The sequence below is a fragment of the Amycolatopsis sp. MJM2582 genome (assembly GCF_000754115.1).
Taxonomy (GTDB): Bacteria; Actinomycetota; Actinomycetes; order Mycobacteriales; family Pseudonocardiaceae; genus Amycolatopsis; species Amycolatopsis japonica.
The window spans coordinates 728,739-774,873 of record NZ_JPLW01000006.1; the positions used below are offsets into that span (position 1 = coordinate 728,739).

Genomic DNA, 46,135 nt, shown 5'->3' on the forward strand with positions numbered 1-46,135 from the left:
GGTCGGCATCACGGTCGAAGCGATCGACGCGGAACTGCGGGAACGCCTGTGGCCCTTGCTCGGGGTCGCGATGGCGGTACTGGTGGTCGGCGGGATCGGCAGTTATCTCGTCAGTGCCCGGCTCCGGCGGCAGACCAGGGGGATCGCGCCGGAGGAACTGAGCAACCTGTTCGAGTACCACGAAGCCGTGCTGCATTCCGTGCGCGAGGGGCTGCTGCTCGTCGGCGGGGACGGGCGAGTGGTGCTGTGCAACGACGGAGCACGGGCGCTGCTGGGCGTCGCCGAGGACGCCGTCGGCCGTGAACTGTCCGCATTGGACATTCCCGAGGATCTCGTCGAAGCGTTCACCTCGGGGGAGGAGCGCACCGACGAACTGCATCTCACCGAGGCCAGGGTGCTCGTGGTCAGCACGTCGCCGGTGCGCTCGCGCGGGAAGGCGATGGGCACCGTCGTGATCCTGCGCGACCACACGGAACTCCAGGCTTTGACCGGGGAACTCACCACGGTGCGCGGACTGGCCGAGGCGCTGCGGTCGCAGGCGCACGAAGCGGCGAATCGGCTCCACACCGTCGTTTCGCTGGTCGAGATCGGCCGCCCCGAACAGGCCGTCGAGTTCGCCACCGAAGAACTCGCGCTGGCGCAGGAACTCACCGACCGCGTGGTCGGCGCGGTCGCCGAACCCGTGCTCGCGGCGCTGCTGCTGGGCAAGGCGGCGGAGGCGAGCGAACGCGGCGTCGAGTTCACGATCACGCCCGACACCGTCATGGAGGATTCGGACACCGGCGTCCCGCCGCGGGATCTGGTGACCATCCTCGGGAATCTGATCGACAACGGTATCGACGCGGCCGCGGGCAACGCCGGCCACGGCGGACGGCCCGGGGTCGAGGTGACCGTCCGCGCGGATACCGACGGGTTGCTGCTGCGGGTCGCCGACACCGGGCCGGGCGTCGAGGACGTCGAAGAGGTGTTCCGGCGCGGGTGGTCCACCAAACCCGAGGACGGGCACGGACTCGGCTTGGCACTGGTGGGTCAGGCGGTGCGGCGGCACGGTGGGACGATCGACGTCGGCCGCGACGAGGGCGCGGTGTTCACCGTTCGTCTGCCGCCGAAGGAGCCCGCGCGATGATCAAGGTGCTGGTCGTCGAGGACGAACCGGTGGCCGCCGACGCGCATCGGGTGTACGTCGAGCGGATGCCCGGCTTCACCGTGGCCGGGGTCGTGCACTCCGGCGGCGACGCGCTGCGCTTCTGCGAACGCGAACCGGTCGACCTGGTACTGCTGGACTTCTACCTCCCGGACACGCACGGCCTCGCCGTCTGCCGGTCGCTGCGCGCGGCCGGTCTCCCGATCGACGTCATCGCCGTGACCTCGGCGCGGGATCTGGCGCTGGTGAAGGCCGCCGTGTCGGTCGGTGTGGTGCAGTACCTGCTGAAACCGTTCACTTTCGCCTCGCTGCGGGAAAAACTGGAGCGCTACGCGGAGTTCCACGGCGCTTCGGGCGAAGTCACCGGACAGGCCGAGATCGACCGCGCGCTCGGCACCCTGCGCACCACCGAGCGGCAGGCACTGCCGAAGGGGATGAGCGGGCAGACCCTGGAGGCGATCACCGAAGTCCTCGCCTCGGCCGCCGACGGCCTCTCCGCCGGAGCGGCCGCTACCGCCATCGGCGCCTCCCGCGTCACCGCGCGCCGCTACCTCGAATACCTCGCCGACAACGGTCTCGCCCAGCGCGAGCCCCGTTACGGCCAGGTCGGCCGCCCCGAGGTCTGGTACAAGCCGAAAACCGTATAACGACCTATACCGCGGCTCGCGGGCTACCTTGGGATCGTGAAGATCGGCGAACTCGCGCGGAAGACCGGGGTCAGCGTCCGCGCGCTGCGCTATTACGAGGAAGAGGGCTTGATCAGCCCGGGTCGCGAAGGCAACGGCTATCGCGACTTCTGCGAAGGCTCGGTCGAGGCGGTCCTGCAGATCCGCGGGATGCTCGACGCCGGATTGCCGGTGCGGCTGATCCGTGAGGTCCTGCCGTACCTCGACGGACCGGACGAGGTCCGGCCGAAGGTGCCGTGCGAGTACATGATCGGCGAGGTCGCGCGGCAGCGGGAGGTGCTCGACCGCCGGATCGCGCTCATGACCCGCAATCGCGACGCCCTCGACGCGTACCTGCGCGACTTGACCCTGACACAAACGTGAGGGTTTTAGCGTGCGGCCATGACTTCGATGCGCGCGCTGCGACAGGACTCCGCGAATGGTCCTGATGATCTCCACCTCGTCGCCGATGCCCCCGTTCCGGTGCCGGGACCAGGCGAAATCCTCCTGAAGGTCACCGCGGCGGGCGTCAACTTCGCCGACGTCATGCAGACGCGGGGGACGTACGAGGACGGTCCGGAAGCCCCGTACATCGCCGGGTTCGAGGCGGCAGGCGAGGTCGTGGCCGTGGGGGAAGGGGTGACCGCGCCCGCGGTCGGCGATCACGTCGTCGGGACCGGCGGCGGGGCGTTCGCCGAGTACATGGTGATGCCCGCGGCCGGCGCGGTCCCGGTGCCGTCGGGCTGGTCGGACGAGCAGGCGATCGGGCTGATCCTGAACTGGGTCACGGCGCTCGCCGCGCTCAAGCTGGGCCGGCTGGCCGCCGGTGAGACCGTGCTGGTCCAGGCGGCGGCGGGCGGGGTCGGCCAGGCCGCGGTCCGGCTGGCCAAGCACTACGGGGCGACCGTCATCGGCACCGCGTCGCCGGGCAAGCACGACGTGGTCCGGAGCTTGGGCGCCGATCGTGTCCTCGACTACGGGGCCGATCCGGGGACGGTCGACCTGGTGCTCGAATCGGTCGGCGGGACGGCTTTCGCCACGAGTCTCGCCGCGGCCAAGCGGGTCACCGGGCGGGTCGTGGTCTACGGCGTCGCCGGGGGAGAGGTCGCGATCACCAACCGGGACTTGAACTTCCGGCAGCAGATCCACGTGATCGGGCTGCATCTCGGCGTTCTGATCGAGCACGCTCCCGCGATCTTCGCGGAGCTGATGGACGAACTGCGCGCACTGATCGCCGCCGGCGTCTGCGTGCCGGGGACGCCGACGGTGTACGACCTCGCGGACGGGCCCAAGGCGCTGGCGGAACTGGAGGCGCGTGCGACGTCGGGAAAGGTGGCTCTACGGCCTTGAGCGGAGCATGATCGTATGCGGACATGCGCATGTCAATAGGTCGAAAGTGTTGGTAAATCACCAGCTGGCTGACGCGACGAAAGTCGGTGCCGAGTCAGGGCCGGGGCTCCTAAATTCACGAACCATTCCGTTGTCCTCACAAGGAGTGGGTCCATGGCAAGGAAGTTCTTCGTCTCCGCGTCCGTGAGCTTGGCGCTGCTGGCCGTCCCGGTCACCGCGGGCCAGGCCACGGCGGCGGTCCAGCCTGCTCACAAGGCCGCGGCGGCGACCACGGTCTACTACGACGCCTCGGGAGCGCCCAGCTTCCGGGCCGCCATCCAGGCGGGCGTGGCGAACTGGAACAACTCGGTGTCGAACGTGAAGCTGCAGGAGAGCTCCTCGGGCGCCACCCTGCGCTACACCGAGGGCAACGACCCCTCGGGTTCGTACGCCGAGACCGACGGCCACGGCCGCGGCACCATCTTCATCGACTACACGCAGGCGCAGCAGTACAACCAGACGCGGATCGCCGCGCACGAAACCGGCCACGCGCTCGGCCTGCCGGACAACTACCAGGGCCCGTGCTCCGAACTGATGTCCGGCGGCGGCCCCGGCCCGTCCTGCACCAACGCGACCCCGAACGCCCAGGAGATCTCGCGGGTGAACTCGCTGTGGGCCAACGGGCTCGTCGCGGCGGGCGCCATCCAGCGCATCTACAACTGACGCTTCTGGTCCCTCGTGAGTGGTAAGGACGGTTAGAACCGTCCTTACCACTCACGACCACCTGTACAGAACGGCGGCTCCGCGTGCTTGAACGGACGACACGTGTGATCCGACGGGCGACACGCGTGACCAGATGGACGACACGACCGCGGCGAAGCCTCCACCGCGAGTCGTCCGTCCAGACACGCGTGTCGTCCGTCTGATCACGTGTGTCGTCCATCCAGTCACGCGAGATCGCCAGTAGGTATCCAGGACGCGGTTGTCTCTAACCGTCCTCACCATTCACGAGGCCGGTCGGGCACTCACGTGATTGGAGGCGGATCTCGTGTGTTCAGCGGCGGAACACGCGAGTGCGGCGTCCAGTCACGCGAGTCACGCCCCTGATCACGCGAGTTACGTCTTCACTCGCGCCGCGCCTGTGGACTTCGGGCCAGGAGGCACAGCGGACAAGGCTGGCCCTAACCCGAAACGCCACTTACGAGAATTCGTAGGCGCCCGCGTCCACCGCCGCGCCGGAGTACACGGGATTGCCGTCGACGTCGCGGTCGTCGTACTTCGTGGTGCCGAGGTCGATCGCCGGGCTGCCCGCTTGCAGGATCAGGTTCGTGGCCGAGGTGAACCTCGGATCCGCGACCTTGTCCGTCGCGCCCGGCGTGAACTGCCGGAGCCCGCCGAAGTACACGTTGTGGTCGGTCGCGGTGAAGGTCGCGTCCGCGTAGCCGACCTTGTACGCCGCCTGGACGACGTTCTGCGTCATCGTCAGCATCTGGTTCGTGCAGCCGCCGTAGCAGACGAAACCCTCCGCCTCGGCGTTCGGGAGCCGGAGCGAGTTGTTGCGGAACACCGTGCCGAGCACCGGCCCGTTGCCGTCCTCCGCGCCGCGCGTGATGATCCCGCCGCGTGTCTTGGCGCCGAAGACCGCGTTGTACTCGAAGATGTTGCCGGTCGAGACGCCGTCCGGGTCCTGCGCGTCCGTTCCGAGTTCGGTGAACGTCTCGTTGTCCTCGGAGATGTTGTGGTGGATGACGTTCCGGGAGCCGTAGAAGATCTCGACCGCGGCGCCGTCGAGGCCACCGAAGTCGTCGGCCTTCGCGATCGACCCGCTGATCCGGTTCCAGCCGATATCGGAGCCGTTGCCCTGGACCAGCACGGCGAACGCGCCGGAGTCGTCGTTGCCGCCCGGCGTCACCACGGTCATGTGGTTGTTGTCGACGAGGTCGTTCTGCGTGACCTCGGTGCCGTCCGCCGAAGGCGCGATGTACACGCCCGCGCCGGCGCCGGTGATCAGGTTCGACAGCACCTTGTTGCGGTCGCCGGACACCTTCACTCCGGCCCACGAGCAGCGTCCCGCGTCGGCCGCGACGCCGATCTGCAGGTCCTTCACCACGTTGTCGTCGCCGGAGAGGTCGACACATGCTTCCGCGTTGCCCTTGACGATCGGCCGCGCGCCGGTGCCGTACCCGCCGACCGTGACGCCCGACCCCTTGACCGTGAGACCGCCGGACCAGTTCCCGCCGCGGCGCAGCAAGACGGTGTCGCCCGCCGCGAACGTCGTCGCCGAAACCTTGGCCAGGGATTTCCACGGTGTCTGCTGAGAAATGCCGCTCGCGGTGTCACTGCCGGAGACCTGGTCGACGTAGTAAGTCTTCGAAGCGGCTTCGGCCGTCGTGAACCCGGTGCACGCGACGGCGGCGAGCACGGCCACGGAAAGCAGTTTCCAGGACATGCGGCGGACCGTAACCACCTGCCGCACAAGGGTCGTACAAAGACCTCGGCGGCTTTAGCATGATCGGATGCGTCGGGCGTCGCGGATTCTCGTACCGGCCGCGCTGCTGTTCAGCGCCATGGTGGCGAGCAGCGGGATCGCGTCCGCGCCACCCCCGCCGGTGGTTCCCGTCGCCGGGCTCAACGAACTCTGGAACGCATACGGCGATCAAGGCGGGCACTGGACCGGCGGGGATCGCACGGTGTCGGTCCCGCTGCCGGACGGCCGCACGGCGTGGCTGTTCTCGGACACGTTCCTCGGCACGGTGAACCCCGACCACAGCCGCCCGCGGGACAGCCCGATCGCGCGCAACACCCTGGTCGTCCAGCGGCCCGACGGCTCGCTGGGGGAGACGCTGCACGGCGGCACCGCCGACGATCCGGAGGCGCTGATCGGTCTCGCGGGTTCGGACGAGCACTACTGGGTCGGCGACGGTGTGGTCCAGGGCGACGTCCTGCGGGTGCTCTACAACCGGTACAAGACGACGGGGTCCGGTGGGCTCGACTTCCGGAACACCGGGACGTCCCTGGCGACCTTCCGGCTGCCCGCGCTGACGCCGACGGAGCTGCTGGTGATCCCGGTGAGCGACAAGGTCGCGTGGGGATCGGAGCTGCTCGAAGACGGCGGATACACCTATATCTACGGTGCTGAACAAGGTCACCTCCGGCTCGCCAGGGTGCCTGTCGGTGGCCTTCGCGGACCTTGGCAGTTCTGGACCGGTGTCGGCTGGTCGCCCCATGAAGAGGACTCCGTCCGAATGCTGCCCGGCGTCGGGACGGCGTTCTCGGTGACCCGCTTCGGCGGCGAATACGTGCTGATCACCATGGACACCAGTCCCGGTTTCAGCCCGGTGATGCTCGCCTACACCGCTGGTTCGCCGACAGGCCCGTTCAGCGCTCCGGTCGTTCTGTATCGGGCACCCGAAGCGAGCGACCGGCGGATCGTCTACGACGCGACCGCGCATCCGCAGCTGAGCCGTCCCGGGAAGCTCACGGTGTCGTACAACGTGAACTCGCTCGACCACGGGGACAACATCGCGGACGTGCGGATCTACCGGCCGCGGTTCGTGGAGGTCGATTGGCCGCCGTCCCCGCCGTGGCGAGCCGCGAGTCATTCCAGGACGCGGTCGTCCCGCGGTGCTTCGATGGTCAGGGAAGCCGATGTGCCGTCGGTGAGCTGGTTCAGCCGCGTCATGGTCCGGTCCAGCTGCTCCGCCAGCCGCGGGATCGTGCTCGACGGGAGATAGGCCTCGGCGCCGGCGTCGAGGAGACGCCGGACCGGGCCTTCGTACTTGACGCCGAGTTCGGCGTCTTCGATCTCCGTGATCACGATCCGCGCCTTCGGGTACAGCGCGCGGAAGTTGCCGATCAGTTGCGGGCTGGCGGGCGGTACCAGCAGCACGTCGACGGTCGGAGGCGCCGAGTGCAGGTCCAGGACGAGGTACCCGGGGCCGAGCCGCTCGGACAACGCGTCCCGCGCCGACGCCGACAGCTTCATGGCGGTGGCCACGACCGTGATGTCCTCGTCCGCGGACGAGGAGGTTTCCTGACGGGAAACGCCGGAAATCGTCCCGATCGTCTCGCCGTTCCTGGTGATGGTCACCTCCTCGCCGGGGCGGAGGGTGTCGATGAGGGCGACGAGTTCTTCAGGAAGCTGGGAGGCCTCGACCCACTGATCACTCATCACCCCATCATGGCCCGACTTCTAGCGAGGCCGCCCGGGGACTCCGGGCCGGGTCTGCCACGGGTGCGGTCCGTCGAGCGGCCGGTACTCGACGCCCAGCGCGTCCAGCCGCGGGAGATGGTGATCCCGCAGGCGCGGCAGGAACTCCGCGTAATCCCGTCCGGCCGGGTCGCTCCACGCCACCTCGGCGAAAGCGCACAGGCGCGGGAAGGCGACGTAGTCCACGCGCCGCACGGTGTCGAGGTGCTCGGACCACACCTGCGCCTGCGCGCCGAGAATCGCCTTCCCCTCGGGGTAATCGGCGGGCACCGGCTCGTAACCGTAGAAACTCTCCAGCGTGCTCAGGTAGCCGACGGGGATCGGTTCGTCGGGGTGGTCGGACTGCCGGTGGTCCAGGTACACGTGGTCCTCCGGGCACATGACGACGTCGTGCCCGGCGGCCGCCGCACGGGCACCGGCCGCCTCGCTCTGCCACGATCCGATGACCATCGGCGGCAGATCGCCCGCTTCGAGCACCTCATCCCAGCCGAGCGGGCGACGTCCTCGATCGACGAGGTGCCGCGCGATCTCCCGGACGAATCGGCCGTGCTCCTCGGTCGCACCGGGCACCTCGTCGCCGCCGAGCGCGATGACCTCGGACGGGAAGATGTCCAGCACGTGGTCGAAGACGCGTTTGAAGAAGTCCACTGTGGACTTATTGGTGTTCAGCAAGGACGTGCTGATACCCCAGCTCGTCCAGACCTCCCACGGTTCGTCGGTCTCCGGCCCGAGTTCGGGATAGGCGGCGATGGCGGCCCTGGCGTGACCGGGGATGTCGACCTCCGGGACGACCGTCACCGAACGCGCGGCGGCGTACGCGACGATCTCCCGGAGATCGTCGGCCGAGTAGAACCCGCCGTGCGGCCGTCCGTCACGCTCCGGCCCGTCGTGCCGTCCGACCATCGACGACTTCCGCCAGCCGCCGACCTCGGTCAGCCTGGGGAACTCGGGGATCTCGATCCGCCAGCCCTGGTCGTCGGTCAGGTGCAGGTTGAGCACGTTGAGCTTGTGCGCGGCGATCAGGTCGATGAACCGCAGCACCTCGGCCTTGGTGCGGAAATGCCGTGCCACGTCCAGTAGACAACCGCGCCAGCCGAAGCGCGGATGGTCGGTCACCACGCCGCACGGGATCGTCGCTTGTCCATTGTGGATGGAGGCGGCCCGGAACGCGTCCGGCCCGACGAGCTGCCGCAGCGTCTGGCGGCCGTAGAACTCGCCCGCCGCGTCGGCCGCGTGCAGGGTCACGCCGGACGGGTCGATCTCCAGCCGGTAGCCCTCGGCCGGCAGTGCGGCGTCACGGCGAACGTCCACTTCGGACGGTACGGAACACGTTCCCGGCAAGGGTTCCACCGAGACGGGACGGGGGAGCAGTGTTTCGAAGCCAGGCATGTCAACCCTTCACCGCGCCGCCCATGACGGACACGAGTCGTCGTTGCACGAGGATGAAGAACACCAGCACCGGGATGGTCATCAGGGTCGAGCCCGCCATCACCGCGCCCCAGTCGGTGTCCTCCGGTTTGAAGAACACCAGGATCGCCAGCGGGAGCGTCTGGTTCTCGGTGTTGGAGATGATGAACGTCTTGGCGAACAGGAAGTCGTTCCACGCGTGGATGAACGCCAGCACGCTGATCGCCACCAGCCCCGGCGCCACCAGCGGGAAGAGGATCTGCCAGGTGAACCGCATACGGCTCGCCCCGTCGATCTTCGACGCCTCTTCCAGCTCCTGCGGCACCGCGGCGACGAAACCGCGCAACATCCAGATCGCGAACGGCAGGCTGAACGCCAGGTGCACCAGGATCAGCGAGCCGAGATGGTTGGTGCCGAACGCCGGCGCGACGTCGCCGACCGACCGCATCAGGAAGAACAGCGGAATGGTCAGCGCCTCGACCGGCACCATCTGCGCCACCAGCACCATCACCAGCAGCACGGTCCGGCCCTTGAAGTTGAACCGCGTCAGCGCGACCGCCGAGAGGAACGAGAGCAGTAGCGACAACGCCACCACCACGACGGCCACGATCACGCTGTTCAGGAAGAACAGCGCGAAACCCTCACCGCTGAGCACCCGTTCGAAATGCTCGAGGGTCGGCGTGAGCGTCCAGGGGCGGGGGTTCTCCGCCTGGATCTGCCCGGTGGGCTTGAACGCCGAAAGCACCATCCAGTACACGGGGAACGCGACCATCCCGGCGATCACCACGCAGACGATCTCCGCGATCAGCCTGCCCGGGCGTTTGACCCGGCGCGTCTTCGGGGCTGTCGTCACACCCATCCGGCGCTCCGGCGTTGCGACCGGACGTACAACCCGGTGATGGACAGCAGCAGCAAGGTCATCACGACTCCGAGCGCCGCGCCGAGACCGTATTCCTGTCCGGCGAAGGCCTGTTGATAGGCGAAGACGTTGAGCACGAGGTTGCGCCCGGCCACGCCGCCGCCGTTGGTCATCACGTAGATCTGGGTGAAGATCTTGAAGTCCCAGATGATCGACTGGATCGTGGCGATGGTCAGCAGCGGCCGCACCATCGGCAGCGTGATCGACCACGTGGTGCGCCAGGTCGACGCGCCGTCGAGGTACGCGGCCTCGATGACCTCTTCCGGCACGCCCTTGAGCCCCGCGTACATCGTCACCATGACGAACGGGAATGAGCACCAGATGACCTCGGCGGCCACCAGCCCGAACGTGCTGTAGGTGTCGAAGGTCCAGGAATGGTTCGCCATCCCGGTGAACCCGAGGCCCGACAGCACCTCGTTCACCAGGCCGAAGTCCGCGTCGAACAGGAACAGCCAGACGTACGAGCCCGCCATGGCCGGCGTCGCCCAGGCCGCCAGCGCCGCCAGGAACAGCGGAACACGCGCCCAGGCGCGGACCCGGGTCGCCAGCACGGCGAGCCCGGTCCCGAGGGCGAGGCTGCCGACGACGCAGACCGCGGTGAACCCGAGGGTCTTGGCCAGCACCTCCCAGAACTGGAGGTTCTCCAGCAGTTCGACGTAGTTGCCGAAACCGAGGAACACCAGCGGTGCGTTGCCGACCGCCTGCGGCTGGCCGTAGTCGTAGAACGAGATCAGGACGAGCTGGTAGATCGGGTACACCAGCATCGCGAGCAGCAGGATGCCACCGGGCGCCAGGTAGAGCAGGGCGGCCCGCCCGTCCCGGCGACGGCGGGGCGACCGCCGTGCCGGGACGGCCGGAGCCGTAGTGCGGGGGATTTCCTTCGTGACCACTTAGCCGAACGCCTTGTTCATCTCGGCGGCCGCGGCGGTCAGCGCGGTGGCCGGGTCCTTGCCGCCGGTCGCGATCTGCTGGATCGCGGTGGGCAGCACGTTCTGCGCGTCGATCTTCGACCACGCCGCGGTGGCGGGGACGAACTTCGTGCCCGCGGTGAGCGTGTCGACGAACGGCTTGACCGACGGGTCGCTCGCGGCGAGCTTCTGCTGGACACTGCCGAGCGTGGGCAGGTTGCCCATCGCGACGTACATCTTCTCCTGGTACTTGGCGCCACCGAGCAGCTCGGTGAACTCGACCGCGAGGCTCTTGCGCTTGGACGCGTTGAACACGCCGAGCAGGTTGCCGCCCGCGAACGCCGGGGCGATCTTGCCCGCCTCCGTACCCGGGAGCGGGATGATCGCGTACTTGCCCTTCACCTGACCGGCCTCGACGGCCTTGCGGTTGAAGTCACCGCCGATCGACATCCCGGCCTTGCCACCGGCGAACGCCGTGATGCTCTGCGTCCCGGTGAGGTTGGCGCACTGTTCGGGCGGGCAGATGTCCGCCTTGAGCAGGTTCGCGTACGCGGTCACACCCGCTTTTGCCTGCTCCGAGTCCACAGTGGACTTCCACTTGCCGCCGTCCTGCTTGGCGATCTCACCGCCGTGCGCCCATAGGAACGGCAGCATCGCGTAGGTGTACTTGCCGCCGACGGAAATGCCGTACAGCTCCGGCTTCTTGGCGCGGATCGTCTTCGCGGTCTCGGTCAGTTCCGCCAGTGTCGTCGGCGGCTTGAGGCCGAGTTCGGCGAAGATGTCCGTCCGGTAGTACAACGCGCGGATGCCGGTGAACCAGGGAAGCCCGTAGGTCTTGCCGCCGGACTTCGCGGTCTCCAGTACCGCGGGCAGGATGTCGGCGCCTTCCTTCCACGACGACAGATCGCCGGTCAGGTCGGCCAGCGCGCCCGTGGCGGCGTAGCTGGAGACGTCGGTGTTGCCGAACTCGGCGACGTCCGGCGCGCTGGCCGGATCGTTGAAGGCGCCGGAGAACTTGTCGGCACGGCCTTCCACCGGGATCCACTGGACGTCGACCTCGACACCCGAATGCGCCGCCTTGAACTCGGCGATCGCCTCCTTGACGGCGGCCTCCTTGGGCGCGCGGTTGGCCTCGTCGAACAGCCAGACGCGGACCGTGCCGGTCTTCTCGTCACCGCCGCCCGCGGCCGGGGTGTTCTGGGCCGGCGCGCAGGCCGCGACGAGGCCGACCGCCGCGAGGCCCGCGATGAGGACGCGAGTTCTCATGGGTTTCTCCTTATGCGAAAAAGACGGAATTGACTTGGGGGAGCGCCAGTTTCCCGGCGACGGCCCCCGGAAGACCGGTGCCGGGATCGCGCGGCAGCCAGCTGAGCGTGCCGGACTTGTCGCTCGAGACGTAGAACCAGCGTTCCGTCGGGTCGAGGGTGAAGTGGCGCGGGTACACGCCGCCGACGGGCGCGTTGTTCAGCAGCTTCAAGGACTTCCCGTCCTCGCTGACGCCGAACGACGCGATCGTGTCGGAGCCGCGCACGGAGGCGTACACGAACTTCCCGTCCTTGGACGTGGTGATCTCGCCCGGGTACTGCGCGCCGGGGGTGCCCGCCGGAACGGCCGGGACGACCTGTCCGGCGGTCAGTTTCCCGGTGGCGGGGTTCCACGCCGCGACGGTGACCTCGGCTCGCAGCTCGCCGAGGATGTACGCGTACTTGCCGTTCGGGTGGAAAGCCAGGTGCCGCGGCCCGGCGCCGGACGGGAGCTTCAGCTGCTGGTTCAGCTTCAGTTTCCCGGTGGAGACGTCGAGTTTGTAGACGTAGACCGAATCCGCGCCGAGGTCGACCGCGAGTACCCACTTGCCGGTGGGGTCGTTGACCACCTGGTGCGCGTGGGCGTCGCGTTCGGCGCCCTTGTGCTGCGCCAGATCGACGACGTCGCCGAGCTTCCCGCCCGCGAGGATCGGGAGGACGACGACACTGCCGCTGCTGTAGTTCGCGGCCAGCACGTACTTCTGGCTCGAGTGGACGCTCAGGTGGGTCGGGTGCTGCCCCTTGGCCGATTTCTTGTTGAGCAGCTTGGGTTTGGTCGGATCGGCCAGGCTGAACGCGGAGATCTGGCCGTTCTCGTCCTCATTGGTCACGTAGAGCGTCTTGCGGTCGGCGCTGATGTCGAACCAGGAAGCGTTGCTCACTCCCGGAATCGTCCGGTCGACGACCACGGCGTTCGTGGTCGCGTCCCGGTGAGCGACATCGAGCCCGTGCCCGGAACTGGTGTAGCTGCTGACGTAGATGGCCCCGGTTCCCTTCGGTCCGCAGGTTTGTTCGGAAGCGTTCGCGAGGTGGGAACCGAGAACGGTGGTGAGTCCAGCCGCTCCGACGGCGCCGAGGAACGTGCGTCGATCGAGTCCGGTCATCGTGATCTCTCCCAGCTGTCGGGTGGTTTAAACCACTGCCATGAGCAATGCTGCCACGCCGAAACCGGAAACGGAAAGGACGGTTTCCAATACGGTCCAGGTTTTCAGGGTCTGCGGCACGGTCATGTTGAAGTACCGCGAGATGATCCAGAAACCGCCGTCGTTCACGTGGGAGGCGATGATCGAACCCGCCGAGATCGCGACGACCAGCAGCGCGAGCTGCATTTGCGAGTAGCCCAGCGTCGCCACCGTCGGCGCGACGATACCGCTCGTGGTCACGATGGCGACCGTCGCCGAACCCTGTGCGATACGCATTCCGCAACTGATGACGTACGCCGCCAGGATGACCGGGAGACCGGCGTTGTCCAGCGAACCCGCGACGGCCTTGCCGATCCCGGTGGCGGACAGCACGGCGCCGAAGAACGCGCCCGCGCCGACCACCAGCAGGATCATCGCGACCGGGCGCAGCGACTTCGCCGAAAGCTCGCTCAAATCCTTGCCCGTCAAACCGCGGCGCAGCCCCAGCAGCCAGGACGCGAGCAGCACCGAGACCGTCAGCGCGACCGCCGGGGTACCGATGAACGCGGCGACACCGGCGGCGGGGGAGGCCTTGGGAAGCCAGATGCTGCCGAAGGTGCCGGCGAGGATCAGCACCAGCGGGACCGCGATGATCCCCAGCACCAGCCCGAGCGACGGCGGGTTCGTCTCCTTTTCGCCTTCTTCCTCCGCGACCAGGAATTCCGCGGGAACGGGCACGTCGATCCGCTTGCCGATCCAGGTCGAATACAGCACACCGCCGACGAGGAACGCGGGGATACCGCAGACCAGGCCCATCAGGATGATCCAGCCGAGTTCCACGTGCAGCAGACCGGCCGCGGCCACCGGGCCGGGGTGCGGCGGGAGGAACGCGTGGGTGATGGAAAGCCCGGCGAGCAACGGCAACGCGTACAGCACGAGCGATCGGCCGCCCTGTTTGGCGGCGACGTACACCAGCGGTGCCAGGACGAAGATGCCGATGTCGAAGAAGACCGGGATGCCGAAGACGAAACCCGCGAGACCCATCGCCAGCGGGGCCCGCTTCTCGCCGATGGCGCGCAGCAGCGCGCTGGTGAGCACCCTCGCCCCGCCCGAACGCTCCAAAATGGACCCGAGGATCGTGCCGAGCCCGATGATCGCGGCGATATGGCCGAGGATCCCGCCGAAACCCTTCTCCAGCAGGGAATCCGAGGCCTTCTGTGCGGAGCCGACGATCTGGACGACCGGCAGGCCCGCGGCCAGCGCGGTCAGCAGGCCGACCACGATCAGCGCGATGAAGGGCTCGAGTTTGACCTTGATGATGAGGAACAACAACACCGCGATCGAGACGGCGGCGAGGGTCAGGAGACCTCCCGTCGAATGTTGGAGCCAGTCGATCATCGGGCACTCCCGGGGTTCCGCAGTGAATGGCCGGCGAGGGCGCCGGTCGGTTGACCATCGTCGATGGCGGCGACACCGTTGACGAAGACATAGGGGATTCCGGCGGCCTGCTGCCGCGGCTCGTCGAACGTGGCGGTGTCGGCGACGGTTTCCGGGTCGAACAGCACGAGGTCCGCCGCGTATCCGGCGCGGACGAGACCCCGATCGGTCAGCCGCAGGCGCTGTGCCGCGCGGCCGGTGAGGTGGGCGACGCATTCGGCGAGTTCGAGGACGCCGAGTTCGCGGACGTAACGCGCGAGGTAGCGCGGGAACGTGCCCCAGGCGCGGGGATGCGGCCGCGCGCCGACGAGCAGCCCGTCGCTGCCGCCGGTGTGCGTGCGATGCCGCATGATCGCCTGGACGTTCTCCTCGTGCCCGACGTGCATCAGGCAGGCCGTCCCGAGCTTTTCCGAGAGCAGGACGTCGAAGTACAGCTCCGCGGCCGGTTTCCCCGCCCGCTGCGCCGAAGCGGCGACGGAATGCCCGACGAGGTGGGCGTTCTCGTCGCGGCGGACACCGTTGATCTCGATGGCCTCCCAGTCGATCGGCACCCCGTGGGCGCCGTCGGAACCGGTCTCCTCGATCTCGGCGCGGATCCGCTCGCGGGTGTCCACATCGGACAATCGCGCCAGCGTGGCGTCGAGCCCGCCTTCGGTCGCCCAGCTCGGCAGCAGCGCCGAAAGGTAGGTGGCGCCGGGGAGATAGGGATAGGTGTCCAGCGTGATGTCGCAGCCGTCGTCGAGCGCCTGGTCGAGCAGCTCCAGCAGGTTCGACGCCTTGCCCTTGTTCACCGAGAAGTTCATCGTGGCGTGCGCGAGGTGCAGCGGGCAGCCGGAGCGGCGGGAGACGTCGACCATCTCGCCGAACGCCTCCAGCGCGCCCTTGCCGTAGCTGCGGTGGTGCGGGCTGTAGAAGCCGCCGTTCTCCCCGACGACCCGGCACAGCTCGACCAGCTCTTCGGTGGTCGCGTACATGCCCGGTGTGTAGGTGAGCCCGGACGACATGCCCATCGCGCCCTCGGCCAGCCCGGTCGCGATGAGTTCCTTCATCGCGTTCATCTCGGCTTCGGTGGCGGGCCGGTCTTCCCAGCCGACGGTGAGCATGCGGACGGTGCCCTGCGGCACCAGGTAGGCCGCGTTGACCGCGACCCCGGCGTCGAGCCGGTCGAGGTACTCGCCGACGGAACGCCAGTTCCAGTCGAACCCGGCCGGATCGTCGTTCCAGCCGGCGAGCTGCTGGCGCAGCGCGGTGAGGACGTCGTCGTTCACCGGAGCGTAGGAGAGCCCGTCCTGTCCGAGGACCTCGGTCGTCACGCCCTGGGAGAGCTTCGCGAGGTGATCCGGGTTGGCGAGCAGCTGGAGGTCGGAATGGGAATGCATGTCGATGAACCCGGGCGCGAGCACGAGTCCTTCGGCGTCGATGGTGCGGCGGCCCGCGAGCGAGCCGGGTTCGGCGACACTGGCGATACGGCCGTCGGTGATGCCCACGTCGTGCCTGGTGAGCGGATCTCCGGTGCCGTCGGCGACCAGTGCCGAGCGGACGACGATGTCCATGGTGATTCTTCCTCTGCGGCGGTGGAGGACGGATCAGAAGTGGGTGCGGACGAAATCGAGCACGGTCTCGCCGTCGGGGCCGACGACCGGGATCAGGGGCCACTTGTCGAAGACGGTGCAGGGATGGGACAGCCCGAGGGCGATCCAGTCCCCGACCTCGACCGGCGACGACGCGGGCAGGGTGAGAAAGGCGTGCTGGTCGTTCATCTTCTGGATGGAGTGACCTTCGAGCGCGGACGCCTGCCCGTCGCCCTTGCGGATGAGGCGCGGTTCGGGCATGCCCTCGTCGAACGAGGCGTCCCGTTTGCCGATGGTGAGCAGCGCGAGTTCGTCCGTCGGCTTCGACGTCACCTGTGCCCAGGCGCGCAGCGCGGACCGGAACGAGGCGACTCCATCGATACGCGGCTGCTCACCGAGCGGTGAGATCACCCGGTAGAAGCCGTCGTCGTGGGTCACGTAGGCGCCGCTGCGCAGGATCGGCAGGACGTCCAGGCCACCCCAGTCCTTCGTGAGCTCGTCGGCGACGCGGTCGAAGTACGCGCTGCCGCCGCCGGTGACGATAATCTGGCCGGCGTCGTCGAGCAGGCCCTTGGCGTGGAAGGCGAACACGAGTTCGCGCAGACCGTCCACATAGGAGCTGATCAGCTGGAGCGACTTTTCGTCCGTGTGGTGGGAAAGCGCGCCTTCGTAGCCGCCGGATCCGCGCAGCCGGAGAGCCGGGCTCGCGTGCGCGGCCTCGGCGACGGCGAGCGCGGTGTCGGTGTCGCGGACACCGGTGCGGCCGCCCTCGGCGCCGAGTTCGACGAGCACGTCCACCTTGCGGCGGGCCCCGCGCAGGGCTTCGGTCATGAGCTCGACACCGCGGACCGAGTCGACCCAGCAGACGAACTCGAAGTCGTCGTCGGCGTCGAGCTCGGCGGCCAGCCACTTCAGACCGGAGGGGTCGAGCAGCTGGTTCGCCAGCAGGATGCGGGAAACGCCGAACGCGCGGTATATCCGCAGGTGGCCGGCGTTCGCGCAGGTGATACCCCACGAGCCGTGCCGCAGCTGCCGCTCGAACAGCTGCGGCGCCATCGTCGTCTTGCCGTGCGGGGCCAGCGCGACCCCGCGTTCGGCGCACCAGGCCGCCATCGTGCGCAGGTTGTGCTCGACGGCCTCTTCGTCGAGGACGACGAACGGGCCGAGGAAGCCGTCTTCGAACAGCTTCGCGCCACGGGCGGCGGCCTCGCCGATCGTGAGACCGGACAGCGAGGGCGCGACCGAGCGGAAGCGCCAGTCGACGCGCTCCTCCCGGACGGCCGCGACCGCGGCGGAATCGATGGTGCCGGCTTGGAACATGAGGTTCACCTCGGTTGCGTATGTTGCAACGGACGTTGCGCATATTGCGTGGGATAGGTGTAGCATCCGGTCCGCTGGAGGTCAACGGCATGACGACTAGGAGACGTGAAGGTGACAAGCGCGCCCGACGTGTTGTGCATCGGGGAGTCGATGGCCTTGTTCGTGCCGGCCGAACCCGGGCCGCCCGACCAGGTACGTAAGTGGGTGCGAAGCATCGGAGGCGCCGAATCGAACGTCGCCTGTCATCTCCCGGCGCTGGGATTCACCAGCGCGTGGGTGAGCGCCGTGGGCGACGATCCGTTCGGCCGCGCGCTGGTGCGCGAGATCGGTGCGGCCGGGGTGGACGTGAGCGCGGTCGTGGTCGACCCGACGCGGCCGACCGGGCTCTACGTCAAGGAGAGCGGCGCGGACGGCAGCCCCGTGCGCTACTACCGGAAAGGCTCGGCCGCGTCCGGAATGGACGCGGGATTGCTGGGGAAACTCGATCTCGACGGGGTGCGGGTCATCCACCTGTCCGGGATCACGCCCGCGCTGTCGGACGGCTGCCTCGACCTCGTGCGGGCGCTGATGGAACGACCGCGTGGGGACACGCTGGTGTCGTTCGACGTGAACTTCCGGCCCGCGTTGTGGACCGGGCGCGACCCGTCGGTGCTGGCGGGGCTGGCCGCCCGCGCCGACATCGTGCTGGCGGGCGAGGACGAGGCCGAACGGGTGTGGGGGACCGGTGACCCGGAACGGCTGCGCGCCGCGGTGCCGGGGCCGAAGACGCTGGTCGTCAAGCACGGGGCGCGCGGGGTGACGTTGGTCGAGGGAGACGGGCCACCGCTGTTCTCGCCCGCGCTCCAGGTCGACGTCGTGGAACCGGTCGGCGCCGGTGACGCCTTCGCGGCCGGATTCCTCGCCGCCACCCTGCGCGGCGACGACCCCGCGACCCGGCTGCGACGTGGCCATCTGCAGGCCGCGGCCACCTTGCTGACCCACGACGACGTGGGCACGCCGCTGTCCGGATCCGTCGTCGAAGCACTCCTCGGCGCGGATGAGGCAGCATGGGCGGCGGCCAAGCTGACGGACAAGGGAGTGGTGGGCGGATGAGCCAGAGCCTGGACAGGGCGCTCACGCTGCTGGGCGGTCTCGCCCGCGAGCCGAAGACACTCGACCAGCTCGCCGAGGAGATCGGCGTGCACAAGTCGACCGTGCTGCGGCTGTTGCGCACCCTGGAGGCACATCACTTCGTCCGCCGGGAAGGGCAGCGGTACTACCGGCTGGGCAGCGCGCTCTTCGACCTCGCGCAGCAGGCGCTGGAGGATCGCGACGTCCGCCGCACCGCGCAATCGGCGCTCGCCGGGCTCAACGCGCGCACCGGCCACACCGTGCACCTCGCGTCCTATGAGGACGGAGAGGTCGTCTACATCGACAAGTTCGAGGGCAGGCATTCGGTGCGGATGTACTCCCGCATCGGGAAACGGGCGCCGCTGCACTGCACCGCCGTCGGCAAGGTGCTCGTCGCGGCGATGACGCCGGAGAAGCAGGCGGACGTGGTGTCGAGGATCGACTTCTTCGTCCGCACGCCGAACACGATCACCACGCCCGAGGCCTACGAGAAGGAACTCGCGCTCGTCGCCGACCGTGGCTACGCGGTGGACAACGCCGAGCACGAGGACTTCATCCACTGCGTCGCCGCGCCCGTCCGCGGTCCGGGCGGCGTGGTGCTCGCGGCCGCGTCGGTGTCGGTGCCGAAGGTACTGCTCGACTACGACGGCCTGATGGCGCTCGTGCCGGAGCTGGTCGCCGCCACCGAAGAAGCTTCCGTCCACAGTGGATGGACGGGGAACCGAAAGGGGAAGTTGGAATGAGCAAGACCGCGATCAGCACGGAGAACGCGCCGAAGCCGGTGGCCGCGTTCTCGCAGGCGGTCCGCAAGGGCAACATCCTGCAGGTGGCCGGCCAGGTCGCCTTCGACCCGGCCACCGGCGCCATCGTCGGCGAGACCGTCGGCGAGCAGACCGAGCAGACCTTCAAGAACATCGAAGCGGTGCTCGAGGCCGCCGGTTCGAGCCTGGCCGACGCGCTGATGGTGCGTGTCTACCTGACCGACGTCGACCACTTCGGCGCGTTCAACGAGGTCTACAACAAGCTGATCGGCGAGGCGCCGCACCCGGCCCGCACCACCGTGTACGTCGGCCTGCCCGCCGGCCTGCTGGTGGAGATCGACGTCCTGGCCGTGACGGACTGACCCTCGCGCGTGCCATGAAAGGTCCTTTCCTTGCAAAATTTGCGAGGAAAGGACCTTTCCTCGCATCGGTCAGAGGACGCTCGTGTACCCGTTGAGGGCGGGCTGCCCGCCCAGATGCGCGAAGAGCACGTTCGAGTCCCGTGAGATCTCGCCGCGGGAAACGAGGTCGATCAGCCCCGCCATGGACTTGCCCTCGTACACCGGATCGGTGAGCACTCCCTCCAGCCGCGCCAGCGTCCGGATCGCGTCCAAAGTGGACTCGTCCGGGATGCCGTAGATCCCGGCGTGATAGCGCTCGTCCAGTTCGACCTCGCCGATCCCGCCCGCGCCGATCAGCTCCGCGGTCGCCCGGGCGATACGGGTGATCTGGTCACGCGTCTCCGCCGGTTTCGCCGAGCCGTCGATGCCGAGGATCCGCCGCGGCTTCCCGGAAAGCGCGGCCCCGGCGACCATCCCCGCCTGCGTGCTGCCGGTGACCGAGCAGACGACCACCGTGTCGAAGAAGACGCCGAGTTCGGCCTCCTGCGCTTCGAGCTCGACGATCCAGTTCGCGAAGCCGAGCCCGCCGAGGCGGTGGTCCGAACCGCCGGCCGGGATCGCGTACGGCTTCCCTCCGTCGGCCTCGATCTCCTTGACCGCGTTCTCCCAGCTCTCCTTGAACCCGACGCCGAACCCGGCCTCGACCATCCGGATGTCCGCCCCGAGGATGCGCGAGAGCTGGATGTTGCCGACCTTGTCGTACATCGGATCGGTCCAGTCGACCCAGCTCTCCTGCACCAGGACGGCCTTGAGCCCGGCGCGCGCGGCGGCCGCGGCGACCTGGCGGGTGTGGTTCGACTGCACGCCGCCGATCGAGATCAGCGTGTCCGCGCCCTGGGCCAGCGCGTCGGCGACCAGGTATTCGAGCTTCCGCGTCTTGTTGCCGCCGAACGCGATCCCGGAGTTGACGTCCTCGCGTTTCGCCCAGACCTTCGCGCCGCCGAGATGAGCGGTGAGCCGTTCGAGCGGGTGGACGGGGGAGGGGCCGAACAGCAGCGGGTAGCGGGGGAAGTCGGCGAGGGTCATGGCGTCTCCAGGAGGGCTTCGAGTTCGGTCCAGATGGTGGCGGTGATCGCGCAGGCCGCGTCGACGTCGCCTGCTTCGATGGCGTCGGCCAGTTCCGCGTGGCGCTGGACCGACCGGTGGGCGGGCAGGGAGCCGAAGCGGGCGTATTCGAGACGTCGCAACAGCGGGGTGTAGCGGGCCAGCGTCGCGGCGATCGCCCGGTTGCGCGCGGCGGCCACCGGGACGTCGTGGAGTTCGTCGTCGGCGGCGATCGCGGCCGCGATGTCCCCGGCGGCGATCGCGTCGGCGAACCGGGCGTTGGCCGCCCGCATCGCGGCGACCTCCGCCGGTCCCATCCGCGGCGCGCCCGCCCGGACGGCGAGCTCGTGCAGCGCGCGCACGAGCTGCAGGGCGTCACGGACGTCGTCGGGGACGAACCCCGCCACCCGCGTGTAGCTCTGTGGCTTCGACTCGACGAGACCGTCCTCGATCAGCCGAAGCAGAGCCTGGCGCACCGGCGCGCGGGAAAGCCCCAGCTGCTCGGCGAGGTCGCCGTCGCGCAGGTTCGTGCCCGGCGGCAGCGTGCCGTCGATGATCGCCCGCCGGATGCTCTCGTAAGCCTCGTCCCTGAGGAGGGACCTCGGCACCTTCGCTAACCCACTCACATCTGAAATGTTAGTTCATTCGCGCTTCAGTCCGGTAGTTCGGATGTCATGAAAGGGCCGTTCCTGACGAAAAACGTCCTGAACGGCCCTTTCATGACACTTGAGGGTCGGGAGGGACTAGTAGACCGGTCCCGTGTACTTCTCGCCCGGTCCCTGCCCCGGCGCGTCCGGCACGGCCGAAGCCTCGCGGAACGCCTTCTGCAGCGACTGCAGGCCGTCGCGCAACGGGCCGGCGTGCAGGCCGAGGTACTCTGCCGAAGCGGTGACCAGCCCGGCGAGGGCGGTGATCAGGCGACGGGCTTCGTCGAGGTCGCGGTGCGGTGAGCTGGCCGGGTCCTCGTCCGCGAGGCCGAGACGTTCGGCGCCGGCGGAGAGCAGCATGACGGCCGCCCTGCTGATCACCTCGACGCTCGGGATGTCCTCCAGGTCGCGGACGTCCGGGGAATACGGGGGTTGCTGAACGGGTTCATCTGACACGTCTGGTACCCTTCCACGAGCGACCAGCCCCCGAGCGATCGGGGGCGGCAAGTGGAGCCCCGCTCCCACCCGTGTCACCGCCGCAACATCAGGTGTCCGGGTCCGGTCTCGCCGAAGACGATTTCGGGCGTCGGAGGCGGTGCGTTCGGTTCTGGAGACTGAACGCGATCGGAATGAGTGGGCCTCGCGTACCTCACGGTACCGGGGCCTTCGGCATGTGGGCACCAGGTCGAAACGGTAGAAGAATTTACCTCGGACCAAGGAGGCCCCATCAGCTCCGAGACACGCATCAACGACCGAATCCGGGTTCCGGAGGTCCGTCTCGTCGGACCTGCCGGTGAACAGGTCGGCATCGTCCGGATCGAAGATGCGCTGCGGCTGGCACAGGAGAACGATCTCGATCTCGTCGAGGTCGCCCCGCAGGCACGCCCGCCCGTATGCAAGCTCATGGACTTCGGCAAGTTCAAGTACGAGAGCGCGCAGAAGGCCCGCGAGTCCCGCCGCAACCAGCAGCTCACCGTCATCAAAGAGCAGAAGCTGCGGCCGAAGATCGATCAGCACGACTACGAGACCAAGAAGGGTCACGTGTCGCGCTTCCTGGCGGCAGGCAACAAGGTCAAGGTCACGATCATGTTCCGCGGTCGCGAGCAGTCCCGGCCGGAACTCGGTTTCCGGCTGCTGCAGAAGCTCGCCGACGAGGTGACCGAGCTCGGGTTCGTCGAGTCGTCGCCGAAGCAGGACGGTCGCAACATGATCATGGTGTTGGCCCCGCACAAGAACGTGAAGCCGCAGAAGGCCGCGAAGGCAGCCAAGGACGAGTCGTCCGAGCCGCCCGCCGACGCGTAGCGCCGACCAGCACATGTCAGCGGCACACCGGGGAACACCGGTGTGCCGCCGCACGAAAGAGGACAACGTAATGCCGAAGATGAAGACGCACAGCGGGACGTCCAAGCGTGTCCGCGTCACGGGCTCGGGCAAGCTGCGCCGCCAGAAGGCCGGCCGTCGCCACCTGATGGAGAAGAAGTCCAACAGGCTCACCCGTCGCCTCGAAGGCACGACCGAGATCGCCAAGAACGACGTCGGCCGCGTCAAGCGCCTTCTCGGCCGCTGACACCCCCGCACTTGTAAACCCCGGGCGCGCCCGCCGCGCCCCCAGATCGACAGGATGGACCAGTGGCACGCGTCAAGAGGGCGGTCAACGCCCAGAAGAAGCGTCGCGCGACTCTCGAGCTCGCCAGCGGCTACCGCGGCCAGCGCTCGCGGCTGTACCGCAAGGCGAAGGAGCAGACGCTTCACTCGCTGAACTACGCCTACCGGGACCGTCGTGCCCGCAAGGGTGACTTCCGCCAGCTGTGGATCACCCGCATCAACGCTGCGGCCCGCGCCAACGGCGTGACCTACAACCGGTTCATCCAGGGCCTCAAGGCCGCGGGTGTCGAGGTCGACCGCAAGATCCTCGCGGACCTCGCCGTCAACGACGCCGCCGCGTTCACCGCGCTGGCCGAGCTGGCCAAGGCGAACGTGAACACCGAAGAGAAGAAGTCGGCCTGACCGGCCACAGCGCTCTTCCGCAACCCGGGGCGGCTCCGTTCACCGAACGGACGCCCCGGGTTGTTGCTGCGCGCAAGCTCACCCGCCGGGCCGAGCGTGAGAAGACCGGCCGGTTCCTCGCCGAGGGCGCGAACGCCGTCGAGGCCGCCCTCGAAGCCGGTGGCAAGGTGTACGAGCTGTTCGTGACCGAACGCGCCGCCGCGCAGCACGAGCGGCTGCTCACCGTCGCGCGCGAGGCGGGCGTCCCCGTCTCGCCGATCACCGATCGCGCCGCCGGCGGATTGTCCGAGACCGTGACACCGCAAGGCATCGTCGCGGTCTGCGCGCTCGTCGACCGTCCACAGGAGACCGTCCTGAAGCCGGGTGCGAAGCTCGTCGTCGTCCTCGTCGACGTCGCCGACCCCGGCAACGCGGGGACCGTCATCCGGGTCGCGGACGCCGCCGGCGCCGACGCGGTCGTCCTCGCGGGGGACAGCGTCGACCCGCACAACGGCAAATGCGTGCGCGCGGCCGCCGGCAGCCTGTTCCACCCCGCCATCACCCGGATCCGCGACGTCGACGCGGCCTTGAAGGCCTGCTCCGCCGCCGGACTCCGCACCCTCGGCGCGCACGGTTACGCCGACACCGAACTCGATCAGGTGACCTTCGACGAGCCCACGGCGTGGGTGTTCGGCAACGAGGCACACGGATTGCCGCGCGAAGTCCTGGAGACGGTCGACCTCGCGGTCAAGATCCCGATGTACGGCAAGGCGGAGAGCCTGAACCTGGCGACGGCCGCCGCCATCTGCGTGTACACAAATGCGATGGCTTCGCGGGCCGCGGCCACGTAGAGTCGCGGGCATCACGCCGTCGCACCACGACACCAAGGGAGCTCTCATGGAACGCACTGTTCGTTCCAGCACCTTGTTTACGGCGTAGAGCGCGTTTTTCGCACTCCCGAGTGACGGTGTGCCCAGCCCGAGGGTGATCGGGGGCCGCCGTTCGCTGTCCCATAGAATTCAGCAGCTGCTAAACCCATGTGTGCGCTCGCGTGCACCGGACCAGTCCCAGCGGACGCCGAGGAGTTATGTCCGAAGCCAACGACAAGCAGGACCCCCAGGCGGGGGCGCTCGCGCCGGAAACGTTGACGGCCGCCGTCAAACAGGCCGAGACGGATTTCGCGGCCGCGGCGGATCTCGACGCGCTGGCCGCGGTCAAACCCGCCCACCTCGGGGACCAGTCTCCGCTGCTGCTCGCCCGCCGCGAGATCGGCGCCCTGCCGAAGCAGGAGAAGGCCGAGGCAGGCAAGCGGGTCAACGAAGCGCGCCAGGGCATCCAGTCCGCGTTCGACGCCCGTCGCGCGGTGCTCCAGGCGGAACGTGACGAGCGGGTGCTCCGCGAGGAGGCCGTCGACGTCACGCTGCCGTGGGACCGCGTGCCCCGCGGTGCCCGGCACCCGATCGCGACCCTCTCGGAGCGGATCGCCGACGCGTTCGTCGCGATGGGCTACGAGGTCGCCGACGGCCCGGAACTCGAAGCCGAGTGGTTCAACTTCGACGCGCTGAACTTCGGCAAGGACCACCCCGCGCGCCAGCTGCAGGACACGTTCTACCTCGGCGAGGAGGACTCCGGCCTGGTGCTGCGGACGCACACCTCGCCGGTGCAGGCCCGCACGCTGCTGCACCGGGACCTGCCCGTGTACGTCGTCTGCCCCGGCCGCACCTACCGGACCGACGAACTCGACGCCACGCACACGCCGGTGTTCTCGCAGGTCGAAGGGCTCGCGGTGGACAAGGGCCTGACGATGGCGCACCTCAAGGGCACCCTCGACGCCTTCGCCCGCGCGATGTTCGGCGGGACCTCGAAGACGCGCCTGCGTCCGCACTTCTTCCCGTTCACCGAGCCGTCGGCCGAGGTCGACGTCTGGTTCGAGGAGAAGAAGGGCGGCCCCGGCTGGGTCGAATGGGGCGGCTGCGGCATGGTCAACCCCAACGTCTTGCGTGCCTGCGGCGTCGATCCCGAGGTCTACTCGGGCTTCGCCTTCGGCATGGGTATCGAGCGCACCCTGCAGTTCCGCAACGGAATTCCGGACATGCGCGACATGGTGGAGGGCGACATCAGGTTCACCCTGCCCTTCGGAACGGAGGCCTGAGTGAAGGTCCCAGCCAGCTGGCTGATCGAACACCTCGACGTCGACGAAGAGGTCACGGCCCAGGATCTGGCCGACGCCTTCGTGCGGATCGGCATCGAGGTCGACGACGTCCGGAAACTCGAACCGGTCACCGGCCCGCTCGTGGTCGGCCGCGTCGCCGAGATCGAGGAGCTCACCGAGTTCAAGAAGCCGGTCCGGTTCTGCCGGGTCGACGTCGGCGAGTCGGAGGACGAGGACGCCGACAAGCCGGACGAGAACCTCGACGACGACGAGGACGACGACGAAGGTCCCTTCGAGGACGAAGGCCCCACGGGGATCAAGACCCGCGGGATCATCTGCGGTGCCACGAACTTCGCCGAGGGCGACCTGGTCGTCGTCGCGCTGCCCGGCACCGTGCTGCCCGGTGGTTTCGAGATCGGTTCGCGCAAGACCTACGGCCGTCTCAGCGACGGCATGATCTGCTCCGCGAGCGAACTCGGCATCGGCGACGACCACTCCGGCATCCTGGTGCTGCCGCCGAGCACGGCCAGCCCCGGCGAAGACGCGACCAAGCTGCTCGGCCTCGACGACACCGTCCTCGAGGTCACGCCGACCCCGGACCGCGGGTACACGCTGTCGGTCCGCGGCCTGGCCCGCGAGCTGTCCAACGCGCTCGACGTCCCGTTCGGCGACCCGGCGTCCATCGAGGTCCCCGAGGCCGAGAGCGACGTCTGGCCGGTGCACCTCGAAGACACCGAGGGCTGCAAGCGGTTCGTCCTGCGCCGGGTCAAGAACCTCGACGCGACGGCCCCGACGCCGTGGTGGATGCGCCGCCGCCTGATGCTGGCGGGGATCCGGTCGATCTCGCTCGCCGTCGACGTGACCAACTACGTCATGCTCGAACTCGGGCACCCGCTGCACGCGTTCGCGACCGGTTCGGTCAAGGGCGATCTGGTGGTGCGCAAGGCGAAGCCCGGCGAGAAACTGACCACTTTGGACGATGTCGAGCGCACGCTCGACGCGGACGACGTGGTGATCGCCGACGACAGCGGGGTCATCTCGCTGGCGGGCACGATGGGCGGCGCGTCGACCGAGATCACGCCGGAGAGCACCGACGTGCTGCTCGAAGCGGCGCACTGGGATCCGTCGTCGATCAGCCGGACGGCCCGCCGTCACAAGCTGTTCTCCGAGGCGGCCAAGCGGTTCGAGCGTTACACCGACCCGCAGTTGTGCGCGGTGGCCGTCGAGTTCGCGGCGCGCCTGCTGCGTCAGTACGGCGAGGGCTCGATCCTGCCCGGCCGCACCGACGAGGGCGGCGTCGAGCCGAACCCGCCGGTGACCATGCCGATCAGCCTGCCCGACCAGGTGGCCGGTGTGCGTTACGAGCGTGGTGTCACGGTCAAACGGCTTTCGCAGATCGGCTGCAAGGTCAACGTGGGCACGTCGGAGGACGGCACCGCACTGGTGACGGCGGTCCCGCCGAGCTGGCGTGGCGACCTCGTGCAGCCCGCCGACCTGGTCGAGGAGGTGCTCCGGCTGGAGGGCTACGACAGCATCCCGTCGGTGCTGCCCGATGCCCCGGCCGGCCGTGGGCTCACCGACACGCAGCGTCGCCGTCGCTCGGTCGCTCGCGCGCTGGCGGAGAACGGCTACGTCGAGGTGCTGCCCTTCCCGTTCATCTCGGACTCGGTCTGGGATTCGTTCGGGCTGCCCGAGGACGACGTCCGCCGCAGCACCGTCAAGGTCCGCAACCCGCTGGAGGCGGACAAGGACCGGATGGCGAGCACCTTGCTGCCGGGGCTGCTGGAGACCTTGCAGCGCAACATTTCCCGCGGTTTCAAGGATGTCTCGCTGTTCCACATCGGGCAGGTCGTGCTGCCCGGGCCGAACCCGATCCCGATGCCTTCGCTCGGGGTGGATCGGCGCCCGACCGACGAGGAGCTCGCGGTGCTGGAGGCGGCCGTGCCGCCGCAGCCGCTGCACGTCGCCGTCGTGCTCGCCGGTCAGCGCGCTCGCGCCGGCTGGTGGGGCGAGGGTGAGCAGGCGAACTGGGCCGACGCGGTCCAGGCCGCCCGGCTGGTGGCGCAGGCCGCCGGTGTCGAGCTGACCACGGCCGCGGCGGATCAGCCGCCGTGGCACCCCGGCCGCTGCGCGCAGCTGCGGGTGGGGCAGTGGCCGGTCGGTTACGCCGGTGAGCTGCACCCGAAGGTCGTCGAGGCGCTCGGGCTGCCGCCGCGCACCGTCGCGATGGAGCTGGACCTGGACGCCATCCCGATCCCGGACGACCGTCCGGCGCCGCGGATCTCGGCGTACCCGCCGGTGCTGCTCGACGTCGCCCTCGTCGCCGACGCGGGTGTGCCGTCGGCGGACTTGGCCGAGGCGCTGCGCGAAGGCGCGGGCGAACTGCTCGAGGACATCACGCTGTTCGACTCCTACCAGGGCGAGCAGGTGGGCGAGGGCAAGCGTTCGGTGGCGTACAAGCTGCGGTTCCGTGCCGCGGACCGCACGCTGACCGTCGACGAGGCCACCAAGGCCCGCGACGCCGCCGTCGCGGTCGCCGGTGAACGCTTCGGCGCGAGCCTGCGGGCCTGACCCTGTAGTTCCGTGAAGGCCCCCTTCCCTCGGCTGAGCCGAGGAAAGGGGGCCTTCACGCGCTTCAGGTGTGGCAAAGTGAGGACTTGTGTCACGTCCAGACGGCCGGTCCAGCATCCAAGACATCGCCCGCGCCAGGCTGAGCGACGGTTTCGTCGGCAGGGTCGGGGAACGTGAGGACTTCCGGGACAATCTGGGGTTGTCCGGAGACGACCGGCGCCGCCGGTATCTGTACTCGGTGCACGGTCTCGCGGGGGTCGGCAAGTCGTTCCTGCTCGACCAGCTTCGCGGTATCGCCGAGGAAGCCCGCGCCGCCGTCGGGTTCGCCGACGACCGGCAGCAGGATTTGCCCGCGACGTTGGTCAAACTGGCGAAGGACCTCGCTCGCGGCGGGTACGAGATGCGCCGCTTCGAGAAGCGCTACGAGTCCTATCTCAAGGCGAGGGAACGGCTTCACAGCGATCCGCAGGCCCCCGCCGCGGGCCGCGCCCTCGTGACGAAGACCGTGGTCAAGGCGGGTCTCGGCGTCGCGAAGACCCTGCCAGGCGGAAGTATCGCCGCCGACGCGATCGACGCGGACGCGACGGCGAAACAGCTGGAGCAGCTTCAGGTCTACCTCGCGGCGAAGTTCAAGCGGAAGGCCGATGTCCAGCTGCTCCTCGAACCGGCGGAGGAGCTCACCAAACCGTTCGTCGAAGATCTGTGGCGTATTCCGGAGACGCGGCAGATCGCGCTGTTCTTCGACACCTTCGAGCGGACCGCGCCGGTCCTGGAGACCTGGCTGCTCGATCTGTTCGCCGGACTGTACGGCGATCTGCCGCAGAACCTGGTGCTCACCGTCGCGGGACAGTTCCCGCTGGACGAGACGAACTGGAACCGGCACGCGCCGCTGATGCGCGAGATCGAACTCCGGCCGTTCACCGAGCCGGAGGCACGGCGCCTGCTCGCCGAACACGGGATCACCGACGAACAGGTCATCGAGATCGTGCTGCGGCTGACCGACGGCCTGCCCGTCCTGGTCGCCATGCTGGCCCGCGGGAACCCCGTCGGAGCGGACGCCGTCGGCGATCCCAGCGATGACGCGGTCAAGCGATTCCTGCACTGGGTCCCGGAAAAGGCCAGGAAGGACATCGCCGCCACCGCGTCGCTGCCCCGTTTGCTCGACGAGGACGTCATCGGCGTGCTGACCGGGAAGGAGACCGCGGGGGAGACCTTCCGCTGGCTGCGGGAACTGCCGTTCGTCGGCCGCCGCGAGCTTCCGGTGCGCTACCACCCGGTGGTCCGCGGCCCGATGGTGCGGCTGGAACGCGGGCGTTCGCCCGCCGAGTTCGCCGAACGCCACCTTCGGCTCGCCGAGTACTACGAAGGCCGATGTGCCGAACTCGGCCTGAGCAGCCATCGCGACGCCTGGAGCGACGAGCGCTGGCAGAAGAGGAAGCTCGAACAGACCTATCACCGGCTCTGCGGCGCCCCGGCCGACGCGCTGCCGGACGCGCTGCTCGGCGCGGCCGAGATGATCACCACCGGTATCGCTCCCGCACGCGCTTGGGCACGCATGATGGAGCAGGCGGGTGTCGACGCGGACGCGCCTTCGGTACTGGGCTGGGGACAACGGCTGACCGCCGCGATCGGCGACGGCGACGGCCCGAGGGAGATCCCGGTGCTCGACCTGCTCGCCGGCGCGGGTGAACTCGACGCCGCCCGGCTTTCGACGGTGATCCGGCGGCGCGCGTGGGCCCACGAAGGACAAGACGACATCGCCGCGGCGACACGCGACTTCGATCGGGCTCTCGATCTGAACCCCGCCGACCCCTACCCGTGGAGCGATCGGGGCAACCTGTTCCGCAACGAGGGTGACTGGGAACGGGCGTTGTCGGATCTGAACCGGGCGATCGAACTCGATCCCGGTTACGCCTATTCGTGGCGTGGACGCGGTTCCGCCCGTGCCGAGCTCGGCGATCTCGACGGCGCGATGGCGGACCTCGACGAGGCCGTCCGCCTGCAGCCCGACCACACGTGGGCGTACTCCATCCGGAGCGAGGTGCATTTCAAACGCGGCGACGTCCGGAAGGCGATCGACGAGATCGACATCGCGATCCGGCTCGATCCCGACTACGCCTGGGCCGTCCACTACCGGGCCACGCTGTTCGCCGAGCTGGGAGACGACGAAGAAGCACTCGCCGGTCACCGCGCGGCCGCCGCCCTCCGCCCCAAAGACGTCTACTACCTGACCGAGCTGGCGTTGTTCCTGGAGCGGACCGAAGACGGGGATGCCGCGTCGGCGGCCTTCGACGCGATCGTCGCGGCGGATCCCGGCAGCGCCAGGGCCCACGCGATCCGGGCCGCCTTCCACCACCGCGCTGAGCGGTACCGGCTCGCCGTGGACGGTTTCACCGCCGCGCTGCGGATCGACCCGGACTACGAGTGGGCGTACTACATGCGCGGCCAGGCGCATGACGAGCTGGACGATCGTGAGGCGGCGCTCGCCGATTACGAGCGTGCGATCGAACTCGCTCCCGAAGACGCCGAGAATCACCTGCAGCGAGGGATGATGCTCAGCCGGCTGAGGAGGAATCAAGAAGCGATCGCGTCCTTGAGCCGCGCGATCGAACTCGAACCCGGCAACGAATGGGCGCACACCTGGCGCGCGATGACCCATCAGCGCGCCCGCGAGTTCGCGGAGGCTCTCGCCGACATCGACGTCGCGGTGGCGGCGAGCCCGGAGATGGCCTTCTTCCACACCACCCGGGGCGACATCCTCACAGGTCTCGACCGTCACGACGAAGCCCGGGCCGCCCTGGACGAAGGGGTGCGTCTGGGGCAGGGCAGCGGATACGCCGCCTACCGGCGCGCTCGCCATCGCTTCCTCTTCGGTGATCTGGAAGGCGCGTTGGCCGACACGGAAAGCGCGCTGGAAGCAGGGCACGAAGAGAGCGCCCGCGCGCTGCATGCGGACATCCGCTGCCGGGCAGGCGAGTACCAGGAGGCCATCCGGGAGCTGCGCGAACTGGTCGCCTCGGATCCCGAGGACTCCGAATACCGCGAGAGCCTCGGGGAGGCCTTGTTGTTCGCGGGGGAGTTCGACGAGGCGGAGACGCTTCTGGCCCCGCTCGCGCCGGAATTCGGCTGGGCGCACAACCTCCTCACCCTCGTCTGGCTGAAGACCGGGAAGACCGAAGAAGCCCGCCAGGCGCTGAACGAAGGCCTCGACAAGGCTTCGTCCCGGTCTGCTTCCGGCGACTTCGACTGGGACGCCCAGGTCCAACCGCTCTTCTACCTCCTCGTCCTCGGCCGTGAGGAAGAAGTGACCCGTGGCCTCGAGGCCCTGCTCGAAAAGGGCGCGCCACAGGAGACGCGCCTGGAGTTGCTGCGCGATCTCAAGGAGCTACGAGTGCTGGTGCCCGAACTCGGCGGGGTGATCGAGGATCTCATCGCCCTCATCCCCAGGCCGGTGCTCACTCTCCCAGGTGCTTGAGCGCCTCCTTTCTGGACAGAGTGGACAGTGCCGGATGCGCGGCGACGAACGCGCGCACCCAGTCCGGCTCGGTCTTCGCGTACTCGCGCAGGGCCCAGCCGATTCCCTTGCGCAGGAAGAAGTCCTTGTCGTCGATATTCGCCTCGACGGCACGGGTGAGCAGATCGGTGTCCGTTCCGCCCTTGGCGCCGATCTGGCAGATGACCGCGGTACGGCGGCGCCACCTGTCCTCGTCGTAGGCCCAGGTCAGCATCAGCGTGGTCACCGTCTCGGGTTCCGCGCGGAGGATCGGCCCGATCCGGCGGATGGCGACTTCGTCCACATAGTCCCACCACGCGCCCGTCACGATCATCTCCTCGTACAGGCCGAGCAGATCGACGTCCTGCCAACGGGTGTACGCGCGATGCCCGGAAAGGGCGATCGCCGCATAGCGCTCTTCCCGGAACTCGGCCTCCCGCCACAACGTGAGAATTGCCGTCGAAAAGCTCACACGATCGGGTAGCGGATTTTCGGCGTAGACCCGCTTCAGCAAGGCCGCCCGAGGCGGTGACGCCACACCGAGGAACGGCATTTCCGACTTCATGTACGCCCGCATCGACGGCGCTTTCCCCGGATCGGCCAGCGCGGCCAAACCGTTGCGAACCGCCGAAACCAGGCTTTTCACCTCGTCCATGCGTTCTCCTTTCCCCAGTGGGCGCCGCGAGCGTACGACAGGGGACCGACAAGACTGATATGCCCGGATCGGGGATCGGATACCGACTAAAGAGGGATGGCGGTCAACGTGTCGGTCAGCGAGATTGAAGCCGGTTCTCGGTAGCTTCGGCCCGACCGGGTCGAACGCGGACGAAAAGGAACACAGTGAAGAAATTCGTTGCCGCCCTGGCGGTCGCGGGGATCGGCGTCGGCACCATGGCGCTCGCTCCCTCCGCCACGGCCGCCTCGGCGTCGGACTTCGATCCGAAGCCCATCTCCTGGGGAGCCTGTACGCGCCCGAGCCTGGTCAAGGCCGGCGCGGAATGCGGTTTCCTCGAGGTCCCGTTGGACTACGCGAAGCCGGGCGGGGAGAAGATCTCGATCGCCGTCTCGCGGGTGAAGCACAAGTCCGCCCAGTCGCAGGGCGTCATGATCGTCAACCCGGGTGGCCCCGGCGGTTCGGGCCTCGGGCTGTCGACGCTCGGCCGGGCCGTCCCCAAGAAGGCGGGTGAGGAGTACGACTGGATCGGCTTCGACCCGCGCGGCGTGGGGGAGAGCAAGCCGTCGCTGACCTGCGACGGGAACTACGCCTCCTACAACCGCCCGCAGTACGTGCCGACCACGCGCGCCATCGAGACGGCGTGGCGTGAGAAGGCGAAGGGTTACGCGAAGGCGTGCGCCAAGAACGGCGCGATCCTCGACCACATCAAGACCATCGACGTGGCGAAGGACGTCGACAGCCTGCGCAAGGCGCTGGGCGAGAAGCAGATCAACTACTACGGCTTCTCCTACGGCACCTACCTCGGGCAGGTCTACAGCACGCTGTTCCCGCAGAACGTGCGGCGGATGGTGTTCGACGGCACCGTCGACCCCCGCGACGTCTGGTACAAGGCGAACCTGAACCAGGACATCGCCTTCGACAAGAACATCAAGACCTACTTCGGCTGGCTCGCCAAGTACGACTCCGTCTACCACCTCGGCAACACCGCCGCCGCGGTCGAGAAGCTGTGGTACGCCGAGCAGAAGAAGCTGTACGACAAGCCCGCGGGCGGCGTCATCGGCGGATCCGAGTGGACGGACATCTTCCTGCAGGCCGGCTACTACGTCTTCGGCTGGGAAGACATCGCGAACGCCTTCTCGGGCTGGGTGCACAAGGGTGACTGGCAGACCTTGAAGGGCCTGTACGACGACTCCAACCCGCCGGGTCAGGACAACGGCTACGCGGTGTACGCGGCCGTGCAGTGCACCGACGTGGCGTGGCCGCAGAGCTGGCCCCGCTGGAAGTTCGACAACTGGGTCACGCACTTCCGGGCTCCGTTCGAGACCTGGGGCAACGCCTGGTTCAACGCCCCGTGCCTCGACTGGCCCGCGAAGCCGGGCAAGCCGGTGGAGATCGACGGGAGCAAGGTCCCCGGCATCCTGCTGGTCAACGAGGAGAACGACGCCGCGACGCCGTACCCCGGCAGCCTCGAGGTCCGCAAGCGCTACCCGAACTCCAGCCTGATCAGCGCTCCGGGTGGCACGACGCACTCGGGCTCGCTGTCCGGTGTGTCCTGTGTGGACGACAAGATCGCGGACTACCTGCTGACCGGAAAGCTGCCCGTGCGCAAGCCGGGCAACGGTTCGGACGTGCAGTGCGCCGCGGTCCCGCAGCCGGTTCCGGCCGGTGCTTCCGCGGCCGCGAAGTCGGATGTGCCGTCTTCGGTCGCCGAAGTGAAGAAGGAGGCGCTGGCTCAGGCGCTGCCTTTCTGAGTTGTTCGGGATGTCGCGATGCCCCGGTCCGGGTTTCCGGACCGGGGCATTTCTTCGCTCTAGGGCTTCTCAGCAGTGGCTCGTCATCCGCATGCTGTGGATACGGTCGAAGAACCTGGCGTCGAACGATCCCTCGGCGAACCACCAGTGCCACACGTTCTTGACGGTGCCTTTGACGAACTTGGTGTCACCGCCGTGATGGATGGGCCCGAGGACGATGCCGTTGCTGTCCAAGATGTTCACCCACATCAGCCAAGCGTCGTTGCTGTCGCTGCTGACGATCGTCGCCTCGAACGAAGCACTGCCGTCGCGCCTGAGTGTCCACTTCGCGTTGTCCATCGTGCAGTCCCCGGCCTGGATGCGACCCCAGGTGAACCAGCAGGAATTCGCTCCTGTGCAGGTGGCCAGTGTGGTGGTGGACGCCGTCGTCCCGGCCGAGGCCGGCGTGGCGAAGACGGTCCCGATCGCGAGCACGAGCATTGTCACGAAAAGCGCCATCCGACGTGCCTTGGTCGTCATTTTTCCTCCCCATCGTGGACGAACCGATGAGCAAAGCTAACCCGCGGATGATCGCGGTCGAGATCACTTAGGTGCGGCAACGGGGGTGGCCGATAGGGCCATGACCGGCCGCCTCGCGCCCGCGAAAGCGAGGAAAGTTCCGGTCGCGCACCGAATCCCCTCGCCGCACCGGCGAATTGTCAGGCCCGCCCGTTACCGTCCCCGGCATGACCATCGTCGAAGAGCACCGGACCGAGATCCGGGTGCAGGACACCGTTTATCGCATCGAGGTCGCCGCCCGTGAGGGTGGCGGCGCGGCCGGGGAAGACCGCTGGGTGACCGTCATGGTCGGCGGAGCCGGACCGCTGGAGGAGCCTGTCGCCGAAGGCAGGCTCGATATCGACGCCGAAGCCGTACCGGCCTTGGCGACCGTCCTTTCCGACACCCTCCTGGCGTTCGCCGGACGGGGCACCGGCCGGAACGGCCGTCGAAGATCGGCGGACCGTCCCGCGCAGCAGGGCCTGCCGTGGTCGGACGAGCTCGACGCGGAACTGGAAAGCCGTTGGCTCGCCGGGGAAAGCGTCGAGGAGATCGCGCGGCGGTTCGAGCGGACACCGGGCGGGATCCGTGCCCGGTTGCCCAGGGTCGGCTGCGACCCGGAGCGCCGGGGCGCGTATCTCCCCATCCCGCCGAGCCAACGAGAGGTGGCTGAACTCGGCTGAACACCGGCGGTCGCGAGGGCCTTCGGTCTTTCGCGACCGCCGTCAGTCCACTGTGGACCCGGCTCCGCGTTCCGCCCGCGCGGCCATCTTCCGGAGGTGCTCGATCAGTTCCGGCGGCTCGTGCACGGTGAATTCACAGCCGAGCCCGAGGAGCCGGAACGCGAGCCAGTCCAGGGTGTCCGTGCCCGCGTGGAAAACGCAGGTCTCGTCGTCCAGCGATTCCAGTTCGCCGAACCCCTCGCCTATCGCGGGGGCGACCTGGCCGATCGGCGCGTGCAGGGTCACGCGTGCGCTGTAAGTGGGAAGGAGGCTGTACATCTTGTCGGTGACATAGGCCGCCACGTCCTCCGCGGGTGGCTGTCTCGGAGTGGCCCGGCCGCCGGTCGCCCTCGGCTCCGAGATCCGGTCCGCGCGGAAGATCCGCCAGTCGTCCCGGTCGAGGTCGTAGCCGAGCAGGTACCAGCGGCGTCCGGCGGAGACGAGCCGGTGGGGTTCGACGTGCCGCCGGGATTCGGTCCCGTCGCCGGTGCGGTAGGTGAACCGGGTCCGCTCGGTGTTGGCGATCGCGCCCGCGAAGACGGTGAGATGTTCCGGGTCCACCGCGGGGCCCGTGCCGGGGAGCGGCACGGTCGCGGCGCCGAGCGCGCCGACGCGATAACGCAGCCGCGAAGGCAGCACCTGCTCGAGTTTGGCGAGCGCCCGCACCGAAGACTCCTCGATACCCGAGATCGCCTGCCCGGCGGCGCCGCGGAGACCGACCGCGATCGCGACGGCCTCCTCGTCGTCGAGCAGCAGCGGTGGCATCGCCGTGCCGGCGCCCAGCCGGTAGCCGCCCTCGGAGCCTCGCGACGCCTCGACGGGGTAACCGAGCTCACGCAGCCGGTCGATGTCGCGCCGGATGGTCCGCGGGCTGACCTCCAGCCGTTCGGCGAGCTCGCTGCCAGGCCACTCGCGCGGGGTCTGCAGGAGCGACAGCAGGCTGAGCAGCCGGGCGGGCGTGTCCGTCATGCGATCAAGGATGCCTCGTACGGAGTCCCATATCGGGTGAGCCACACGACTTTGTTTGATTGAACTTGCATGGGAGTGCATAATCATGCGTATGACGGTGAAGATCGCGGTGGCCGGAGCCAGCGGGTACGCGGGCGGCGAACTCCTGCGCCTGCTGCTGACCCATCCCGAAATCCAGATCGGCGCGCTCACCGCGGCCAGCTCCGCGGGGACGCCGCTCGTCCAGCATCAGCCGCACCTCGTCCCACTGGCGGACAGGGTCCTGCTGGAGACGACCCCGGAGACCCTGGCCGGACATGACGTCGTCTTCCTCGCCCTGCCCCACGGTCACTCCGGCGCCATCGCCGCGCAACTGGGCCCGGACGTCCTGGTGGTCGACCTCGGCGCGGACCACCGCCTCTCGGACGCGGCCGACTGGCAGCGCTGGTACGGCGGAGACCACGCCGGGCAGTGGCCGTACGGGCTTCCCGAGCTCCCCGGAGCACGCGAACGTCTCGCCGGGACCAAACGCATCGCGGTCCCCGGGTGCTTCCCGACCGGCGGCTCGATCGCCCTCGCCCCGGCGCTCGCCGCGGGCCTTGTCGAGCCGGAGATCAACGTCGTCGCCGTCACCGGGACCTCGGGCGCGGGCAAGAGCCTGAAGCCGAACCTCCTCGGTTCGGAGGTGATGGGCTCGGCCACGGCGTACGGCGTCGGTGGCGCCCATCGGCACACTCCCGAGTTCGCGCAGAACCTGTCCGCGGTCGCGGGCGAGCGGGTCAAGGTCTCGTTCACCCCGGTGCTGGCCCCGATGCCGCGCGGGATCCTCACCACCGCGAGCGCCGCCCTCAAGACCGACCTGGACGCCGAAGGCGCCCGCGAGGTCTACGAAAAGGCGTACGCCACCGAGCCGTTCGTCCAGCTGCTGCCCGAGGGCAGGTGGCCGTCTTCGGCATCGGTCGTCGGCTCGAACAACGTCCAGCTGCAGGTCACCGTCGACGCCGACACCCGGCGCCTGATCGTGGTCGCGGCCATCGACAACCTGACCAAGGGCACCGCGGGCGGCGCCGTCCAGTCGATGAACATCGCCCTCGGCCTCCCCGAAACCACCGGACTACCGACCGTAGGAGTCGCTCCGTGACCGTCACCCAGCCGAAGGGATTCCGTTCCGCGGGCGTCGCCGCCGGGATCAAGGCCGAGGGCAAGCTCGACCTCGCGCTCGTCGTCAACGACGGACCGCTGCAGGTCGCGGCCGGCGTCTTCACGCGCAACGTGATCAAGGCCGCGCCCGTCCTGTGGTCGCAGGAAGTGCTCAAGCAGCAGCGGCTCAAGGCCGTCGTCCTCAACTCCGGCGGCGCGAACGCCGCCACCGGCCCCGGCGGTTTCCAGGACACCCACCAGACCGCCGAGAAGGTCGCGGGACTCTTCGAAGCCGGCGCGATCGAGGTCGCGGTCTGCTCGACCGGCCTGATCGGCGAGCGGCTGCCGATGGACGCGCTGCTCTCCGGGGTGGACACCGCCTTCGGGCGGCTCGGCACCGGGGACGAGGCCGACCTCGCCGCCGCCACCGCGGTCATGACCACCGACACCAAGCCGAAGCAGGCGGCCGCGAAGCACGAAAGCGGCTGGAGCGTCGGCGGGTTCGCCAAGGGCGCGGGCATGCTCGCGCCGAACCTCGCGACGATGCTCTCCGTCCTCACCACCGACGCGGTCGTCACGCCCGAAGTCCTGGACAAGGCCCTGCGCGCCGCCACCGGCGTGACCTTCGACCGGCTCGACGTCGACGGCGGGACCTCCACCAACGACACGGTGCTCGTCCTCGCGTCCGGTGCCAGCGGTGTCGAGCCGACCGAGGCCGAACTGACCGAACTCCTCACCGCCGTCAGCCTCGACCTCGTGCTGCAGCTCCGCGCGGACTCCGAGGGCGCGACCAAGTACGTCGACGTCACGGTCGCCGGCGCGGCGAGCGAGGCCGACGCCATCGCCGTCGGCCGGACGATCGCCGAGGACAATCTGGTCAAGACCGCCTTGTTCGGTTCCGACCCGAACTGGGGCCGCATCGCCATGGCGCTGGGCCGCGTGCCGGCGGAGATCGACCCGGAGAAGGTCTCCATCGCGATCAACGGCATCACCCTCTTCGCCAAGGGCACCACCGCGGCGGACCGCTCCGAGGCGGACCTTTCGGGTCGGGACATCCAGATCGTCGTCGACCTCGGCCTCGGCGAAGGCGGGGCGACGATCTACACGACCGACCTCTCGCACGCGTACGTCGAAGAGAACAGCGCGTATTCGTCATGAGCCCTTCCGAATCCACCGTCCCCGCGGACGAGCGGCTCGCGACGGCCGCCGAGAAGGCCGCGATCCTCATCGAGGCCTTGCCCTGGCTGCAGCGTTTCCACGGCGCCACCGTCGTGGTGAAGTACGGCGGCAACGCCATGATCGACGAGAGCCTCAAGCAGGCCTTCGCCGAGGACATGGTCTTCCTGCGCACGGTGGGGCTGCGTCCGGTGGTGGTGCACGGCGGCGGGCCGCAGATCACCGCGATGCTCACCCGGCTCGGCGTCGAAGGCGAGTTCAAGGGCGGCCTGCGCGTCACCACACCCGAGACGATGGACATCGTCCGCATGGTGCTGACCGGGCAGGTCAGCCGCGAACTGGTCGGCCTGATCAACGCGCACGGCCCGTACGCGGTCGGCATCTCCGGCGAGGACGCGCGGCTGTTCACCGCCGAGCGCAAACAGGCCACTGTGGACGGTGTGCCGGTCGACATCGGGCTCGTCGGTGAGGTCTCCGAGGTCAACCCGGACGCCGTGCTCGACATCGTCAACGCGGGCCGGATCCCGGTGGTCTCCACCGTGGCCCCGGACGTCGACGGCGTCGTGCACAACATCAACGCCGACACCGCGGCCGGTGCGCTGGCCGCGGCGCTCGGCGCGGAAAAGCTCGTCGTGCTCACGGATGTCGAAGGCCTTTACGCCAACTGGCCGGACCGCGGTTCGCTGGTCGACAGGATCAGGGTGGACCGCCTCGAAACCCTGCTTCCCGGCCTCGCCAGCGGCATGATCCCGAAGATGGAGGCCTGCGTGCGCGCCATCCGCGGCGGCGTCCGCCGCGCGCACGTGATCGACGGCCGCATCGCCCATTCGGTGTTGCTGGAGGTCTTCACCTCCCGCGGCATCGGTACCATGGTCTTCCCCGAAACGGAGCTCCCGTGACCACGTACAAGTCCAATGTAGACGGCCAGGAGCACTGGAAGTCTTCCCTCATGGACAACTACGGCACCCCGGCGCTGACCCTGGTCCGCGGTGAGGGGGCGAAGGTCTGGGACGCCGACGGCAAGCCGTACGTCGACCTGCTGGGCGGCATCGCGGTCAACGCGCTCGGCCACGCCCACCCCGCCGTGGTCGCCGCCGTCACCGAGCAGATCGCGAAACTCGGCCACACCTCGAACCTCTACGTGAACCCGGTCGCCGTCGAACTGGCCGAAACCCTCCTGGACGTCGCCGGCCTGTCCGGCAACGCGAAGGTGCTGTTCGTCAACTCCGGCGCGGAAGCCAACGAAGCCGCGCTGAAGATCAGCAGGCTCACCGGGCGGACCAAGGTCATCGCGTGCGAGGGCGCCTTCCACGGCCGCACCATGGGCGCGCTGACACTGACCGGCCAGCCGTCGAAGCGGGACGCGTTCGAGCCGCTGGTTCCCGGCGTCACCCACGTTCCCTACGGTGACATCGACGCGCTTCGCGCCGCGGTGGACACCGAAACGGCGGCGGTTTTCCTCGAGCCGATCCTCGGGGAGGCGGGCGTCGTCCCGGCGCCGGACGGGTACCTCCAGGCCGCGCGGGAGATCACCAAGGCGACCGGGACCCTGCTGGTCCTCGACGAGGTGCAGACCGGCATCGGCCGCACCGGCGCGTGGTTCGCCTTCCAGCACGCCGGCATCGTCCCGGACGTCATCACCCTGGCCAAGGGGCTCGGCGGCGGTCTGCCGATCGGCGCGGTCATCGGCGTCGGCGAGGCGGGGGAGCTGGTGAAACCGGGGCAGCACGGCACCACCTTCGGCGGCAACCCGGTCTGCTGCGCCGCCGGGCTCGCCGTGCTCAAGACCATCGCCAAGGACAACCTGAACGACCACGTTTCCGCACTGGGCAAGGACATCGCCTCCCGTGTGGAGGAGCTCGGCCACCCGCTGGTGTCCGGGGTCCGCGGCGCCGGGCTGCTGCTCGGCATCGCCTTGCGCGAACCGGTCTCGGCGAAGGTCGCCAAGGCCGCGCAGGACGCGGGGTACCTGGTCAACCCCATCGCCCCGGACACCATCCGGCTGGCACCGCCGCTGATCCTGAGCGCCGACGAGGCCGCGGGATTCCTCGAAGCCCTTCCCGGGGCGCTCGATTCCACCACCACCTAGGACAGAGACGAAACGCATGCTCCGCAACTTCCTCCGTGACGACGATCTCAGCCCGGCCGAACAGGCCGAGATCCTGGACCTCGCCGACCAGCTGAAGGCCGAGCCCTTGAGCTCCCGCGCGCTGGAGGGCAAGTCCGTCGCGGCGATCTTCGAGAAGAACTCCACCCGGACCAGGTTCTCCTTCGAGGTGGGCATCGCCCAGCTCGGCGGCAATCCGGTCATCGTCGACGGCCGCTCCATGCAGCTCGGCCGCGAAGAGACCATCGAAGACACCTCGCGCGTGCTTTCGCGGTACCTCGACGCGATCGTCTGGCGGACCTTCGCCCAGAAGCGCATCGACGCGATGGCCTCGGCGGCGAGCATCCCGGTGATCAACGCGCTCACCGACGAGTTCCACCCGTGCCAGGTGCTCACCGACCTGATGACCATCCGCGAACGCAAGGGCAAGCTCGCCGGGCTCACCCTGGTGTACCTCGGCGACGGCGCCAACAACATGGCGCATTCGCTGCTGCTGGGCGGGACCACGGCCGGGATGCACGTCCGCGTCGTCTCGCCGGAGGGTTTCCAGCCGGATCAGCAGGTCATGCTCGACGCCAAGCACCGGTCGACGGAGACCGGCGGCAGCACCACGGTCTTCACCGATCCGTACGCCGCCGTCGAAGGCGCGGACGTCGTCGTCACCGACACCTGGACCTCCATGGGCCAGGAGAACGACGGTCTCGACCGGGTCGGGCCGTTCCGTGAGTTGCAGGTTAACTCCGCGCTGATGCGCCGCGCCGCGGACGAGGCGATCGTGCTGCACTGCCTGCCCGCGCACCGCGGCTGGGAGATCACCGACGAGGTCATCGACGGGCCGGCGAGCGCGGTCTGGGACGAGGCCGAGAACCGGCTGCACGCCCAGAAAGCACTGCTGGTGTGGCTCATGGACGAGAAGCGACGATGACCGGCAGCAGGGTCACCCGGCAGGCCCGGATCACCGAACTCGTGTCCTCGATGGCCATCCGCAGCCAGACGGAGCTCGCGAAGCTCCTGGCCGCGGAAGGTATCGACGTCACGCAGGCGACGTTGTCCCGCGACCTCGACGAACTGGGCGCGGTGAAGCTCCGAGGTGCCGATTCCGGCGCGCCGGTGTATGTCATTCCGGAGGACGGCAGCCCGGTACGCGGAGTGCAGGGCGGTACCTCCCGGCTTTCGCGGCTGCTCGCCGAACTGCTCGTTTCGGCGGACTCGTCGGGGAACCTGACGGTGCTGCGCACCCCGCCGGGGGCGGCGCAGTTCCTGGCCAGCGCCATCGACAGGGCGGCGCTGGAGGAGGTCGTCGGCTCGATCGCCGGCGACGACACGGTCGCGGTGATCGCGAGGGAACCGTTGTCCGGCAAGGATCTGGCCGAGCGTTTCATGGCGCTGGCCCGGCGGTCGTCCACAGTGGACGGCGGTGAGGAGACCGAGGGTGACGCCTGACGGGTTCACGTTCCCGGACGAGGAGGAGAAACTGGTCATCACCTTCGACGAAGGTGTACCGGTGGCCATCGACGGGGAAACCGTGACACTGCTGGAGGCCTTCCAGCAGCTGAACCGCCGTATCGGCGCCTTCGGGCTCACAGGACGCGAGATCTACGAGGGGCCCGGCGCGCTCGCGCTGGTCACCGCGCACGAGGAACTGCGAAAGGTCAGCACCGGGCGCGTGTCCGGCGAGGTCCGGCTGGTCCTGCACCGCGGCAACGCGGTCGTGAACTCCGCGCGCGACGAGCGCGCGCTGTACGACTTCACCACAGGCGCTACCTTCGACCGGTCAGTCGCCTGAAGAGAACCAAAGAATTAGAGGAGTGTTGTGAGCGGGAATGAGCAGCCGGTGCAGCTGTGGGGCGGCCGGTTCGCCAGCGGACCGGCCGAGGCGATGGCGGCGCTGAGCGCGTCGACCCATTTCGACTGGCGGCTGGCGCCGTACGACATCGCCGGGTCGCGGGCCCACGCGCGGGTGCTGCGGAAGGCGGGGCTGCTCACCGAAGACGAGCTGACCGGCATGCTCGCCGCGCTGGACACCCTCGCGCAGGACGTGGCCTCGGGCGCGTTCACCCCGACCGTCGCCGACGAGGACGTCCACACCGCGCTCGAACGCGGTCTCCTGGAGCGGGCCGGCACCGAACTCGGCGGCAAGCTCCGGGCGGGCCGTTCGCGCAACGACCAGGTCGCGACGCTGTTCCGGATGTGGCTGCGCGACGCCGCCCGCCGCGTGGTCGCGGGCACCCTCGGCGTCGTCGACGCACTCGTTTCGCAGGCGAAGCGGCACCCGGACGCGATCCTCCCGGGCCGGACCCACCTGCAGCACGCCCAGCCCGTCCTGCTGGCGCACCACCTGCTCGCACACGGCCAGTCGCTGCTGCGCGACGTCACCCGCTTGCGTGACTGGGACGCTCGCACCGCCGAGTCGCCCTATGGCTCCGGCGCGCTGGCGGGATCCTCGCTCGGCCTCGACCCGGAGGCCGTCGCCGAGGAGCTGGGCTTCGACACCAGCGTCGAGAACTCGATCGACGGCACCGCCTCGCGGGACTTCGTCGCCGAGTTCGCCTTCGACGTCGCGATGCTCGCGGTCAACCTGTCCAGGATCGCCGAAGAGGTGATCATCTGGAACACCGCCGAGTTCGGCTACGTCACCCTCGACGACGCCTGGGCGACCGGCAGTTCGATCATGCCGCAGAAGAAGAACCCCGACGTCGCCGAGCTGACCCGCGGCAAGGCCGGACGGCTGATCGGCAACCTGACCGGGCTCCTCGCGACGCTCAAGGCGCAGCCGCTCGCGTACAACCGTGACCTGCAGGAGGACAAGGAGCCGGTCTTCGACTCCGTCGAGCAGCTGGAACTGCTGTTCCCGGCGATCGCGGGCATGCTCGAAACGCTGACCTTCCACACCGACCGGCTCGCCGAACTGGCGCCCGCCGGCTTCACCCTCGCCACGGACATCGCCGAATGGCTGGTCCGGCAGGGCGTGCCGTTCCGCGTCGCGCACGAAGCGGCGGGGGAGAGCGTCCGCGTCGCCGAGGCCCGCGGTGTCGGGCTGGACGAACTGACCGACGAAGAGTTCGAAAAGATCAACCCGGCGCTGACGCCGGCCGTGCGCGAGGTCCTGACCGTCGAAGGTTCCGTGAGTTCGCGCAACGCTCGGGGCGGTACCGCTCCGGAGCGCGTCGCCGAACAGCGGGATCGTCTGGTCGCGCGGGTCGCCGAACACCGCGCCTGGCTCGGCTGAACAACCCCCAAAGCGCGTGAAGGCCCCCTTCCCTCGACTCAGCCGAGGGAAGGGGGCCTTCACGCGCATCAGGGAGCCTGGTCGGCCTCGTCCGTCTCGCCCGGGGCCCGCGCCGCGCGTCCGGTTAAGGTCGGCCTGGGAGAACGCGACGTTAGGGGAGTGCGGAACGTGGAGACCGGCAGACAGTTCACCCGGCGCGAGCTGGCGCTGGATCCGGTGGAGCTGTCCACGCTCCTGCTCGGCGCGGTGATCGAGGCGAGCGGTCCCGACGGCACGGTCGCGGTCCGGCTGGTGGAGGTCGAGGCCTATCGAGGGCTCGACGACCCCGCGTCACACTGCTATCGCGGCAAGACCCCGCGTAACGCGGTCATGTGGGGACCCGCGGGGCATCTGTACGTGTACTTCGTCTACGGCATGCACTTCTGCGCGAACGTCGTCGGCACCGAAGACGGGCAGCCGGGCGCCGTGCTCCTGCGTGCCGGGGAGGTGGTGTCCGGTGCGGACATCGCCAGGGCGCGCAGGCCGTCCGCGCGCGGCAACGGCGAACTCGCCAAAGGCCCGGCGATCCTCACCTCGGTGCTCAGCATCGACCGCGCCGAGAACGGCGTCGACCTGACCGACCCCGCGTCACCCGTCCGGCTGTTCACCGGCGAACGGGTCCCCGAAGCCGACATCCGCACCGGGCCGCGCGTCGGGGTCGCGATGGCGATGGACACGCCGTGGCGGTTCTGGATCGACGGATCACCCGCGGTCTCCACCTACCGCCGCGGTGGCAAGCGACGGGCGGCCGCCCCCGGCCGATAGTCGGTTGACCTGGTGCGGGAGGATCTACAGGCGTGAGCGAGCACATCCTTGACGAGCTGACCTGGCGCGGCCTGATCGCGCAATCCACCGACCTCGAAGCACTGCGGCGAGACCTCGACCAAGGACCCCTCACGCTCTATTGCGGATTCGACCCGACCGCGCCCAGCCTGCACGCCGGCAACCTGGTGCCGCTGCTGATGCTCTCGCGTTTCCAGCGCGCCGGGCACCGGCCGATCGTGCTGGCGGGTGTCGCCACGGGCATGATCGGCGACCCGCGTGACACCGGTGAACGCACGCTGAACACGCTGGACACCGTCGCCGCGTGGGCGGACCGGATCCGCGGGCAGTTGGAGCGGTTCGTCGACTTCGACGACTCGCCGACCGGCGCGGTCATCGAGAACAACCTGAACTGGACCGGCAAGCAGACCGTCGTCGAGTTCCTGCGCGACGTCGGCAAGCACTTCCCGGTCAACACCATGCTGAACCGCGAGACGGTGAAACGCCGCCTCGAAGCCGACGGCATGTCCTACACCGAGTTCAGCTACCTGCTGCTGCAGTCGCAGGACTACCTGCACCTGTACCGCGAGTACGGCTGCAAGCTGCAGATCGGCGGCTCGGACCAGTGGGGCAACCTCGTCGGCGGCGTCGACCTGATCCGCCGGACCGACGGTGGCCACACGCACGCGTTGACCGCGCCGCTGGTCACCGACACCGAAGGGCGCAAGTTCGGGAAGTCCACCGGTGGCGGCAGCGTCTGGCTCGACCCGGAGATGACGTCCCCGTACGCGTGGTTCCAGTACTTCGTGAACGTCGCCGACTCCGACGTCATCCGCTACCTGCGGATGTTCTCCTTCCTCGGGCAGGAGGAGATCGCGGCACTGGCCGAGGACACCGAGCAGCGCCCGCACCTGCGGTCCGCGCAGCGGAAGCTGGCCGAGGACTTCACCACCCTGGTGCACGGTGAAGAGGCGACCCGCCAGGTCATCGCCGCGAGCCAGGCGCTGTTCGGCAGGGGAGAGCTGCGTGAGCTCGACTCGTCCACCCTCGACGCCGCCATGGCCGAGGTGCCGAACGGCAAGGTCGACCCGAACGGCGAGTCGACCATCGTCGACCTGCTGATCGCGGCCGGACTCGTCGACAGCAAGGGCGCCGCGCGTCGCACCGTCAAGGAGGGCGGCGCGTACGTCAACAACACGAAGATCGTCGACGAGGAGTGGAAGCCGTCCTCGGACGACGCTCTGCACGGCCGCTGGCTGGTGGTCCGCAAGGGCAAGCGCAACGTCGCCGGCGTGCGCGTCGGGGGCTGATCGCCGCCCGGGCCCGAAACAGAGGCTCTGACCTGCGGAAACGCGGTTAAGGTACCCCCCTGTTTCGGGCCCTTTCGGGGCGTGTAAAGTTCTCCAAGTCGCCAGGGAAACCGGGCGGCCGACCGGGACACGAACCAAGCTCTCGCTCAGTGCGATTGAGTGGGTGTCCCACCAAAAACTGCTAGGAATGACTGCTTCGGATAAGGCCGCTTCTAACATTGAAGATAGGGCTTGGGCC

Annotated in this window: 43 protein-coding genes (1 of these 43 running past the window's edge); 27 read left to right on the forward strand and 16 right to left on the reverse strand. The window is 68.9% G+C overall.

Annotation, left to right across the window (positions count from 1 at the left end):
• From ED92_RS34400 to ED92_RS34420, 5 genes are all read left to right on the forward strand, one after another.
• Positions 1 to 1,126, forward strand: partial view of a sensor histidine kinase gene (locus ED92_RS34400; RefSeq protein ID WP_052121073.1) — the 3' portion only. Its footprint begins 479 nt before the window's first position; only the last 1,126 of its 1,605 coding nucleotides appear in the window; its start codon lies beyond the left edge, outside the window; the stop codon is at positions 1,124 to 1,126.
• Positions 1,123 to 1,791, forward strand: a complete 669-nt coding sequence (locus tag ED92_RS34405) for a response regulator (protein WP_037345590.1) — start codon at positions 1,123 to 1,125, stop codon at positions 1,789 to 1,791. The genes ED92_RS34400 and ED92_RS34405 overlap by 4 nt, the downstream gene beginning before the upstream one ends.
• A 36-nt stretch (positions 1,792 to 1,827) precedes the next feature.
• Complete coding sequence (locus ED92_RS34410) at positions 1,828 to 2,193, forward strand: MerR family transcriptional regulator (protein WP_037345593.1); 366 nt, start codon at positions 1,828 to 1,830, stop codon at positions 2,191 to 2,193.
• Positions 2,194 to 2,211: 18 nt separating this feature from the next.
• A complete protein-coding gene (locus ED92_RS34415) occupies positions 2,212 to 3,159 on the forward strand; it encodes a zinc-binding dehydrogenase (RefSeq protein ID WP_037345596.1) in 948 nt (315 codons plus the stop codon).
• A 153-nt stretch (positions 3,160 to 3,312) separates the two neighbouring features.
• Entirely contained in the window at positions 3,313 to 3,861 is a 549-nt protein-coding gene (locus ED92_RS34420) for a snapalysin family zinc-dependent metalloprotease (protein ID WP_037345598.1), read from the forward strand.
• Positions 3,862 to 4,336: 475 nt separating this feature from the next.
• Here the strand turns inward: ED92_RS34420 and ED92_RS34425 are convergent, their stop codons facing one another.
• The 10 genes from ED92_RS34425 to ED92_RS34475 form a co-directional block, all read right to left on the reverse strand.
• Positions 4,337 to 5,587, reverse strand: a complete 1,251-nt coding sequence (locus ED92_RS34425; RefSeq protein WP_037345600.1) for a choice-of-anchor Q domain-containing protein — start codon at positions 5,585 to 5,587, stop codon at positions 4,337 to 4,339.
• Between the two features lie 1,149 nt (positions 5,588 to 6,736).
• Positions 6,737 to 7,309 carry a hypothetical protein gene (locus ED92_RS42175; protein ID WP_081975988.1) on the reverse strand — a complete coding sequence of 191 codons (573 nt, stop codon included), beginning with the start codon at positions 7,307 to 7,309 and terminating at the stop codon, positions 6,737 to 6,739.
• 21 nt (positions 7,310 to 7,330) lie between these two features.
• Positions 7,331 to 8,737 carry a beta-N-acetylhexosaminidase gene (locus ED92_RS34440; RefSeq protein WP_152611082.1) on the reverse strand — a complete coding sequence of 469 codons (1,407 nt, stop codon included), beginning with the start codon at positions 8,735 to 8,737 and terminating at the stop codon, positions 7,331 to 7,333.
• A 1-nt stretch (position 8,738) separates the two neighbouring features.
• On the reverse strand, positions 8,739 to 9,614 hold the full coding sequence (locus tag ED92_RS34445) for a carbohydrate ABC transporter permease (RefSeq protein ID WP_037345608.1): 876 nt from the start codon (positions 9,612 to 9,614) through the stop codon (positions 8,739 to 8,741).
• The gene (locus ED92_RS34450) at positions 9,605 to 10,564 is read right to left on the reverse strand and encodes a carbohydrate ABC transporter permease (RefSeq protein ID WP_037345611.1); all 960 of its coding nucleotides are present in this window, start codon (positions 10,562 to 10,564) and stop codon (positions 9,605 to 9,607) included. Before ED92_RS34450 ends, ED92_RS34445 begins: the two co-directional genes overlap by 10 nt.
• Positions 10,565 to 11,848, reverse strand: coding sequence for an extracellular solute-binding protein (locus tag ED92_RS34455; RefSeq protein ID WP_037345614.1), 1,284 nt, complete (start codon positions 11,846 to 11,848; stop codon positions 10,565 to 10,567).
• Positions 11,849 to 11,858: 10 nt separating this feature from the next.
• Positions 11,859 to 12,989, reverse strand: coding sequence for a lactonase family protein (locus ED92_RS34460; RefSeq protein WP_037345616.1), 1,131 nt, complete (start codon positions 12,987 to 12,989; stop codon positions 11,859 to 11,861).
• 27 nt (positions 12,990 to 13,016) lie between these two features.
• Positions 13,017 to 14,405, reverse strand: a complete 1,389-nt coding sequence (locus ED92_RS34465) for a GntP family permease (protein ID WP_037345619.1) — start codon at positions 14,403 to 14,405, stop codon at positions 13,017 to 13,019.
• Entirely contained in the window at positions 14,402 to 15,997 is a 1,596-nt protein-coding gene (locus ED92_RS34470) for an amidohydrolase family protein (RefSeq protein WP_037345622.1), read from the reverse strand. The genes ED92_RS34465 and ED92_RS34470 overlap by 4 nt, the downstream gene beginning before the upstream one ends.
• 33 nt (positions 15,998 to 16,030) lie before the next feature.
• The gene (locus ED92_RS34475; RefSeq protein WP_037345624.1) at positions 16,031 to 17,335 is read right to left on the reverse strand and encodes an amino acid deaminase; all 1,305 of its coding nucleotides are present in this window, start codon (positions 17,333 to 17,335) and stop codon (positions 16,031 to 16,033) included.
• A gap of 150 nt (positions 17,336 to 17,485) precedes the next feature.
• Here ED92_RS34475 and ED92_RS34480 point away from each other — a divergent pair, with 150 nt between their 5' ends.
• From ED92_RS34480 to ED92_RS34490, 3 genes are read left to right on the forward strand one after another with little or no spacing between them, the layout of a single operon-like run.
• Complete coding sequence (locus ED92_RS34480; protein ID WP_235213445.1) at positions 17,486 to 18,427, forward strand: sugar kinase; 942 nt, start codon at positions 17,486 to 17,488, stop codon at positions 18,425 to 18,427.
• A complete protein-coding gene (locus ED92_RS34485) occupies positions 18,424 to 19,188 on the forward strand; it encodes an IclR family transcriptional regulator (RefSeq protein WP_037345627.1) in 765 nt (254 codons plus the stop codon). The genes ED92_RS34480 and ED92_RS34485 overlap by 4 nt, the downstream gene beginning before the upstream one ends.
• The gene (locus ED92_RS34490; protein ID WP_007028047.1) at positions 19,185 to 19,568 is read left to right on the forward strand and encodes a RidA family protein; all 384 of its coding nucleotides are present in this window, start codon (positions 19,185 to 19,187) and stop codon (positions 19,566 to 19,568) included. Before ED92_RS34485 ends, ED92_RS34490 begins: the two co-directional genes overlap by 4 nt.
• A 69-nt stretch (positions 19,569 to 19,637) precedes the next feature.
• Here the strand turns inward: ED92_RS34490 and ED92_RS34495 are convergent, their stop codons facing one another.
• The 3 genes from ED92_RS34495 to ED92_RS34505 form a co-directional block, all read right to left on the reverse strand.
• Positions 19,638 to 20,633 carry a 1-aminocyclopropane-1-carboxylate deaminase gene (locus ED92_RS34495; protein ID WP_037345629.1) on the reverse strand — a complete coding sequence of 332 codons (996 nt, stop codon included), beginning with the start codon at positions 20,631 to 20,633 and terminating at the stop codon, positions 19,638 to 19,640.
• On the reverse strand, positions 20,630 to 21,259 hold the full coding sequence (locus tag ED92_RS34500) for a GntR family transcriptional regulator (protein WP_200882777.1): 630 nt from the start codon (positions 21,257 to 21,259) through the stop codon (positions 20,630 to 20,632). The genes ED92_RS34495 and ED92_RS34500 overlap by 4 nt, the downstream gene beginning before the upstream one ends.
• Before the next feature lie 135 nt (positions 21,260 to 21,394).
• Entirely contained in the window at positions 21,395 to 21,754 is a 360-nt protein-coding gene (locus tag ED92_RS34505) for a DUF1844 domain-containing protein (protein ID WP_005163289.1), read from the reverse strand.
• A gap of 270 nt (positions 21,755 to 22,024) precedes the next feature.
• Between ED92_RS34505 and infC the strand changes: the two genes are divergently transcribed.
• The 7 genes from infC to ED92_RS34540 all read left to right on the forward strand — a co-directional run bounded on the left by infC (position 22,025) and on the right by ED92_RS34540 (position 31,482).
• Positions 22,025 to 22,600 carry a translation initiation factor IF-3 gene (gene infC / locus ED92_RS34510; RefSeq protein WP_051071860.1) on the forward strand — a complete coding sequence of 192 codons (576 nt, stop codon included), beginning with the start codon at positions 22,025 to 22,027 and terminating at the stop codon, positions 22,598 to 22,600.
• 70 nt (positions 22,601 to 22,670) lie between these two features.
• Positions 22,671 to 22,865 carry a 50S ribosomal protein L35 gene (gene rpmI / locus ED92_RS34515; RefSeq protein WP_007028043.1) on the forward strand — a complete coding sequence of 65 codons (195 nt, stop codon included), beginning with the start codon at positions 22,671 to 22,673 and terminating at the stop codon, positions 22,863 to 22,865.
• A gap of 62 nt (positions 22,866 to 22,927) precedes the next feature.
• A complete protein-coding gene (gene rplT / locus ED92_RS34520; RefSeq protein ID WP_005163284.1) occupies positions 22,928 to 23,305 on the forward strand; it encodes a 50S ribosomal protein L20 in 378 nt (125 codons plus the stop codon).
• On the forward strand, positions 23,302 to 24,135 hold the full coding sequence (locus ED92_RS34525; RefSeq protein WP_081976003.1) for an RNA methyltransferase: 834 nt from the start codon (positions 23,302 to 23,304) through the stop codon (positions 24,133 to 24,135). Before rplT ends, ED92_RS34525 begins: the two co-directional genes overlap by 4 nt.
• A 236-nt stretch (positions 24,136 to 24,371) precedes the next feature.
• Positions 24,372 to 25,436, forward strand: a complete 1,065-nt coding sequence (pheS, locus tag ED92_RS34530; protein WP_037345633.1) for a phenylalanine--tRNA ligase subunit alpha — start codon at positions 24,372 to 24,374, stop codon at positions 25,434 to 25,436.
• Positions 25,437 to 28,007 (forward strand): phenylalanine--tRNA ligase subunit beta, encoded by a 2,571-nt coding sequence (gene pheT, locus ED92_RS34535; RefSeq protein WP_037345634.1) that lies wholly within the window; start codon positions 25,437 to 25,439, stop codon positions 28,005 to 28,007.
• Between the two features lie 88 nt (positions 28,008 to 28,095).
• Positions 28,096 to 31,482 (forward strand): tetratricopeptide repeat protein, encoded by a 3,387-nt coding sequence (locus ED92_RS34540; RefSeq protein WP_037345635.1) that lies wholly within the window; start codon positions 28,096 to 28,098, stop codon positions 31,480 to 31,482.
• On the opposite strand, the gene ED92_RS34545 is transcribed toward ED92_RS34540, so the two are convergent.
• The gene (locus tag ED92_RS34545) at positions 31,463 to 32,155 is read right to left on the reverse strand and encodes a DNA alkylation repair protein (RefSeq protein ID WP_037345637.1); all 693 of its coding nucleotides are present in this window, start codon (positions 32,153 to 32,155) and stop codon (positions 31,463 to 31,465) included. The genes ED92_RS34540 and ED92_RS34545 overlap by 20 nt on opposite strands.
• Positions 32,156 to 32,340: 185 nt before the next feature.
• Between ED92_RS34545 and ED92_RS34550 the strand changes: the two genes are divergently transcribed.
• Positions 32,341 to 33,927, forward strand: coding sequence for an alpha/beta hydrolase (locus ED92_RS34550; protein ID WP_037345639.1), 1,587 nt, complete (start codon positions 32,341 to 32,343; stop codon positions 33,925 to 33,927).
• 69 nt (positions 33,928 to 33,996) lie between these two features.
• On the opposite strand, the gene ED92_RS34555 is transcribed toward ED92_RS34550, so the two are convergent.
• On the reverse strand, positions 33,997 to 34,446 hold the full coding sequence (locus tag ED92_RS34555; RefSeq protein ID WP_037345641.1) for a DUF6294 family protein: 450 nt from the start codon (positions 34,444 to 34,446) through the stop codon (positions 33,997 to 33,999).
• Between the two features lie 206 nt (positions 34,447 to 34,652).
• On the opposite strand from ED92_RS34555, the gene ED92_RS34560 reads away from it, so the two are divergent.
• A complete protein-coding gene (locus ED92_RS34560) occupies positions 34,653 to 35,147 on the forward strand; it encodes a hypothetical protein (RefSeq protein ID WP_037345642.1) in 495 nt (164 codons plus the stop codon).
• A gap of 42 nt (positions 35,148 to 35,189) precedes the next feature.
• Here ED92_RS34560 and ED92_RS34565 read toward each other — a convergent pair whose 3' ends face one another.
• Complete coding sequence (locus tag ED92_RS34565; RefSeq protein WP_037345644.1) at positions 35,190 to 36,155, reverse strand: YafY family protein; 966 nt, start codon at positions 36,153 to 36,155, stop codon at positions 35,190 to 35,192.
• Positions 36,156 to 36,246: 91 nt separating this feature from the next.
• Here ED92_RS34565 and argC point away from each other — a divergent pair, with 91 nt between their 5' ends.
• The 10 genes from argC to tyrS all read left to right on the forward strand — a co-directional run bounded on the left by argC (position 36,247) and on the right by tyrS (position 45,897).
• On the forward strand, positions 36,247 to 37,275 hold the full coding sequence (gene argC, locus ED92_RS34570; RefSeq protein ID WP_037345646.1) for an N-acetyl-gamma-glutamyl-phosphate reductase: 1,029 nt from the start codon (positions 36,247 to 36,249) through the stop codon (positions 37,273 to 37,275).
• Positions 37,272 to 38,432: a bifunctional glutamate N-acetyltransferase/amino-acid acetyltransferase ArgJ gene (gene argJ, locus ED92_RS34575; RefSeq protein ID WP_037345647.1), complete on the forward strand. Its 1,161-nt coding sequence runs from the start codon at positions 37,272 to 37,274 to the stop codon at positions 38,430 to 38,432. Before argC ends, argJ begins: the two co-directional genes overlap by 4 nt.
• Complete coding sequence (gene argB / locus ED92_RS34580) at positions 38,429 to 39,349, forward strand: acetylglutamate kinase (RefSeq protein ID WP_037345648.1); 921 nt, start codon at positions 38,429 to 38,431, stop codon at positions 39,347 to 39,349. The genes argJ and argB overlap by 4 nt, the downstream gene beginning before the upstream one ends.
• Complete coding sequence (locus tag ED92_RS34585; RefSeq protein WP_037345649.1) at positions 39,346 to 40,539, forward strand: acetylornithine transaminase; 1,194 nt, start codon at positions 39,346 to 39,348, stop codon at positions 40,537 to 40,539. The genes argB and ED92_RS34585 overlap by 4 nt, the downstream gene beginning before the upstream one ends.
• A 16-nt stretch (positions 40,540 to 40,555) precedes the next feature.
• Positions 40,556 to 41,482 carry an ornithine carbamoyltransferase gene (argF, locus tag ED92_RS34590; RefSeq protein WP_016335385.1) on the forward strand — a complete coding sequence of 309 codons (927 nt, stop codon included), beginning with the start codon at positions 40,556 to 40,558 and terminating at the stop codon, positions 41,480 to 41,482.
• Positions 41,479 to 42,000: an arginine repressor gene (locus tag ED92_RS34595; RefSeq protein ID WP_016335384.1), complete on the forward strand. Its 522-nt coding sequence runs from the start codon at positions 41,479 to 41,481 to the stop codon at positions 41,998 to 42,000. The genes argF and ED92_RS34595 overlap by 4 nt, the downstream gene beginning before the upstream one ends.
• Entirely contained in the window at positions 41,990 to 42,343 is a 354-nt protein-coding gene (locus ED92_RS34600) for an argininosuccinate synthase domain-containing protein (protein ID WP_037345652.1), read from the forward strand. The genes ED92_RS34595 and ED92_RS34600 overlap by 11 nt, the downstream gene beginning before the upstream one ends.
• Positions 42,344 to 42,370: 27 nt before the next feature.
• Complete coding sequence (gene argH, locus ED92_RS34605; protein WP_016335382.1) at positions 42,371 to 43,786, forward strand: argininosuccinate lyase; 1,416 nt, start codon at positions 42,371 to 42,373, stop codon at positions 43,784 to 43,786.
• A gap of 168 nt (positions 43,787 to 43,954) precedes the next feature.
• The gene (locus tag ED92_RS34610) at positions 43,955 to 44,590 is read left to right on the forward strand and encodes a DNA-3-methyladenine glycosylase (RefSeq protein ID WP_200882778.1); all 636 of its coding nucleotides are present in this window, start codon (positions 43,955 to 43,957) and stop codon (positions 44,588 to 44,590) included.
• Between the two features lie 32 nt (positions 44,591 to 44,622).
• The gene (tyrS, locus tag ED92_RS34615; RefSeq protein WP_037345658.1) at positions 44,623 to 45,897 is read left to right on the forward strand and encodes a tyrosine--tRNA ligase; all 1,275 of its coding nucleotides are present in this window, start codon (positions 44,623 to 44,625) and stop codon (positions 45,895 to 45,897) included.
• Positions 45,898 to 46,135: the final 238 nt, after the last annotated feature.

Coding starts and splice junctions, on each gene's coding strand:
- argF (WP_016335385.1), top strand. CDS start 40,556: ATGCTCCGCAACTTCCTCCGTGACGACGATCTCAGCCCGGCCGAACAG.
- ED92_RS34445 (WP_037345608.1), bottom strand. CDS start 9,614: ATGGGTGTGACGACAGCCCCGAAGACGCGCCGGGTCAAACGCCCGGGC.
- ED92_RS34405 (WP_037345590.1), top strand. CDS start 1,123: ATGATCAAGGTGCTGGTCGTCGAGGACGAACCGGTGGCCGCCGACGCG.
- ED92_RS34420 (WP_037345598.1), top strand. CDS start 3,313: ATGGCAAGGAAGTTCTTCGTCTCCGCGTCCGTGAGCTTGGCGCTGCTG.
- ED92_RS34465 (WP_037345619.1), bottom strand. CDS start 14,405: ATGATCGACTGGCTCCAACATTCGACGGGAGGTCTCCTGACCCTCGCC.
- rpmI (WP_007028043.1), top strand. CDS start 22,671: ATGCCGAAGATGAAGACGCACAGCGGGACGTCCAAGCGTGTCCGCGTC.
- ED92_RS34560 (WP_037345642.1), top strand. CDS start 34,653: ATGACCATCGTCGAAGAGCACCGGACCGAGATCCGGGTGCAGGACACC.
- ED92_RS34485 (WP_037345627.1), top strand. CDS start 18,424: ATGAGCCAGAGCCTGGACAGGGCGCTCACGCTGCTGGGCGGTCTCGCC.
- ED92_RS34490 (WP_007028047.1), top strand. CDS start 19,185: ATGAGCAAGACCGCGATCAGCACGGAGAACGCGCCGAAGCCGGTGGCC.
- ED92_RS34480 (WP_235213445.1), top strand. CDS start 17,486: ATGGCCTTGTTCGTGCCGGCCGAACCCGGGCCGCCCGACCAGGTACGT.
- ED92_RS34415 (WP_037345596.1), top strand. CDS start 2,212: ATGACTTCGATGCGCGCGCTGCGACAGGACTCCGCGAATGGTCCTGAT.
- pheS (WP_037345633.1), top strand. CDS start 24,372: ATGTCCGAAGCCAACGACAAGCAGGACCCCCAGGCGGGGGCGCTCGCG.
- ED92_RS34545 (WP_037345637.1), bottom strand. CDS start 32,155: ATGGACGAGGTGAAAAGCCTGGTTTCGGCGGTTCGCAACGGTTTGGCC.
- ED92_RS42175 (WP_081975988.1), bottom strand. CDS start 7,309: ATGAGTGATCAGTGGGTCGAGGCCTCCCAGCTTCCTGAAGAACTCGTC.
- ED92_RS34455 (WP_037345614.1), bottom strand. CDS start 11,848: ATGAGAACTCGCGTCCTCATCGCGGGCCTCGCGGCGGTCGGCCTCGTC.
- ED92_RS34475 (WP_037345624.1), bottom strand. CDS start 17,335: ATGTTCCAAGCCGGCACCATCGATTCCGCCGCGGTCGCGGCCGTCCGG.
- ED92_RS34595 (WP_016335384.1), top strand. CDS start 41,479: ATGACCGGCAGCAGGGTCACCCGGCAGGCCCGGATCACCGAACTCGTG.
- ED92_RS34425 (WP_037345600.1), bottom strand. CDS start 5,587: ATGTCCTGGAAACTGCTTTCCGTGGCCGTGCTCGCCGCCGTCGCGTGC.
- argB (WP_037345648.1), top strand. CDS start 38,429: ATGAGCCCTTCCGAATCCACCGTCCCCGCGGACGAGCGGCTCGCGACG.
- ED92_RS34460 (WP_037345616.1), bottom strand. CDS start 12,989: ATGACCGGACTCGATCGACGCACGTTCCTCGGCGCCGTCGGAGCGGCT.
- ED92_RS34495 (WP_037345629.1), bottom strand. CDS start 20,633: ATGACCCTCGCCGACTTCCCCCGCTACCCGCTGCTGTTCGGCCCCTCC.
- ED92_RS34555 (WP_037345641.1), bottom strand. CDS start 34,446: ATGACGACCAAGGCACGTCGGATGGCGCTTTTCGTGACAATGCTCGTG.
- argC (WP_037345646.1), top strand. CDS start 36,247: ATGACGGTGAAGATCGCGGTGGCCGGAGCCAGCGGGTACGCGGGCGGC.
- ED92_RS34565 (WP_037345644.1), bottom strand. CDS start 36,155: ATGACGGACACGCCCGCCCGGCTGCTCAGCCTGCTGTCGCTCCTGCAG.
- ED92_RS34440 (WP_152611082.1), bottom strand. CDS start 8,737: ATGCCTGGCTTCGAAACACTGCTCCCCCGTCCCGTCTCGGTGGAACCC.
- ED92_RS34470 (WP_037345622.1), bottom strand. CDS start 15,997: ATGGACATCGTCGTCCGCTCGGCACTGGTCGCCGACGGCACCGGAGAT.